Origin of the sequence: Bacillus cereus group sp. BfR-BA-01379, from assembly GCF_022663605.1 — a bacterium.
GTDB lineage: Bacteria > Bacillota > Bacilli > Bacillales > Bacillaceae_G > Bacillus_A > Bacillus_A mobilis.
Window position 1 is genome coordinate 1 of the sequence record NZ_JAKUFT010000003.1, and the last position, 57,671, is coordinate 57,671.

The following is a 57,671-nucleotide window of genomic DNA, read 5'->3' on the forward strand; positions in this document are numbered from 1 at the left end:
TTGGACCAAACGTATCACCATTCGGTCCAAATATTGGACCAAACGTTGGTGGAATGTTTAAAAAGTAAATGATATGTTAGAACTAGCGAAATGCTAGTTCTTTTTTTGTAATTGGAGTGTTGATATGAAAGTTATTGCTGTAACGGGATATAAGCCATTTGAACTTGGTATATTTAAAAATGATCATCCAGGGGTGGAATGTATAAAAAAAGCATTGCACCGAAAATTAACTACTTTTGTAGAAGAAGGTTTGGAATGGGTGATAATAAGTGGACAGTTAGGGGTCGAATTATGGGCTGCTGAAGTTGTTTTTGACATTCAAGTAGAATATCCGGATTTAAAATTAGCGGTATTTACTCCGTTTTTAGAACAAGAAGAAAGCTGGAAAGAAGACAACCGTGAATATTATGAATTTATTCTCTCTCAAGCAGACCATATTGATAGTATTACGAAACGGAAGTACGAAAGCCCAGAGCAATTTAAATTAAAAAATCAATTTTTTATTGAAAAAAGTGATGCACTTTTAGCTGTATATGATGAAGAAAAACCAGGGAGTCCTAAATATATTGTAGAAGCAGCAAAGAAAAAAGGAGAAATAGAAAATTATCACAGTTATTTTATTCTTTTTTCCGATTTACAAGATATAATAGAAGAGGAACAGTGGAATAATGCTGAGTAATATGTAATATAGTACTCGTATATATGATTGACAAAAGGCATTGTTTCTGAAAAAATTTAGGTAATGAAAGTTTTGGCAAAAATTTGAGGTGAAGAAAATGATTTCGGATAAAATTAAATTAACAGCGAAAGATATTTTAGAAAAAGAATTTAAAACAGGCATGAGAGGTTATCAACAAGAAGAAGTAGACAAGTTCCTTGATATGATCATTAAAGACTATGAAGCTTTCCACAAGGAGTTTGACCAATTAAAGCAACAAAACGCTCGTTTAAAGCGTGAATTAGAGGAACAAAAACTAGTAGCAACGCAAGTGCCACAACAACCAGTTGTACAAACACCAGTTGCACAACCTGTATATAACAACACGAATACGGACATTTTAAAACGTCTATCTAATTTAGAAAAAGCTGTATTTGGAAGTAAGTTATACGAATAATTTCTAGTGGTAAAAAGGTTAAAGCATTTTACATAGAAAAAAACATTGCAAAATCTTTTTGTTTCCACTATACTAATGGATGTCATAACGTTTGGGTAATCGCTGCAACGCCAACGTTGTAGAGGAAAGTCCATGCTCGCACGGCCTGAGATGGCTGTAGTGTTCGTGCCTAGCCAATTCATAAGCTAGGGTATTCTGGCTGTGAGGCTGGTTTAACGGCAGGGAAAAAACCTAAGTCCTTTCGGATATGGTTTGACTACCTTTAAAGTGCCACAGTGACGAAGTCCTTGAAGAAATGATAGGAGTGGAACGAGGTAAACCCCACGAGCGAGAAACCCAAATAATGGTAGGGGAATCTTTTCCAAGGAAATGAACGATGGGAAAGGACAGGTTGTATAACCTGTAGATAGATGATTGCCACCGGAGTACGAGGCGTGGGCCGTTTGCAGTACAAAGGAACAGAACATGGCTTACAGAACGTTATGAACCAACTATGAAATAACTCAGCTCTCCTTTGTTAGAGGAGGGCTTTTTATTTGTATGAAGTTATAAATTATGAGTTAAAATGGTTAATGAGAAAATTTTTCGTAAAATGTAATGATTAATAGGACAAATTGCTATTAATCATTGTTTGACTATACATAAGAGGTGAATGCAAATGGGAAAAGTTACTTTAATCGCAACAGCGGCAATGGGTATTGAAGCATTAGTTGCCCGAGAAGTTCGTGATCTTGGTTATGAATGCCAAGTGGAAAACAGCAAAGTAACATTTGAAGCAGATGAAAAGGCGATTTGTCGCACGAACTTATGGTTACGTACTGCGGACCGTGTGAAAATTAAAGTTGGCGAATTCAAAGCGACAACATTTGATGAGCTGTTTGAAAAAACGAAAGCATTAAACTGGGGAGATTATATTCCAGAGAACGGAGAGTTCCCAGTAATCGGTAAATCATTAAAATCTGAGTTGTTCAGTGTTTCGGATTGCCAACGTATCGTTAAAAAAGCTGTCGTTGAAAAATTAAAAACAACATATAAACGTACAACTTGGTTTGAAGAAGATGGTCCGTTATTCCGTATTGAGATCGCAATGCTCAAAGATATTGCGACGTTAACAATTGATGCAAGTGGTGTTGGACTTCATAAACGTGGATACCGTATGGATCAAGGGGAAGCGCCATTAAAAGAAACATTGGCTGCGTCTTTAATTAAGTTAACAAACTGGAAGCCAGATCGTCCTTTCGTGGATCCTTTCTGTGGATCAGGTACAATTCCGATTGAAGCAGCATTAATTGGCCAAAATATTGCACCAGGATTTAACCGTGGCTTCGCATCAGATGAGTGGGGCTGGATTGGTAAACAAAACTGGCGTGAAGCTCGTCAAGAAGCTGAAGATTTAGCGAATTACAATCAACCACTACAAATCATTGGATCAGATATCGATCATCGTATGATTCGAGTTGCTCAAGATAACGCTGAAGAAGTAGGTTTAGGTGATTTGATCACATTTAAACAAATGCAAGTAAAAGATTTCACGACAAAAGAGGATTATGGATATGTTGTAACGAATCCTCCATACGGAGAACGTTTAAGTGAAAAAGCACTCGTTGAACAATTGTACAAAGAAATGGGACAAGTATTCCGCCCATTAGACACATGGTCAGCGTATGTATTAACAAGTTACGAAGCATTTGAAAAGTGTTACGGAAAAGATGCATCGAAGAAACGTAAACTGTTTAATGGATTTATCCGTACAGATTACTACCAATACTTCGGAAAACGTCCACCGCGTAACTCGTAGTATAAAACTCCTCCAGCACGCATATACTGGCTATTATGTAGTGCGTAAAGGAGGAAGTGGTATGGATAGTTTCCAATTATCAATGATTCAAAAAGCTATTCACCGTACGTATGACGAGCTCGGAAAAGAAGTGGATAGTCAAGGTGTGATTGTAGATGAAATACAAAAAGCACAAGATGAATATTTGTCAGCTCTTTCGCATGAAACAGCGATTGATAAACGGTATTTAAAGTCATTAATATAGAAGAAAATTTTCCTTTTTCGAAAGGAAAATTTTTTTTCGTGTATTTCTATGTATGGCAACAGGGGAAAGTGGCTGCACACATATGAGTAGCAGTTGCTATATCTTTTTATAGAAAAACTTTTTGGTTGGAGGCTAAGGATGTTTACTGAGAAGAGATTACCATTTGAAGTAGGGAAACAAGATAATTTTTATGATAAGTTGAATGAGTGGATTGGAGATGTGTTTTACGACATCCTTCCGGAAAAAGGTTTTGAAGAGCGTGATGAACAAATTTTTATGGCGTTTCAATTAGAACGTGCTTTCCAAGAAAAGAAAGTAATGTTCGCAGAAGCGGGTGTAGGAACAGGGAAAACAATTGTATATCTTCTATATGCAATTTGCTATGCACGTTATACTGGAAAACCAGCTATTATCGCTTGTGCTGATGAAACGTTAATTGAGCAGCTTGTGAAAGAAGAAGGGGACATTGCTAAGTTATCTGAAGCATTAGGACTATCTGTTGATGTTAGACTTGCGAAATCAATGGATAATTATTTATGTTTACGTAAACTTGAAGATGTTATGAGTGGACGAGCTCCAGAAGTAATTGAAGATGTATACTACGAATTACCGCAGTTTGTATTCGACCATGGTACGATGCAAAACTTTACTCACTACGGTGACAGAAAAGAATTTCCGCTTTTAAATGATGAGGAATGGTCAAAAGTAAATTGGGATTACTTCCAAGATTGCTTCACTTGTGATTCTCGTCATCGTTGTGGTCAAACTCTTTCTCGTGAACATTATCGTAAAGCAGCAGATTTAATTATTTGTTCTCAAGATTTCTATATGGATCATATTTGGACGTATGATGCTCGTAAACGTGAAGGACAAATTCCGTTATTACCAGAAAGTAGCTGCGTGGTATTCGATGAAGGACATCTTGTAGAATATGCAGCTCAAAAAGCTTTAACGTATCGTTTAAAGCAAACGATGATGGAGCAACTTTTAACGAGATTGTTGCAAAACGATATTCGTGAAGAGTTTGCGCATTTAGTAGAAGAAACAATTTGGCAAACAGAGCGATTCTTTGATGTGTTACAAGAAAATAAAAAAGAAATTGCCGGTTCTGATCGTTTAGAAATTACTGTGACAGAAAAAGTAACTGCTGAAGCGAAGCGACTTTATGCGAAAATTGGTGAAGTCGGTGATGCATTAGTATTTGAAAGTGAAATGCATACAGTAAACACGTATGACTTAAATATCGTTGATGAACATTTAGATGTATTAGAACATTCACTTCGTCTGTTCATGCACGAGAAAAATGTAATTACATGGGGTGAAGAAGGTGATGGAGCCTTCACGTTAGTGATTATGCCACGTGCGGTAGAAGAAGTATTACAAGAGAAAGTATTCTCGAAGAAAATCCCGTATATTTTCTCGTCTGCTACATTATCTAATAACGATTCATTCGCATTTACAGCAAATAGCCTAGGGGTAAAAGATTACTTATCATTCTCAGTTGCCTCACCGTTTGATTATGAGGAGCAAATGGCAGTAAACTTACTATCGCATACGAAAGAAAATGAATGGGAAAGAAAGTGTCAATATACACTTGAAAATATACAGAAAACAAATGGACGTACACTTGTATTATTCCGTACAACACAAGAACTTGCAGCGTTTAAAGAATATGTAAGTAAAGAACAAATGTCCGTTCCGTTCCTATATGAAGGGGATCAAGAAATTAGTCAGCTCGTTTCTCGTTTCCAAAATGAAGAAGAGACTGTACTTTGTGCCGTTCATTTATGGGAAGGTTTAGATATTCCTGGTTCATCGTTATCACATGTTATCATTTGGTCATTACCATTCCCTCCAAACGATCCTGTGTTTGAAGCGAAGCGTAAACATGTAAATGATCCGTTCTGGGATGTAGATGTACCATATATGATTTTACGTCTTCGTCAAGGGATTGGACGTTTAATTCGTACGAGCGACGATAAAGGTGCTATATCAATCTTCTTATCTAATACAGAAGATGAGAAAGTGGTAGAAGCGGTGAAAAACGTACTACCAGTAGAAGGTAAAGAATTATAAGGAGAAAGCTTGGCGCTTGCCAAGCTTTTTTTCTATTATAAAAGGAATTTAGATTTCCATGTCGAATTAAGTTCGAGGTAGGAAAGGGAGGTTTTATACGATGACAGTAGCTACATATGAAGTAGAAAAACAATTTTTAACATATGTGAAGAAGATACAAAATTACGGAGAAGCATTAAGCTTAATGTTTTGGGACTTAAGAACAGGTGCGCCTAAAAAAGGTGTAGACCAGCGTTCAGAAGTAATTGGTATGCTTTCATCAGAAGTATTTGTAATGTCGACTTCAGATGAGATGGGGAACTATTTAACAGAACTTGAAGCTTTAATACGTGAAGATAAAATTCCTGAAACGACGCAGAAAATGGTTGAAGAGTGTCGTAAAGAATATGATAGAAATAAAAAAATTCCACAAGCGGAATATGAAGCGTATGTGAAATTAGAAGCGAAAGCGGAAAGTGTGTGGGAAGAAGCTCGCGAAAAATCTGATTTCGAAATGTTCCGTCCGTATTTAGAACAAATAGTTGAATTTAAAAAGAAATTCATTACATATTGGGGTTATGAAACATATAAATATAATACATTATTAGATATGTATGAGCCGGGTATTACAGTAGAAGTGTTAGATCACGTATTTGGTCAGCTTCGTGAGCGTATCGTTCCGCTCGTAAAAGAAATATCGGAGTCACAAAAGAGATTAAAGACAAGTGCTTTATCAGAACATTTTTCAAAAGAAAAACAAAAAAACTTTACATTAGAGCTATTAAAGCAATTAAATTATGACTTTGAAGCAGGTCGTCTTGACGAAACGGTACATCCATTTGAGATTACATTAAATAGAGGGGATGTTCGTATTACGACACGCTATGACGAAAAAGATTTCCGTATGGCTGTGTTTGGAACAATTCATGAATGTGGTCATGCTGTATATGAACAAAATATTGCTGAGAAATTTGAAGGTACACCGCTATGTAGTGGAACATCTATGGGGATTCATGAGTCACAATCATTATTCTTTGAGAACTTTATCGGTCGTAATAAATCATTCTGGAAGAAAAATTATGATTTATTAAAAGAGTATAGCGATGGCCAATTCAATGATATATCAGTAGACGAGTTTTATGATGCGATTAACGAATCGAAGCCATCATTCATTCGTATAGAAGCAGATGAGCTTACGTATCCGCTTCACGTTATGGTTCGTTATGAACTTGAGAAAGAATTATTTGATGGTACATTACAAGTGAAGGATTTGCCAGCGGCTTGGAATGATAAGATGGAAGCATATTTAGGAATTCGTCCGGAAAACAATGCACAAGGTGTATTGCAAGATGTTCACTGGGCTGGTGGTTCATTTGGATACTTCCCATCTTATGCGCTTGGTTATATGTATGCAGCGCAATTTAAGCAAAGAATGTTAAAAGACATTCCGAACTTTGATGCATTATTAGAAGAAGGAAACGTAACGCCAATTCGTGAATGGTTAACAGAAAATATTCACCAATACGGTAAAACGAAAAAGCCACTTGAAATTTTAAAAGATGTGACAGGTGAAGGGTTAAATGCAAACTACTTAGCGGATTATTTAGAAGCGAAGTATAAAGAAATTTATGAGTTATAAAAAAGAGCTGCTTACTTGCAGCTCTTTTTTTAAAGGGGATAGAAGAATGACTTATACATATACAGTAATGACGCAAGAAGAAGCAGAAGAAATTGCATATAACTGGCATTATGAAGGGAAATATTCCTTTTACGATATAGAGGCAGATGAAGGAGATTTAGCTGAGTTTTTAGCGGGAGACAGTAGAGGAAATCATACATTTTCTGTGAAGGAAAATGGCGCTCTCATTGGTTTTTTAACTGTTTGTAAAATAAATGATGGAGCGGTTGATATAGGTCTTGGAATGAAACCCGATATAACTGGAAATGGATTAGGATTACAGTTCATAAACGCTGGACTAGCTTTTAGTAAAGAACAATATGGTTGCAATTATATAACATTATCAGTAGCGACATTTAATAAGAGAGCAATAAAAGTGTATAAAAGAGCAGGATTTGAAGCAGTTGGAACGTTTGTCCAGAAGACGAATGGTAGTTGTTTTGAGTTTTTGAGAATGAGTTATATATGTAAAAAATAACAAAACAGAAGAATCTTCTTCTGTTTTGTTTGTAACTTCATTAACTTTCAGTTGCTAGCATGTGTACAGCTATTTCATGCATGTCTTTCAAACCTGACACTTGAGCGTATTCAGCAACAGTGATACCACTCGTTGTTAGAAGTTCGATAATATGTTCATCCATTCTTGACCAAGTTTTACCGCCAGCGTTGTCATAAGAGTGAATTAAATTTGTTAGTCCATCTTTCCCAAAGAGCAGATAATGAGATGTGAAATCGATTGAAACATCAGCAATCCCTACTTCTGTCCAATCGATTAAGCCCGTTACATTATTTTTATTATCAATCAGGATATGACCTGGATGTATATCCCCATGCTTTACTCCTACATGAGATGGCCAAAAAGAGTCTTCAGCTAGCCATGCTTGCCAACGATCCCATAAGTTTTGATTGATATCGTATTGTTTCTTCACTCGATTCATCCTTTGTTTCATAGAAGTTCTTACCTCGTTAGCAGTAAGCAATTCAACACCTATATTGTTAAATTTTTGCTGAGGTAATGAGTGTAAATTCGCTAGAACTTTTCCTAATGAAATATTGTATTCAGTTGGTGCATTCTTTTCATTAAAGTTCCATACATATTCTTGTCGTTCTATATCGATAGTAGCGGCAGGAACGCCACTTAGTTGTTTATAAGCGATTAGTTCCTCAGAGAATATAGACCAATCAGGAACTTGGAATTCTACATGTTTTTTCATGAGTTCTAATGCTTTTTTTTCTCGTTGGGCATGTCTCATAGATTCTGGTTTACGAGGAATTCTTAGTATCCATTTATCCCCGTTTTGTTCTTTAACGTGTGCTACTTGAAAGTCAACGCCAGATTCATTAATTACTATTGAATCTTCTAATATATTTAGGCCTTCCTTATTTGCTAATTGTTTAACTTTAAGTGTATTCATTTTCATTTCCTCCAAATGTTTATTCTAATTTTAATGTTTTCTGTTACTAATTGTTTCTAACTACATCAATATGATTAAAGTAGCGAGATATAAGAAAATGTAATCATAAAAAAACCACAGACGGACTTCTGTCTGTGGTTAAGAGTAAACGAGGATATAATGAATAAACGCCTCTCTTTGTATGAAAAAATATACGAAAAAAAGACAGACGTATATCTGCCTTTCTTCATGTGGAAAGTGTACTCTTCCGTTGAAGATTATTAAAAATGTGCAGACTAATCCCGTTTACTCTGCTTTATGAAAACAGAGCCTTTGAACATATTAAGTTACTTATTGTTCAAAGTTTGCTGACGTAGTCTTCCTGCGTGCATCATCTTTAACAATCCTCCTTTTAATAGTATAGTTACAATATACTTTGTTTATAAATAAACATCAATAAAAAATACTAGATGTAATACCTAAAAAACGAATGAAATAAAAATTTACATTCAGAAAATAGGGGAAATGATGTTTGGATTTATAATTCGGAAGTTTTGGAAGAGGATTTGTATTAGTAGCAAATAGTAGTTTAGCAAGGAGAGATAGCATGGTTACAATTAAAACGAAAAATGAAATAGATTTGATGCACGAATCTGGGAAATTACTTGCTTCATGTCATAGGGAAATTGCGAAAATGATGAAACCAGGTATTACGACAAAAGAAATTGATACGTTTGTTGAAGCGTATTTAGAAAAGCATGGTGCAATATCTCAGCAGAAAGGTTACAACGGGTATTCATATGCGATATGTGCATCTGTAAACGATGAAATGTGTCATGGGTTTCCGGATGATATTCCTTTAACTGAGGGTGATATTGTAACAATTGACATGGTAGTAAACTTAAATGGTGGTCTTTCAGATTCTGCTTGGACGTATAGAGTTGGAAAAGTTTCTGATGAAGCAGAAAGGTTATTAGTAGTAGCAGAGAATGCTTTGTATAAAGGGATTGACCAGGCGGTAATCGGTAATCATGTAGGGGACATTGGCTATGCAATTGAAAGTTATGTAGCAAATGAAGGTTTTTCTGTTGCAAGAGACTTTACAGGGCACGGGATCGGTAAAGAGATTCATGAAGAACCAGCAATTTTTCATTTTGGTAAACAAGGGCAAGGACCTGAGCTACAAGAAGGAATGGTCATTACAATTGAGCCCATTGTAAATGTAGGTATGCGCTATTCTAAAGTAGATTTAAATGGATGGACTGCAAGAACGATGGACGGTAAATTATCAGCTCAATATGAGCATACAATTGCGATTACGAAAGATGGTCCGATCATTTTAACGAAGCTTTAATAAGAAATGTAAGAGTTTGCAAAACTCGAACGAAAATAGTGTTTTTATAAAATTTGTACGTGTTTTTTTAATAAATGCTTTCCAAAAATTAAAAAGTGCGTTATAATCCTTCTATAAAATAAATAGTTAGCTACACTCATATAATCGCGGGGATATGGCCTGCAAGTTTCTACCGAAGTACCGTAAATACTTTGACTATGAGTGAGGACGAATATATTTGCTTGTTTAGCATTCTTTTTTGCGAAACTCCAAAAGCGCGTCTCTCACTTGTAACGAGTGGTGGCGGCTTTTGGAGTTTTTTATTGCATAAGAGGGGGAACAAACATGAAAGTATTACAAGAAAAGATTTTGAACGAAGGAAAGGTTTTATCTGGTGACGTATTAAAGGTAGATGCATTTTTAAATCATCAAATTGACCCAGTACTTATGCAAGAGATCGGAAAAGAATTTGCTAAACGTTTTAAAGAAGAGAACATTACAAAAATCGTGACGATTGAATCTTCAGGCATTGCACCAGCAGTTATGGCTGCATTAGAGCTTGGTGTAAAAGTAATCTTTGCAAGAAAACGTAAATCGTTAACGTTACAAGATAATATGTACGTTGCAAACGTATACTCATTTACGAAACAAGAAACGAATGAAATTTCATTATCTCGAAATCATATCGATGAAACTGATCGCGTTTTAATTATCGATGACTTTTTAGCAAACGGTCAGGCTGCTTTAGGTTTAATGAGTTTAGTAGAGCAAGCAGGAGCAAGTATTGCAGGTATTGGTATTGTTATTGAAAAAGCATTTCAAGATGGAGGAAAGAAGCTTCGTGAACAAGGAGTTCGTGTTGAGTCACTAGCAGAAATTGCATCACTTGATAACGGCACAGTTACATTTGTACAGCATGAAACTGCGGAGGTGAAATAAGCGATGAAGCAACATCCATTTAAAATCGCATCGCTTGGTATGCAGCATATGCTTGCTATGTATGCTGGTGCAATTATCGTCCCGCTTATTGTGGGCGGTGGACTTGGTTTAAATCAAAAAGAGTTAACATATTTAGTCTCAATTGATTTATTAATGTGCGGCGTTGCGACAATTTTACAAGCATTATCAAATCGCTTTTTCGGTATTGGACTCCCAGTTGTACTTGGTTGTACATTTACAGCGGTTGGGCCGATGATTGCAATCGGAAAACAATACGGCGTGTCTTCTATTTATGGAGCAATTATTGCTGCGGGGTTATTCGTAGTTATTTTTGCGAAATTATTTGGAAAGCTTGTAAAACTGTTTCCACCAGTTGTAACAGGATCTGTCGTTACCGTAATTGGAGTTACACTTGTTCCAGCAGCAATTAATGATATGGCTGGAGGAGTAGGAAGCAAGGATTTCGGTAGTCTAGAAAATTTAGCATTAGCATTTGGTGTGTTACTATTTATTATCATTATGTATCGTTTCTTTGACGGATTTATCCGTTCAATCTCTATTTTACTAGGTCTTTTATTTGGTACAATCGTTGCAGCATTTATGGGGAAAGTAAGCTTGCAAGCGGTTGGAGAGGCTGATTGGTTCCATGGTATTGAGCCATTTTACTTCGGTACACCAACATTTGAATTGACGCCAATTATTACGATGATTTTAGTTGCTTGCGTAGGGATTGTAGAAGCAACAGGTGTTTATTTTGCATTATCTGATATTTGTAATAAAAAAATCGGTGAAAAAGAATTAACAAAAGGGTATCGTGCAGAAGGATTAGCGATGGTGTTAGGTGGTATTTTTAACGCGTTCCCATATACAACATATTCTCAAAACGTAGGACTTGTTCAATTAACTGGAGTAAGAAATCGCGTTATTATTTATACTTGTGGTGGTATGTTAATCGTTCTTGGGTTCATTCCAAAAATCGCAGCTATTACAACAATCATTCCGAAATCAGTACTTGGCGGTGCAATGTTAGCAATGTTCGGTATGGTAATGGCATATGGTATTAAAATGTTAAGTAGTGTTGATTTTGGAAGACAAGAAAATTTATTAATCGTTGCATGTTCTGTTGGGATTGGGCTTGGAGTTACAGTCGTTCCTACTTTATTCTCACAACTTCCTGAAAATATTCGTATTTTAACAGATAACGGAATTGTACTTGGAAGTGCGTCAGCAGTACTTTTAAATATTGTATTTAATATGGTGCCGCAGCGTAAAGCGAAAGTAAAAGAAGAGCCAGTTTCTATACAAAGTGCAGTAAGAGAAGCGTAAAAAAAGCAAGGTCTCGTTATGAGACCTTGCTTTTCTTTTTAAGTGGCATCATTTTCCCGTACGTACCAAGACGCCAAATGTACTCAAGTGGCCCGTATTGATAACGTGACAGCCACCAGCGGCTAATAAAGATTTGTAACGTGTAGAAACCGATGCAGAATAGTGGTCCTACCCATAATGGAGCAAGATAATCATTTTTGAACAATAGTCCGAATACAAGTAACGTAACAATTGTATGCGAGATGTAATTTGTTAACGCCATTCTACCAACGTATTGGAACGGACGTAATAATGTTTGCCATTTTTCTTTTTGTAATAAACGCATAAGCGTGAAAATGTAGAAGATGAATAATGTCTTTCCGCTAAACATTGTAAAGGCCTGCATATAAATTGGTTCATAAGATGGTTTTGATAAGAAATAACGGACCATGAAGAACCACATTGGCAATGTTAAAATGAACATAATAATTTGCCATTTTTTAAGCTTTGGATCTAACTCTTTCGTACGGCGGAAAATATCCTTTTTACCGGCATATAAACCAAGTAAAAATAGCCCAACTGTTTCTGGGAGCATGAATACGTTTAGTCCAATTCCATCAGCATAAAATGCATGGAAACGATTTTGTATTTGTGACACCCAGTCTTCAAGTGGCATGATTGGTAAGGATAACCCAAGTTCCTCCTTTGGCATGAAGGCAATACCAATACTAGCAATTAGCATAAGAAACTGAAAAATACTTAATAAAACGATTGCCCATATTAAAATGGTACGCGGTTCTCTCTTATAAAATAAAAATAAGAAAAATCCAGCGATTGCATACGTATGTAAAATGTCTCCGTCCCATAAAAGAACGTAATGTAAGAAACCAAATAATAATAAAATAAGTAAGCGACGAACAAATAAAGTTTTTGGACGATCGGTTTTCGCTTCAGCACGAGTCATAAAAATATAAAAGCCTAGGCCAAATAAAAACGAAAAGATAGTATAAAACTTTGTTTGAATAAACATATCGTAGAACAGACGGATATAGCTATCTAGCCCCTCATAAACTCCTGAAAGATCACGTGAGTCAATCCCAGCGATAACAGGCCAGTTAACAAGAAAAATACCTAGTACAGCTATTCCTCTAATAATATCGATGGAGTGTATCCTCTCGCCTTGTGAAATATTTTGTGTCATTATTTTCCTCCTTGTTAATTAATTCCCTTTTATTATACAAAATGTAAGATGGAGGGTATAGGGTAGATTTCCATTTTTTTTAACTATTAAGTTGCGTAGTATGAGATATAATAAGAGTGCACAACAAGTTTTAACCTTCTTCAAAACAGGCAGTAAAGCTCCTTCTTATAAGGGGCTTTCTTTATGAAAAGTGTTGATAATGATTCTCTTTAATGATAAAATGTATTCAAAAGTGATAATCATTATCAAAAAAGGTTGGTGCATGAGTATGGTATATGCATTAGTAGCAGGTACAGTCGCTGTATATGCAGTTATTGCAAAGTATGTTTTAAATGGAGTAGGAACAGCAAAATGAGTAATATGACATAAAATCCCTTTCATTTGTAAAAAGAATGAAAGGGATTTTTTATTTTTAATGAGAATATGCTGAAAATTTAGTATGATAGTAAAGTGAAACTGTAATCAATGGGTAGGGGTAACTCTCACTGATTACGAGCTCGCAAATAGCGGGTATAGTATATACATCTTGGATAAAGGGGAACAAGGGGATGACAAACATAGTACAGACAAACGGTATGAAAAAACTTGTTTGTTTTTATGAAGAGTGGCAAAAACACGGCGATGCAGAGAATAGTTTAAAGTTGTTTGAGGTGATTCAAAAATATAAACAAGAGCAGCTTATGATAGCGTTCTGCGGTCACTTCTCTGCAGGGAAATCAACGATGATGAATCATCTATATAAAGCGCAGTTATTACCGACAAGTCCAATTCCGACAAGTGCTAACGTTGTCAAAATTGAAAAAGGGATGGATCGTGTTGTTGTAACAGTTAAATCTGGAGAACAGTACGAGTATGACGGTGCATATTCAGCTGAAGAGTTAAAACAAATTTGTAAAGACGGTGATGAGGTAATTGGTGTTCATATTTATCGGAATGATGCGCCAATTCCTGAAGGTGTTATGTTAGTTGATACACCAGGGATTGATTCAACAGATGATGCCCACCAACTAGCGACAGAATCAACGCTGCATCTAGCAGACGTAATTTTTTATATGATGGATTATAATCACGTCCAATCGGAAGTGAATTTACAATTTGTTAAAGAATTGAAACAACGTAATAAAACGGTTTATCTCGTTGTAAATCAAATAGATAAACATAAAGAAAATGAATTATCGTTTGAGGATTATAAAGATAGTGTAAAACAATCGTTCTCTAACTGGGATATTGAAGTAGATGGAGTGTATTATACTTCATTACGAATGATGAACCATACACATAATGAAATTGGAAGCTTAGAAACATTAATTACTTCTATTATGAAAGAAAAAGAGCAGTATGTAAGAGATGGAATGGAGCGAGAAACAGAATATTTAATGGGGGAACATTTCTCGTATATTCTTTCTGAAAATGAAAAAGCTCTTTTGAAATATGAGGAAGAATTAGCATCACCGCTTTCCATTTCAGAGATAGTTGAAAAGAAAGAAGAGCTAACGGAAACTAAACATCGCGAGGCTAGTAAAGAATCTCATGTGAGAAACGAATTTATAAAAGGATTACAAGCTATATTAGATAACGCGTATTTAATGCCATTTGAAATGAGAGAATTGGCAAATGCGTATTTAGAAACGAAATTAACTAAGTTTAAGGTCGGTTTGCTATTTGCGAAAGGAAAGACGGAGCAAGAAAAACAGAGACGTTTAGATGATTTTTATTCTGCCTTGCAAAAGACTGTTGAAACGCAACTTGATTTCCATGTGAAAGAATTTATTGTTGCCTTCTTAAAAGAAGAAGGATTGTTTACAGAGGAAATTGGGAAAGACATATATGCATTAGAAATTGCTTTTGGACCAGAAATGTTAGCTGAAGTCATTAAACAAGGTGCAGGTTTCACAGGTGATTACTTACTTCTTTATACAGCGGATGTAGCGAATGAACTGAAGAAACGTTATTTTACAAAAGCACGGCAAATTTTTGATAAAAGTGCAGTTGTTTTAAAGCAAAAGGTGAAGGAAGAAGTTACTCGTATTGAAGAAGAGATAGAAAAATATACGATGTTGCAAACAGCAAAAGAAACGAAGTTGCAATACAGTAACAATTTGGAGGCATATGAAAGTTATTTGCAAAATGTTTGGCACGAGCGTATTGCTACACCAGAAGGATTGCAAATAGAGGAGATATTGCAAAGTAAAACACAAATTGTTAGTGAGAAATTCACACTACAAGAACAGGAAAGCGTAAACAGTAACGTAATGGCTCGTGAGGAAGAGATAAAAGGAACGGCAGCTTTAAATATTCAGCGTATATTAGAGCAAGTGAAGAAAGCTGAAACGATATTAGAGCCATTGCCAGCGCTGAAACACGTACAGCAAGAGGTAATAGAAAAAAGGCGTCGTGTGGAAACGAAACAATTTACAGTAGCGTTATTCGGAGCTTTTAGTGCTGGGAAATCATCATTTGCCAATGCATTGCTTGGTGAGAAGGTACTTCCTGTGTCACCAAATCCGACGACGGCAACGATTAATCAAATTTTGCCAGTTACAGAGGAAAAACCACACGGAACAGTAATCGTGCAATTTAAATCAAAGCAAGCTCTATTAGAAGATATGAAAGCTGTTTATAAGCTGTTTCATTATGAGATTACTACGTTAGATGAAGCGTTAGCACAAATTGATAAAGTTATGAAATATCCTTCACCAACTGGGAAGCAAAAAACAACATTTAGCTTTTTACGAGCGGTACAAAAAGGGTATGGTACGGTTTCTGCTCATTTAGGAGAGCAAGTACAAGTTACATTAGAAGAGTTTTCTGATTATGTAGCGAATGAAGAAAAATCATGTTTTGTCGAGTACATGGAGCTGTATTATGATTGTGCTTTAACAAGGCAAGGAGTAGCGCTTGTAGACACACCTGGAGCGGATTCCATTAATGCCCGCCATACGGATGTTGCGTTCCAGTATATTAAAAACGCAGATGCTATTTTATTTGTAACGTATTATAATCATGTGTTCTCTCGTGCTGACCGTGAATTCTTAATTCAGCTTGGTCGTGTAAAGGATACGTTTGCTCTTGATAAAATGTTCTTCTTAATTAATGCGGCCGATTTAGCAGAGTCTGAAGAAGAACTTGAAATGGTAAAAGGGTATATAGCAGATCAGCTATTGCAATACGGTATTAGAAATCCACGTTTATTCGCAATTTCAAGTTTATGTGCGCTTGAAGAGAAACAAGGAAAGAATATTGAAAAAGAGAAGTACGGTATTTTACAAAACTCTGGGATTGCTAAGTTCGAGGAATCATTTACATCCTTTATGATGAGAGATTTAATGCTCGTATCTGTTCATGCTTTATATGGTGCATTGCAAGGAGCAGATCAGCTTTTAGTAAATATGATAAATGGTGCAAAACAAGGGAATGAAGAGAAAGAGAAGCAAACGAAAAAATATGAAGCAGAGCGTGATCAACTACTTCATATTATTTCATCATATAGTGTGCTTGCTGAAGAGCAGGCGATGCAAAATGAAGTGAAAGAATTGCTGTATTACGTGCACCAGCGTCTATTCCTACGCTATAACGATGTGTTTACTGAATTTATTAATCCAGCATCGCTGCGAACGGATGGAAATGTGAAAGTGCAGTTGCAACAGTGCGTTATGGAATTAGTAGCATTTATTCAGCATGATTTATTACAAGAAATGCGTGCGACATCATTACGTCTTGAAAAATGGATAGATGAAGCGATGAAACGTGCAAAGAATGAAATTGTGGTGAACTGTAAAGTAGAAAATGAATCAATTTCTATGAATGGAACAGTGGATTATGAATATAAAGATATTACACATAAAGAACCGTTCCCTTCAGTTGAAATAAAAGATTTCAAAAAAGCATTGGCACATTTTAAAAATGAAAAAAGCTTTTTTGAAAAAAATGATAAAGCTTCCATGCAAGAAGAGGCTAAAGTTGTATTAGAGCCTTTCGTATCAAACTATGTAGCTGATGAAAAAGATTTATTTGTTCATCATTATGAGCAAGAATGGGATATGAAATGGAACTTATTCCAAAAAGTGATGCAGCAAGATGTGATGAACTATTATGAAAGTATATTATTTGCATTGGCTGAAACGATTGATGTATCACTATATGAACAAAGTAAAGAACAATTGCGAAAGCAGTTAGTGGAGATTGAAAAAGAAATTTATGTGATCTAGTCGTTATGAGAAAAAGATTCGTTCAATTTTCTTTTGCAGTACTGTATCTAAAGATTTGACAAACCCAGCAAATTCATCGGTAGAAATCATATGAGTAAGAACGAGTCGTCTGCCGTCTGGTGTTTCACCGCATAAGACGAATGAAGAAAATTCATATGTTTTGTTTTCTACTACTAATTTTGGATAGGAATACGTGTCGCTTTTCTTCTTCTTTCCATCAATAGAGATGACGTTGCATTTTTTCTCATTGTTGTCCATGGTGAATCCCTCCTTTCTATTACTTATGGTAGACAAGGAGGGATTAGAACAATAGAGAAAGGGGAATTTTTTATGAATGTAGTAATAGAGTATATTTCGAAAGAAGCTATACCGAAACCTTTATTATTGCTTGCTGATCCAAGTGAGCAGCAAATTGATTCATATGTACAAAGAGGCTTAACATATGTAGCTAAGCAAGAGGAGAGAGTTATCGGTGTATATGTTCTTTTGGAAACAAGGCCGAAGACGATGGAAATTATGAATATTGCGGTTGTAGAGCATTTGCAAGGAAATGGGATTGGAAAGAAGCTAGTGAGTCATGCCATAGAAACTGCTAAAGGATATGGTATGTCAAAGCTTGAAATTGGTACAGGCAATTCTAGTGTTTCACAACTTGCTTTATATCAAAAATGTGGATTTCGTATTTTTTCTATTGATTTTGATTACTTTTCGAAGCATTATGAAGAAGAGATTATTGAAAATGGGATTGTATGCCGTGACATGATTCGGCTTGCAATGGAATTGAATCAGAACGTATAACTTATTTAGGGGGAAGAGAAGATGGAAGTACATAAAGCAATTACAGCACATTCTCGTAAACAAAATGAAAGTGTAAAAGCATGTTTACAATTAGATGCGCAGCGTGAAGCAGCTATTGAAGCAGCCGTATCTCTTGCGTCAAATGGGAAAGAATTTTCGGTTGATGTCATTAATGTTGTAACAAAGCAAATTAATGCTCTTGCAAAAAATGGTGTTACCTTGCAGCGTAAATATGTTACAGAAGAAATGGTTATGGAGTATGTAAGTCGTTTGCAAGAGAAAGAAGGTCGTTAAAGATGATAGTTACAGTCGAATGGTTACGAGAGCATATAGAAGATGAGAATGTCCGTATAATCGATTGTCGTTTTGATTTAGCGAATCCTAATTGGGGTAGAGAAAAGTATGAGGAAGAACATATTCCTCATGCGTTATATTTTGATTTAAATTTAGATTTATCTAGTCCTGTAACAGAACATGGTGGTCGCCATCCATTGCCGAATATTGAGGAATTTGCAGACAAGCTTTCGCAAGCTGGTATTGACGAACATACGACAGTAATTGCATATGACAGTCAAGCGGGTGCAAATGCTTCTCGTCTCTGGTGGTTATTAAACTATGTAGGACATGAGAAAGTATATATATTAGATGGCGGATTTCCAGCTTGGAAAGAGAATGGACTACCGATAACAACGGAAATTCCTGTTGCTATACGAAAAACATTCAAAGCAAATGTACAAGCTCATATGGTTGTAACGATGGAAACGGTCAGAGAAAATATTCATGCAGGTGCAGATGTTACGTTAATTGATTCTAGAGAGCCAAAACGATATGCAGGTGTAGAGGAATTAGTTGATCCAAAAGCAGGGCATATTCCGACAGCAGTAAATTATTTTTGGAAGGATGGAATTGTCCAATCAGGACAATTTAAGAATGAAGCTGGGCAACAAGAACGATTCCAAAATCTTTCGAAAGATAAGGAAACAATTGTATATTGTGGTTCTGGCGTTACAGCATGTCCAAATATTCTTGCATTGAAATTAGCTGGATTCCAGAATGTTAAATTGTATGCAGGTAGCTGGAGTGATTGGATTTCTTACCCAGAAAATCAAATTGCAAAAGAAGAAGATTAATCACTTGCATGCAAAAATAATTTGTATTAAAATAAGGTCACAAGCAAGAAATTGCTCGAAAAACTTTGTATTTTACACATTGGAAACAATGTGATAATATAACGACAAGTAAATAATACATCCTGCGGTGTGCGTAACTTATTTATGTCTAAAACCGATGTTAGTTATACGGAAGCTCAATATTTAGCGACCATCATCAAGCCTTCCTTGTGGAGGAAGATGTACGGTAACTGTGAGGGCATCCACCTGCGAGTAGCGGGTTTTTGGACATTTACGAGGAGCGGCACGTGCGGGGGGTCTTATTTCAACTAACATTATATAAAATTCCTACGGTGTACGTAGCTTATGTATGTCTTAAACCAATAAGTTTAATATGGAAGTTCAATATTTAAATGTAGCTAACATGCCATCTTTTTAAGAAGGACGTTACAAACATTTGTGAGAGCATCCACCTGTGAGAGCAGGTTTATGGACATCTAGAGAGAACGGCATATGTGGGGCTAAATAAAAACCTTACGTTTTATACGTAAGGTTTTTTTGTTGCATAAATATATCCATGTTATCTCGCTTTAACGGGCAGTAAGACCCCCACCTCAAAAATCAGCGAAAGCAAAGAAGTTAGGTGGGGGTCGGGCTGCCCATAAAAGTCCGATTGGTGAGGGGTAATAATCAGTGGGGGATGAAGAGAACCCCCACTGATTAAAGTTTCACTTTATCTCGATTCACCTGTGAAGTTTCCATAATAAATATAGCACTTTCTGTCTTCATCAATCTCTCTTGAATCTAAAGTGAACTCCATATGCGTGCCGTCGCGCTTAATATATATAATATCTGAATGAAGAGATGGCAAAATTTCTTCATAGTTCCATACATCTTTACTTTCAATCAAGTTTGAACTCGTATCCTTTAGCTCTCTAATTTCAAAACCGATGTGGAAGTAAGTAGGATCTGAAGGATCGTTAGAAAAGGTTTCTTGTTGAATATATATAACTGCTGTGCCGTCTGGATCTACTGAAGTTGCAGTAACAACATATGTATTTTTATCCTTTATAAAGTATTCACAAGTCATGCGTGCGATGATTTCAGGATTAGAAATATTTGCGTAGTTCCATAAAGCAGGATACCCTTTCGTTTCATCATTAAGTCGATATTCTAAGCGCATTTTATCCCTCTTTTTCCTTTTTCTTCTACTTTATCATGCCATCCTATATAATAGGAATAGAATTTAAAAAGGGGAGTGCGAAGGTGACAAAAACGAAATGGCTAGTAGGTGGTGTCGTAACGTCTTTAATGACTGGCACCTTATTTGGCTGCGCACAAGATCTTCCCCCAAAACCGAATGATAATAGTTGTTCAGATTGGGATTGGGATGATGAACTTGGGGTATGGCAGTGTGATGATAGTAGTTCAGGTTATCGTGGACATTATTTCTATGGTGGGCGATACTATCAAAATAAATCCACTTTTAAAAATTCATCGGCGTTTAAATCGTATCAATCGTCTGCGGAATTTAAAGGGGGAATTGGAAGCGGTTCAAAGGGAGGATTTGGGGGCTAACATATGTCGCAATACATAAGGGATCGAAAAGAGTTTTATTCGATATATCCGGATTTCTGGTCGGATTTATATGAATGTGAGTATAGTTTGTTTCATGTTTTCTCGATAACAAATGAGACTATGAAACAATTACAAGTAGCAACTGAACGAATGGGGAAAGTTTTTTTAAGACTGCTAGACTTTTACGTCATTTAAGTGACGAACAGCTTCTTGAACTTGGATTTCCTCCTGCGAGCTTATCCTTCATTAGAATGAAAGGATTATATCCTGAATCTGTTATTTCACGATTTGATTTCGTTTTAACAGGTGATAACCGAATTAAAATGCTTGAGTTTAATAGTGATACACCAACTTTTATTATGGAATGCTTTCAAATGAATGGAAAAGTTTGTGAAAAACAAGGCTATGATGATCCGAACTTAGGGCAAGAACGATTACTATCTTCTGGTGTTACAAAAGCTGTTATGGAAGCGATAAAGGGAATAGACAACCCAAATGTTGTTTTTACAGCACATCATGAACATATTGAGGATTGGAATACGACTATGTATTTGAGTCAGTTATGCCATGTTGAAAATAAAGTAGTGCCAATGTCAGAACTTAGAATTACAAAAGATGCTTTAGTGGATAGCGATGGAGTACCGATTGATGTTTTGTATCGCCAAACATATCCAATAGAAGATTTAATTGAGGACCAAGATCCTGAAACAGGAGATTTGGTAGGTGTGGAACTGTTGCAACTTGTAAAAGAAGGGAAGCTTTTTATTGTTAATCCTATATCGGCGTTTTTACTTCAGCCAAAATCAATTCAGTGTCTCATTTGGGGGCTAGCAGAAGAAGGTGCTTATTATACAAATGAGGAACAACAGTGGATTAAAGAGTATATGTTACCTACATATTTAGAACTAGATTTATTTTTAGGAAAAAGTTCTTTCGTTCAAAAACCTTCATTTGGTAGAGAAGGGGACACAATTACCGTTCGCGATAAGGACGAAAATATTATGAGTCAAAATGTACACCAAACGTATAAAGCGTCACTGCCGATATTTCAAAAGTATACAGAACTTCCAGTCGTATCCTTGGAAACAGAGAAAGGGATGGAAAAACTGTCGTATGTGTTTGGTTCGTTTTTAATTGCTGGAAAAGCGAGTAGTATAGGCATTCGCGCTGGGGAAAAAATTACGGGGAATGAATCGTACTATTTACCGGTAGGAATAAAAAGGAGGAAAGTATATGATTAATTTTTTATTATATTTAGCAGTAACACTTGGACTTTTATGCATTGGTCTTTTCCTGATGGAAGTGACAACGAAAGTAAAAGAATTTAAGTTAATGGCTCAAGGAAATAAGGCGGTAAGCTATGTACTTGGAGGGCGATTACTTGGGTTAGCTATTGTTTTATATTCGACAGCAGCTAATTCTATTTCACTTCTTGATATGGTTTCGTGGGGAGCAGTTGGTATTTTGGCTCAAATTATCGTTTATTATTTAGCTGAGTGGCTTACACCACGCTTTAATATAAACAAAAGTCTCGAAGAAGATAATCAAGCAGTCGGTCTTTTTCTTATGTTTCTATCGCTTTCCATTGGGATTGTAATTGCTGGTTGTATAACTTATTAAAAACTTTACGTCACAACGTGAAGTTTTTTATTTTATACACGTTAGTTCGCCATACCTTTTGAAAAAATTGTAGGCTACTGTTGACATCTATTTTAAATAAGAGTAACATTTTCTATGTAATAAAAATAAGTCTCTGTTAGGTGAGGCTCCTGTATAGAGAAATGCTACTGCCCAAAAATGTCGAGAGACGCCAATGGGTCAACAGGAATGATCGAATTAAGGTTTTTCTTAACGTAGCTGGTAATGTACCTATGCTATACAGTGCTAAAACTCGGCGAGGGAGAGGTCCGTAGATTTCTAATTGTATTAGGAATCGTTTATTTGTGTATGTCATGACCTTTACTCTTTTCGGAGTAAGGGTCTTTTTGTTACAAAGCTATGAGTAACTTCATAGTATAAACTATAAAATTAAACGAGGAGGTGAGGAGCATGTCAAATTCTGACTCGGTTCCGTTACCCATATACTTCAAATCAAAAATATATGATGTAGGCAGGAAACGACTTGTTCCTCCCTCTATATTTATCATAATGTAGCGTTTATATGCATGTTTAAGCGCTAGACACTGTTACGGTAAAGTGGATAAATTGAGAAACAAAGCGTTTCTTCCTATGTTGTACAGGAGGAGACGATAATATGTTATATGCAAACAAAACTGTGGGTAACACGTCATATAAATTAAGTAAAAAATCAATGAAAGAACAAACAATGCTTCAAAAAAATAAAGATTTATTAATTGAAATCGCAACGAGAGATGTAAAATCTGTATTTGCATATTTTAAAACAACAAGAGATGGATTATCTATGAAAGAGGCACAAAAACGTATTCAAGTATATGGCCGAAATGAATTAACTTCAAAAAGAGCGCGTATTGCGGAAGTAATGATGAAGCTAAGTGGAATGATTCCAGGTTTCTCAAAACAACATGTGCGTGATGGATCACAATGTGAGAAAATTACTGTGTCTCGAGTAGAGTGTTCTAGTGTAACAGGGTTAAACGGTGAATTAAAAATGATGAATTTGCCAGTACAAGAGCTTGTTCCTGGTGATATGATTTTTCTTTCAGAAGGTGATATAGTACCAGCGGATGTACGTATCATTTACGCGAATGATTTATTAGTAAATGAATCTGTGCTAACAGGAAAAGATACAAATATTGAGAAATTTGAAAGCTGCTATCACCTTGAGCGCAAAAGGTTTATTCCTTTAAAACGAATGAAAGATTATAATCCACTTGAACTTGAAAATGTATGTTTCAAAGGGACGTATATTGTTGGCGGAAATGCAAAGGCTGTAGTTGTTTCGACTGGGAAAAATACGTATTCAGGAATTCTTCATACTTGTTGTAGTAGAATGTCTTAATGTGTAAATGATGCTAAATATACAAAAACAATGTATAATAGACAAAGTTGAAAAAACGTAGAATGGTAATCTATTTATATAACCTTACGTGATGACGTGGGGTTATTATTTTTTGTAGTAGGAGAGGGATTATGAAAAAAGTATTATTAGTTGATGGTATGGCACTATTATTTCGTGCTTTTTACGCAACAAGCGTCTACGGACAATTTATGAAACGACAAGATGGTACCCCTACAAACGGGATTCATGGTTATATGAAACATTTATTAACAGCTATGCAAGCAATTGAACCGACACATATCGTAACATGCTGGGATATGGGTAGTACGACATTTAGAACAGAATCGTTCTCAAATTATAAAGCGAATCGTGCAGCGCCGCCTGAAGAATTAATTCCGCAATTTGATTTAGTACAAGAAATGACTGCGAAATTGTCTATTCCAGTTATCGGTATGAAAGGGTATGAAGCGGATGATTGTATCGGTACGCTTGCAAAACAATACTGCAATGAAGCAGAAGTATATATTTTAACAGGCGATACGGATTTACTTCAGCTTGTTGATAAGAACGTTACAGTTATGCTCTTGCGCAAAGGAATTGGAAATTACGAATATTACACACCAGAGAAGATCATGGAAGAAAAAGGTGTGGAACCTTGGCAAATCGTGCATGCGAAAGCATTCATGGGAGATACGAGCGATAATTACCCAGGTGTAAAAGGTATCGGGGAAAAAACAGCGTATAAACTGATTCAAGAGCACGGAACAGTAGCAACTGTACTAGAAAATGTAGCATCATTAACGAAAGCGCAGCGTACAAAGATTGAAAGTGATTTAGAGAACTTAAATATTTCATTACAATTAGCACAAATTCACTGTGAAGTGCCAATTTCATGTTCACTAGAAGAAGGATTACACACAATGGATGAAGAAAAACTTAGATTCGTTTGTGAAGAAATGAATTGGGGAAGACCTGAAATATTAATCAATATGCTATAAATAGTTTTGAAAGAAGGATGTTGTATAAGTCAAACTTTGACTTATACAACATCCTTCTTTTTGTTTTTACGAACAGTATCGTAGTAAATAAAATTATATCGAACTAAATTTTAAGTATATAAATGTTTCGACAAAAATATTGATAGAAGTTGATGACGATAGAAACTTTTATAATGAAATGAAGCAATTTCAAAATGGTTTTAGGGTGATTAAATTTTTGTGTGTTCACAAAGTTGTCAGAAAATAAACGTAATTTTCATATGAAGTTCAAATAGAATTCACAACAATCAATTATTATAAGAACAACCAGATAATTCTTTATCTTTTATATAAACCATCCCCCAAGGAGGAAATGAAAATGCGAAAAAAAGTGCGAAAATCTTTTAAACAATTATTAATTGAAAATAAACAAACACTATTAAATAATAAAGAAAATATGAAAGAAATTGAAGAGAGAATTGAGAAACGACATGTAGCATATAGTGGTGCCAATAATTAAATAAAATAAAAAAGATAGCCTTTAAAGGCTATCTTTTTTATTTTATATTGAAAAAACTTTATTCTTCTCTTTAATTTTGCAACTATGCAAGATATTTTTATAGTGTTTTTCTGTCAATATTATTCATTTTTCGAGGTTGTAATTGGTATATATCAATTTTGAAAATTCGCTATTCATAATATTACAAAAAATGTTACAATACATTCAAAATTACGCTATAAAATCATTTTAATATGAAAAATTGGAATGAAAAGAAAGGAGAGGAATATGAATAATGGTGTCGCTTTGAAATGATTATTATCATTTCAGTAGGAGTTGATGTAAAACGATGGATAGGTATGAAGAACTGGATTCTATACGAGGAATTTCTTCATTGATAGTAATGATTGGCCATCATTTAATGATTTTTTCAGTATTTCAAAATTACAGTTATGAAGATAATAAACCATTTGTTATTTATCTATTAAAAGAAACACCTGCTCGTCTAATTTTTAGTAGTGGTAACGAATCTGTTATTATCTTTTTTGTTTTGAGTGGATTTGTTTTGTATAGATCCATTCAAAAAAACTACGATAGCTATGGATCATTCCTTTTGAAGCGTATATCTAGAATCTATATTCCATATATCGTAGCAATAAGTATAGCTATTTTATGCCAGACTACAATGAGTAAATATGGTATTTCTAATTTAAGTGAATGGTTTAATCGCTCATGGACGATTGAAAGTTCTTTAAGCTTAATCGCACAACATATTTTATTGATTGGGAAATATAATACAGATGCGTATAACGGCGTAATTTGGTCACTTGTTCATGAAATGCGAATATCGATAATTTTTCCGTTAGTTTTGATGGTTTGTTTACGAAAAACGTTGAGGTATTCATTATTGTCATTGTTTAGTTTTAGTATATGTTCTGTCGTGATTTTATTTTTATTTCACTCAAGTTTAACATTAACTAGTTATGCATTAACTCTGCATTACACAGTGCTGTTTTTACTAGGAGCACTAGTTGCGAAATATAAAAATAATTTAATAGTTTTTTATAGTAATCGTACTAAAAATGAGAAAATTGCATGGTTTTTATTTGCGGTTTTACTTTATATGTATGAAGGGCTTGTTGGAGAAATTAATTTACTTAATAATTTTATATTTCGAGACTACGTAGTAGCGATAAGTGCATGTTTATTTGTCATATTAAGCTTGTCAGTATCAACTTTGTCATCCTTGCTACGTAATAAATATTTGTTATATTTAGGGAAGATTTCTTACAGTCTTTATTTATACCACATCATATCTTTATTTTCCCTAGTGTATATGCTTCATAAAATATTTCCGTTACCCATTGTTTTAATGTTATCGCTCATTCTTTCGTTTATACTAGCAATAATTTCTTATTTGTTTGTAGAAAAATTTGCATTCAGGATCGGAAAGTATATAACAAAGCAATCGAATTTAGAAAAGAAAAGACTATCTGTAGAAAGTGAGTTGCAGGATGTCATTCAAACAAAGGCGGTGAAATAATTGAAGCAAGAAATTAGTATGAAGGATTTTCAGCAGCTATTGAAAAGAAGAGTAGTAACAATTATTTTGACGATGTGTTGTGTAACAGTTTCTTTAATTCTTATTTCTATGTATGTATTAAAGCCTTCGTATCAATATTCAACGCAAATTCTCGTTGGGAATTTAGATGGGTTTAATAAGGAAAATGCAGTGAATAAAACACAGGAAAATAAGCAACTTGTAACGTCGTATGTTGATATATTAAAAAGTCCACTCATTATTTCAACAGTTAAAAAAAATTTACAATTAGAGCAATCAATTTATGAATTAGCACAAAAAATTTCAGTGGTGAATATGGACAACTCTCAAATCGTTACTGTTACAGTAAAAGATTCAGATCCTACAATCGTCAAAGAAATTGTAAAGTCATTGGCAGAACAATCTCAAAAAAGCTTTCAACAGTATACGAATGTACAGGGGATAAAAATATTAACTGACCCTGAGTTACAGGAAAAAGCTGAAAAGTTGTTTCCGAAATTGCAACTTATTATCCCTATCTCTTTAATTGTTAGTTTTTTTGTTGGAATAGGTTTAGCTGTATTTCGAGATTATTTTGATGAGCGTATATACGTGGAACAAGATTTAGAGAAAATAACAACAGTATCTGTTATTGGTCACATAAATATGGAACCGAAAAGAAAAAAGAAATCTACAGAAATTGATACGAAATCATCTGTATATCGAGGTGAACATGTCGATGTTTAAGACAAAGAAACAACTTTCATTTGATCCGCATGATGCACTAATGAAAGAGCAGTTTTATACGGTGTATCACGAGTTGAAAAAATCGGGAAAACAAGTGTTCACGGTTAGTTCAACGAAGGATAGGGGCGTTGTTGCCTCACTTATAGTCAATATAGGGTTAGTGTTTGCAGAAATGAAAAAAAAGGTGTTACTTATCGATGTGAATTTTTCCGATCCTAAGCTACATCTATTATTAGAAAGCAACCATACGAAAACAGTGAATGATATAATAAGCGATCCCTCCTGTAGTTATGCAACTTTTTCTAGTAATTTATCTAAATACTTATATTGTATTCCTGCCAAAAAAACAGTACACACCGGTACACCTTTAGTTGCTACGGATGAATTTGATCATGTAATTGCGAAGTGGAAAGAAGATTTTGATTATATTTTCTTGTATTCCTCTGAAGTATTTGAGCTTCCTGCTACGCACATGATTGCAGGGAAATGCGATGGAGTGGTCTTAGCAGTCAAAAAGAGAAAAGATTCCCTACGTACGGTGCAAAAAGTGATAGCAAATATAAAGAGGAAAGAATGTGAATTAATAGGTATAGTTTTATATTCTTGAATGTGGGGGTAACGATCTATGATTCGTGAAACAAACCAAGCCAAGTTGTATACGATTCCGTCTCAAGAAAAGACCAGTATTCTGAATCGAAGTATAAAGCGCTTGTTTGATATTATATTTTCACTCATATTGTTACTAGTAACGCTACCAATTATGTTGTTCTTTTGTATTATGATTGCTTTAGAAACAGCAGGAGCTCCAATTTATTTTCAAGAACGTTTAGGGATTAATGGAAGGAAATTTAATGTATTTAAATTAAGGTCGATGGTAAAAGATGCTGAAATAAATGGACCACAATGGGCAAATGAAAATGATCCAAGGATTACTAAAGTTGGATCGTTTATAAGGAAAACGAGAATTGATGAGTTACCGCAACTTTTAAATATTTTAAAAGGTGATATGTCTTTTGTCGGACCAAGACCAGAGAGAGAGTATTTTTATAAACAATTTGATACGTATATTCCAGAATTCAAGGATCGTTTAATAGTGAAGCCAGGGTTAACAGGATGGGCACAAATAAATGGAGGATATAATCTTGATCCGAAAGAAAAGTTGAAATTGGATATGGAGTATATTGAAATGAAAACGATTAAGATGGACATTCGGATTTTATGTAAAACCGTTTTAATAGTATTGAACGGTAATGGTGCAAGATAAATATATGTAAGTAGGTTGCTTGCAAAGGAGAGCAGGTATGGGAAGATCTATTGTTAATAATATTATCCATCTATTTTATAGCACGATTTTAGCTAATCTTCTTCAGGCTGTGAGTTTAATTGCTTTAGCAAATTTTTTAAATGCACAAAATTATGGGATGTTTAGTGTTGCCATAGCAGTGACGTTTGTTATGTTATTTTTTACAGATTTAGGACTTACAAATACGTTTCTTCGAGAAGGCGCAAAAGATGGAGTAGACTTAGAGACGATTTTATCATCGTATATAAAAGTAAGGATGATTTTACTTATTTTTATTTCTATAATCGGCTATATTGCTATTCATTATATGTATGCGGATAGAAATTTGATTTATATGATGATAAACGTAATGTTTTTCATGTTAATAGGATTAACTTGGCAAAATATAGGGATTGCCTACTTTCAGCTAACGGAGCGTATGAAGTACATAGCGCTTATTAAAGTTGTATCAGCAGCAGTTGTCATTATCATTACATGTTTTTGTATTCTCGGAGAGTTACCAGTTTATATAACTGCTCGTTTATATGGATTTGGTTATATGATCGGTGGTGTATTCAGCATATATGTAATGAAAAGAATGACGAGTATGAATATGAAAGTCGTAATTCATAAAGCGTTATTTTGGCAATTGACACCTTTTATTATTAGTGGGTTTTTAATAATGAGTACGCCACAATTAGCACCTATCTTACTTAACTATACATTGCCATTAAGTATGGTAGGTGTTTTCGCAGTGGCATATCGGATGCCAGCAGCTTTATATCAAGTGCCAGGGGTGATTGCAGGTGCATTTTATCCAGTACTCTTTAGGCATTATAATCAGAATAATTTAGAAGAGCATACGAAATTAAACTTACTTCAAATAAAATCAATGGCGATTGTGGGAATATGTATGACGATAGGTTTATATCATTTAGCGCCATACTTTATTTCTATATTTTTTCAGGAAGAATGGAGAAATGCAGTAGAGCCACTCCAAATATTATCATTTCTCATTGTGCTGCAAAGTTTAAATATTGCTATAGCTGACGGCTTAACAACGAGTGGACGTCAAAATAAAAGAACGGTTGTGCAATGTATAGCATTAGTGATAGGTGGGATTATGCTTTATAGCTTTAGTAGTATTGGTGGAGTGATAGGAGCGGCTTATGCTATGGTTTTATTTGAAATTGTAGCTTTAGTTGGGTATATAGCAGTAAGTGTAGTGAAGGGGAAAATTGTATTTCAAATTGTAATACCTTATACAATTTATTTTGGCGTAACTTTTATTGGAGTGCAATATATATTGCATACATATCATTTCATTGCACTCGTTCTTAATACGTTAATCGTAGTAGTGGGTATATTCCTATATGATTATGAGCTGAAAAAACTTCTTCTTTCGTTTATAAAAAAAACACGCAAAAAGGATTATATTACGAAACAGGGGATATAGCCTATGGAAAATAATATGAAAATATCGATGAAATGGATTATGCTCTTAATATTATTTGTCATGTTAAGTAAATACAACATATATATTGGATTTTCGCTGAAGATATATATGATTTTTTTAGTCATATATTTTTGTTTAACAGTTAAAAACTTTCATATTCAAAAGCTATATTTTCATGAAATTGTATTTTTATTATTTTATTTCATCTATTGTTTCAGTGGAATTCTTTCTATATATTTACATGCTAGTATTCGTATGATTTTTGGTGTGCTACTTGTTTTAGGGTGTTATTTTATAATGAGAAATTTAGTAGGAAATGTTGAAATAGCAACACTTGAATCATCTATTGTCTATGTGGGAATTATATTCAATATTGTAAGCCTAATACTGTATATAGTCGGTTTACAGCACTTTGGATTGTACGGTGGAGAAGAAAGAGAAACCTTTGCTGGACTATTAGTTGATAGAGGGTATCCAAGATTGATTGGTTTGCTAGATGATCCTAACATTTTTATTTTTTACAATACAATATTTTTTATGTATTATATGACAAACCTACATAATATGACGAACATTTTAGGATTGATTTTATGTGTTACGACAAGTTTATTAACTTTTTCAAGGGGAGGAATATTAGCACTTGTGCTCGTCGTTTTTGTATATGTATGTACATCTAGTTTTGCAAAAAAAATAAAAATAATAATGAGTTTACTATTATTTGGTGTAGTAATTTTTAGTTTATCAAATAGTGTAATGGGTGGCCAATTGGATGACATATTGAATAAACGAATTTCTGATTTTTCGCACGATAATGGAAGTGGAAGATTTACATTATGGGAAGCTGCTTTTAAATATTATTTATCCAATCCATATATCGGAATCGGTGCGTTTAATTTTTCGAATTATTATGAGTTTCAATTTAACGAAAAATTATATGTGCACAATACCTTTTTAGAAATTTTGTCTGAATCGGGTACAATTGGTTTTCTTTTATACAGCGCTTTTTTATTCGTATTAATGGTCAAGTTAACGCAGTATACTCTGTTTCGTGAAAAACCGTATCTTTTATTGACTATGATTGCATTTTTATTTCAGATGATGTCATTGTCACTCATTATTAACGAAGCGTTTTTTTTATTTTTAGCTATGGTTGTGAAGTACATTTCAATATATGAAGGAAGGGGAAAGGTAGATGGTAAAATGTCTATCAGCACATAATAAGGCGCCTCATGTTTCTGTAATAACACCTTCTTATAATAGTATACGATTTATAGGTGAGACGATTGTATCTGTACAGAATCAGTCATATGAAAATTGGGAAATGATTATCGTTGATGACGCTTCAACTGACCAATCTCTTGCAAAAATTAAAGAAATAATAGAAGGGGACTCGCGTATTAGACCAATATCATTAAAAGAAAATGTTGGTGCTGCTAAAGCTCGGAATTTAGCGATTGAAGAGGCGAGAGGAAGATATATTGCTTTTTTAGATAGCGATGATATATGGTTGCCACATAAATTGAAAACGCAATTGTTATTTATGGAAAAAATGAATGCGGCCTTTTCATATGCATCGTATAGTTTAATTGATGAAAACGGTAACGGACTAAATCGAGAAGTGAATGTACCAAAATCTGTTGACTATCATCGTTTGGCAGGAAATACAATTATCGGTTGTTTAACAGTAATGATTGATCGTGAAAAAATTCCGCATATTGAAATGCCTAATGTGCAGCCGGAAGATACAGCGCTATGGCTAAACTTATTACATGAAGGGCATGAGGCGAAAGGAATACAGCAAGTGTTAGCGAAGTATAGAATTGTAGAAAATTCTGTTTCGAGAAATAAAATGAGAGCGGCTTTTCGGTATTGGAAATTATTAAAGGAACAAAAACGACTGAATACAGCGCAAATCTTTTACTATTTTAGTAAGTATGCTTTTCATGCCTATAGAAAAAATAAAATTAATGTAGTTGGGAAGACGCAATTATGAATATATTGTTGATGACAGACAAATTGATAATTGGAGGAGCTGAAAGTTATTTCTGTAAATTGGAAAGCAATTTGCGTGATGAGAACTTTACAGTTTATACAGCTGCTGGTGATGGAGAACTATATGAATCTCTTACTAGAAAAGAAAATTTCATGTTGCTTAGTCGATGGAATCATTTGAGAAATATTTATTACTTAAGAAGAGAAATATGTGAACGAAAGATAGAACTTATTCATGCCAATAGTTTACGAATGGTCTTATATTCCTTTTTGCTTCAAAAGTTTATGAAAAAAAAGATAAAAGTCGTGTATACGAAACATAATGTAACGATATTAGAAAAGAAAATGCCAATTCTTTTTCGTTATTTCATGAATAAATATGTGAACAATATTATTACAGTAAGTGAGTTTGAAAAAAATAATTTAATTTCAATGCATGTAGCTGCAGAAAAAATAAAGACAATTTATAACGGTGTAGATATTGAAAAGTTCTTATTCCAGCAGAAAAAGACCGAATCTACTTATCATGTAGGGATATTAGCTAGATTATCCAAAGAAAAAAACCATCAACTATTTGTAAAAATTGCAAATGTGTTGAAAAAGAGAGATGATTTTAAGTTTTATATTGCTGGTGATGGACCAGAGAGAGAGTCTATTATGAAAGAAATAGAAAAGTATGGATTGCAGCAAAATGTAAAGATGTTAGGGAATATTTCGGAACCACATGGATTTATAGGAAATATGGATGCCTTACTTTTATTATCTTTTCGTGAAGTGTTTCCGATGGTGGTAATTGAAGCGATGGCCACAGGGACACCAATTATTTCAATAGATGTCGGCGGAATAAATGAAGCGGTAATAGATGGAGAATCAGGTGTTTTGATATCTGAATATTGCGAATCACGATTTGTAAGTGCGCTTGAGGAATTAAAAGAGAATGAAGAAAAGGTGAATGGTATTAGACTGAAAGCACGAGAGAAAGCAGAGAGATATTTCTCGTTAACTAAAATGATAGAAGAAACGAAAGATTTATATGAATTAAACAAATGACTTTAGAAGTCGTTTGTTTTTTTTATTATAGAAACTTTTAAGAGAAAACTCACATATTATATGAAAAAGGTAATATAAGGAGTGAATTTATTTTGTCAGAGTATATTTCATCACAAGAAGATTGTGCACCAGAAAATAGCGTTCATATTGATTGTTTTGGAGCAGTTCCGAACTCAGGGAATGATAGCTCATTAGCAATTCAGCAAGCTATAAATTATTGTGTAGCGAACCGAATTTCGACGGTTAGAATTACAGGGGTAAATACGTACAAAATTGTAAAGCCGATTGTTATTAAATCAAATGTAAGGTTAGAGCTAGATCCTACTGTTACGTTACAAATTGATGGAGATTTTAATGCGTTTGAACTGCAACAGAATGCGGCTATAACAGGTGGTACAGTTCAAGTTATAAATCCAGTGTTTCAATCTGCAGTTATTTATGTTTCCGGTTCGCAACAAATAGAAGTTCCTAATCACTCTCTTATATCAAATATAAATATAATAAATGCAACGTCGTCATATAAAGGAAAGGCTATACACTTTTATTGTCAAAAAGCATGGGATTATATTAGTTTCTTTCAAGTTAACTTTATTCAAATTAAAAACTTTCAAACTGCAATACATTTAAAGACAGAATTTATAGATGATATAAATACACCTTGCTGGATTAACGCAAATGTATTTCAATCTATATTTATTGATGGATGTCAATATGGGATAGAAGTAGATGGAAATAGTGATTTGCCAAATGAAAGTTCAGGGAATACATTTCATGATATTCAAGTACAATGTAGACAGCAAACGAAAAAAGTCATTCGTTGTACGGGTGCCTATAATACATTTGATTGTATGATTTGGGATACGTACCGGATGAGTAGTGAACAGATTGTCATTGAATTTTCTTCTAATTCGCATCGTAACTACCTTTTTTCGAATGTACTTTCCACAACTATTGTAGATAAAGGACAATACAATGTTTGTAAGTCTACCTATGAAGAATCTCTTCGGATTCAGTTGCCGATTACGTTAAATAAACCACATTTAATAGGGAATCAAGATGATATATTAGTAAATGCTCAGCAGAAGTATACTGTTAAGCAAGCAAGTGGGAAATTACCTTACGGGGGGAATCTTGCAAATTGTTTTAATTTAATAGATGAACAAAGTGTAAACTATATCGATGTTCCAGATAGTAATCCAGTTGTGATTGAATTAGATTTTACGAAAAATCCAATCCAAATGTTGAATTGTTTTGGCATGTATTTTGGATGGGGAGAGAGCCCGAAGAAAATTAAAATTGAATATGCATTAAGTGCAACTGGAAATTGGGTTGTTGCATTAGACGTTCCATTAAATGTAGGTGATACAATTATATCGAATATGAAGGCGAGCCAGTTATACAAAATAAGAATTACACTCAGTGGTTACGTTCAAGACCATAAGCGTTTTCGGATTAATCGTATGTTCGCGAGGTCTTCTATGGAGAATGGGAATGCTTGGTTAGCGACAACTGGTGGAAGAATGTTTGGAGATATTGAAATAGAAGCAAGTAAAGGTATCGTCATGAAGACTGCTAGTGGAGCGAAATGGAAAGTAACGATTAATGAGGCTGGCCAACTTATTACGACTAAATTAACTTGAGATGATGCTCGGTTATAAATGCTTGGACGAGTTATTAAGTGATACGATAAAGAGAATGAAAAAGAGATTGTAATTTGGTTTCAACCAAACTACAATCTCTTTTTGTTTCATTTAATCCCACCAAATCCAAGTCCAAAAGTAATTTCGTACATTTCGAGGAGTAATGCGTATGAAGCGTTCCCCGTCAAAGAAGCAATTAAAATTTGGAAGTGTTTCATTAGGGTTTTCTGAAATAAAGGTGACAATATTTTCGTTGCTTGTAACGGTTACTGTAATTGGTGGATCGGTAGGCGAGACTTGAAGTTGTAATGAAATATTGGCCGTATTTTTAAATTCATTAGTAACAGGTGGACTTATTACTTGTACTGTGAATAACACGATAATTGTTTCGTTCGGTTCCAAATTAGTAGCGACTAGGAAACCGATATTCGGATTCGCTAGTGGAGAGCGTTCGCCGTTAATAAAGACAGTTCCATTCATAAATTGTAAACCTGTTGGAATGGTATCTTGTAAAGAAACATTTGAAAGTGAAATATCAGAAGTATTCGTAATACGCACCGTATAATCAAAATATTGGTGTAAATAAGCTGAGCTAACGGAAGCACCTTTCACTACTGTCGCAGTTATAAATTGAACGGGTATACGAACGATATTTGAATTAACAATGAAAGTAATAATTGGATCTTGTGGTGTCAACTGGAATGCGGCTGTAACTGTTGCGGAATTGATAATTGTACTGTTTGAAGGGATAGAAGTGACAAGAACTTTAAATGCTATTGTTGCTACTGAACCAGCTGGTAAAGCACCAATATTAATACCAGTGTCTGGACGGACATTTAGAACCGGAGTGCCGTTAATGGTTACGCTGTTTTCTATAAATGTTGTACCAGTTGGAATGATATCTAGGACTGAAGTACTGATTGTAGGAATTGGTGAATGATTTATCACTTCTAATGTGAAAGTGATCGTATCCCCTGTTGCTACGATAGATTTATCTGCTGTTTTTTCAATGCGAACCATCGGATCAACTACTGTTGTTGTAACGGTATTTGTTTGCTTTGTAATTGTAATAGGCGGTTCATTCGGATCAATGGTAACAGCATAGGAAACAGAAGCATCGTTATTGATTGCAGGTTGAAGAGTCGAAGGAGATATTGTTACTTGGAAAGTAATAATAGTAGATTCATTAGGAGCAAGGTTTCCTAACGAAATACCGTTTTCAGGATTTGCATTAGGCTGAGTGATTCCGTTAATCGTAACGCTTCCCGTAACGAAGGTTGTATCTACTGGTGCGGTGTCTATAGCAATAATATCTTCAATAGTCACATTACCATTATTCGTAATCGTAATTGTATAGGTTACATTTTGACTAGGTAATGCATTCGTAGCATTAACAGACTTTATGGCAACGACATTATCATTTTGAACAGTTGTTGTGACGGTATTTGTTGTAGTTGTATTTGTAACAGGTACGTTATTTGGGTTGACTATATAGTTAAAGGTAGTAATTGCGTTGTTGTTGAGTTCATTTGGTGTTGGAATAGAAGTTACAGAAACTTGGAATGAAGCACTAGCATCTCCACCAACAGTTATAGTGCCAATTGGTATACCACTTACTGGATTAACTCCCGGAAGGGCCTCTCCGTTTACAATGACGCTATTTTCTATAAATGTAGTACCTTGAGGAATCATATCTTGAATGGTTACATTATTTGCTGCAACATTACCAGTTTGATTGAGTGTAATCGTATACGTTAATGTGTCACCGACCGTTGCAAATGCAAGGTCAACAGCTTTATTACTATTCAAATTTGCGTGATTAATTGTTGTTACGGCAGCTGATGAAATAATAGTTTCAGTAATAGGTGGTCGATTCGGTAACGTGTATTGGTATTCAATTGTACTTGTGTTAGAGATTGGATTGGTTTGCGGAATCGAATTCACCCGTATTTGGAATAGAATTGTTGCTGTTGTATTAGGTGGAATGTTATCAAGTTGTATCCCGCTAAGTGGATTGTCATTTGGACGAGCCGTGCCATTCACAATAACACTGTTCTCTATAAAGCTCGTATTTGCTGGGATGATATCTGTAACGATAATGTTTTCAACTTGTATATTCCCATTGTTTGTGATGGAAATTGTGTAAGGGATAATCGTTTGTAGGTCAGCATATTGGATAGGCGTTGTTTTTGTCGCAATTACACTAGCAGAAATAACTTCAGTGAAGGTAATATTACTAGTTGATATTTGTTCCTCACCATTAATTGTATAACGAGAAGTTGATTGGTTTTGGATACGATTGCTAGCTGGAAGAGATACCACGGTAACGGAAAACGTGACTGGGATAGAAGTGTTAGGAGCAATCGTTCCTACAAGTATACCAGTACTTGGATTCGCGTTAAGTTGTGGAATATTATTTACTAAAACGCTACCGTCTATAAAAGTTGTTCCAACAGGAATATTGTCTGTAAATGCAACAGAAGTAGCATCCGTATTTCCTGTATTCGTTAAAGTTGTTGTATAAGTTAAAATGTCACCAATTGCTACAGAAGTCAAATCAACAGTTTTAAGTGAAACGATATCAGCGTCATTAATTTGAACGAAAGTAGTATTGGAAGTAGTAGATTTTTGAATTGGTGCAAAGTCAGGGTTGAAAATAAAGTCGTAGACGATGTTTGCAGTATTAGGTGTTGGGTTTACGGCAGGTAAATTCGTAACGGAAACTTGGAATGTTATTGTTGTCGATTGACCTGATGCGATATTAGGAATGGAAAAGCCGATATTCGGATCTGCTGCAGGAAGTACAGTGTTGTTAACTGTTACACTTCCCGGAATAAATACTGTTCCATCTTCTATAGTATCTGTAAAAAAGATGGAGTTAGTTGTAGTGGATCCGTTATTTTGAATGAGTACTGTATATTCAATGGTTTCATCAATATTAGCTAATACTGTATTAGTGGATTTTGTAGCGATAAGAATCACATCAATAAATTGTATATTTGTACTATTGGAAGATGTCGTTTCTGAAATTGGTGGTAAGCTTGGGTCTGGTTGATACTCATAGTGGATGACGGCGATATTATTAATGTTATTTTGAGAAGGTATAGAGACTACATTTACTTGGAATGTAACGATAATTGTATTGTTTGGAAGGATAATATCAAGGGTGATTCCGGTAATTGGATTTTCATTAGGTCTTGGTATGCCATCTACAAGAATGCTATTTGGAACGAATGTGGTGCCAGCAGCAAGTGCGTCAATTAGGAGAGTATTTGTAATAGGTACTGTACCAGCGTTTGTAACTGCGATTGTATATGTGATGATTTGACCTATGCGTGTAATAGATCTGTTAGCGGATTTAATTGCACTAACATTTGCCGTCCGCACTTCAGTATTTACTGCATTTGATAACGATCTGCGCTGAATAATAGGAGAACTAGGATCAATTTGGTATTCATACGAAGTGTCTGAAATGTTAATGACTGTGTTGCCCTCTGGTATACTTATAAGTTGTACTTGGAATGAAATAGTGGCTGTTTCGTCTGGTTGTATCGTGCCAAGAGTTACTCCATTTTCAGGGTTCGCACCAGGCTGAATTATATTATTTATTGATAAGCTATCTTCAATAAATATAGTCCCTTCTGGAATGTTGTCAATGAACACCGTATTGTTAGCTGGAACAGTTCCTATATTTTGTAGTGTATTTGTGTAGGTAATAATTTGCCCGATTGATACGAAAGTAACATCCGCCTGTTTAACAGAAATAATATTTGCATTTTGAAGTGATGTTGTAACGATATTAGAATTTGCAGTGCGATTCACTGGTGGAGCTGTAGGAATACTTACATATTGGTAATTTACAGATGATTGATTTACAATTTCAGTTTCAGTTGGTGGATTATTTGTTTGTACTTGAAATAGTATTGTTTTGGAACTGTTTGGTGGAATCGTTCCAATTGGTATTCCGTTTTCTGGATTTACACCAGGCTGAAGTACACCGTTAATTGTGACACTGTCTGGAACGAATGTAGTCCCAGCTGGAATAGAATCTGTAAAAGTAATATTTATTGCGTCAACATTTCCGGTATTTTTCACTTCAGAAATATAAAGTATAGTTCCGCCAATATCTACAGTTATTGGATTGGACGTTTTTGTAACTGTTAATTGTGCTTGCACGAAATTTGTAATGACAATATTACTTGTAGATGTTTCAGTAATTGGCGGTTGTCCTGGGTCTGGTTGAATTGTATATGTTGTATTAGACTGATTTGTAATCGATTGTTGTGAGAATGGATCGTTAATAAGAATTTGGAACGAAATAAGGTGAGTAGCGTTTGCTGCTAGGTTAGGCAAAGTAACACCTGCATTCGGATTTGCACCAAGTATAGCTGTTCCATTAAGTGTAAAACTATTTTCTACGAATGTAGTCCCTTCTGGAATTGTATCTAAAAATATGAGATTAGTAGCTGGAATATTTCCGGTATTTTCTAGTGTTATCGTATAGGTCAAAATATCCCCTGTTGTTGCTTGTTGTGCATTGACGGCTTTTAAAGAAAGAACATTCGCATCCGAAATTTGTGTGAAAGCTGGATTAGACGTAATGGTTCGAGAGATGATAGGGGCAGTTGGATCGGCGATAAAAGTATAGTCAATACGGGCTATATTAGAAATTGGATTCACACTTGGAATGGATTGAACGATAACTTGGAATGTGACGATGACGATTTCCAAAGGCGCAATAGAGTTTAATGAGATTCCTACGTTTGGATCAGTACCTGGAGCTGAAACACTATTAATCGTTACGCTATTTGGAATAAATGCAGTTCCTTCTGGGACTAGATCTGTTAAAGTAACTGTATTTGCAGTTGTATTCCCGTTATTTTGAACAACTACAGTGTAAGTGATTGTACCGTTAGTAGACTGTACGAGGGAATCTGTATTTTTAATTACAGATAGCGATGCATCAACGACAGCTGTATTTACCGTATTTGATGAAGATGTTGCTGTAACTGGAGGTTGACTTGGGTCAACAATATACGTGTAACTTGTAAGTGCTTGATTTATAATTGCTCCTTGCGGTGGAATAGAACTTGCAAGAAATTGGAACGTAATCGTAGCAGAATTACCTGGTGCGATAATGCCAACTGGAATACCGAGAGTTGGACTTGCATCTGGAAGTGAAATTCCGTTAAGCGTAACACTATTTGGAACAAATAATGCTCCTTCAGGAACTCCATTAATGAGTAATACAGAATTTGCAGGGAAGTTTCCAGTATTCGTTAATGTTGCTGTATACGTAATGATATCTCCGATAGATACAATTGATCGATTTGCTTCTAAAACAGTTGTAACAGTAGCGTTATTAATTTGTGTGGAAGCACTATTAGAAGTTATTGTACCTGTAACAGGAGGAGAGGCCGGATTAACTATAAATTCGTATTGAATAGATGCAACGTTTGTAATTGGGTTCGAAGGTGGAGTAGATGTAACGATGACTTGGAACGTAACGGTTGAGGAACTACCAGTATTCACGGTTCCTATATTCACTCCGTTATTTGGATTTGCACCTGGGATGGTACTTCCATTTACAGTGAAACTATTTTCAACAAAAGTCGTTCCTGCTGGAATCGAATCTGAGAAATTTACATTCGTAGCGTTTGTATTCCCGTTATTTTGAATTAAAACTGTATAAGTGATCGTGTCTCCGATGTTTGCAAAGGCAGTATTAGCAGTTTTTACAGCTGAAAGTATTGCTGAATTAATAGAAGTAACGAAGACGTTCGTTTCCACATTGCCAGGCTGAGCCTGTAATGCATTTCCTACATTATATTGGAAGTTTACAAATCCTAAGTTTTGGAGTTCAGGTGTGAATGTTGTTGGGTTGCTTACAATTTGCACTTGAAATACGATTGTTACAGTTTGATTTGGAATAATCGTATTTATGCCAATACCGTCAATGATAGAAGCAGATGCTAATGGAGTGCCATCAACAATAACTGATCCTGCAACAAATTGTGTCCACGATGGTATCGGGTCTGAGAAAATAACGTTATTAGCAGGAATATTTCCTGTATTCGTAATCGTAGTTGTATACGTAATCGTATCACCAATCGTTGCAAAAGCTTTATCTCCGATTTTAGTAGTAGTTAAAATAGCACTTTCAATTGTTGTTGTAACACTATTTGAAGTAATGTTTTTTGAAACGGGAGGATTAGCTGGATTAACGATATGTTGGAAACTAACGCTAGCTTGATTGGTAATTGGATTTATAGGCGGAATTTCATCGGCATTAATATGAAATGCTACGATGACAGACTGGTTTGGTACGATATCTCCAATTGGAACGCCTGTAATTAGGTCTGCATTTGGGATGGTAGTTCCGTTAAGTGTAAAACTATTCGGTTCAAAGGAGGTTCCGTCTGGAATCATATCAGTAAAAATAACATTCGTCGCACTAACATTTCCGCTATTTGTAATCGTAACGGAGTAGATAATATCTTGCCCAATATCTACTGTTGCTACATTTGAATTTTTTTGTGCAGTAAGGATAGCGCTATTAATTTGTGTCGTCGTTGTATTAGATTGATTAGAAGTTGAAATGAACGGCTGATCTGGATCAACAATATAACGGTAAGTGGTAAGAGCCGAATTAGAAATAGGATTGTTGTTTGGTAGGGTTGAAACGATGGCTTGGAATGTGACAATTGATGTGCTTCCACCATTAATTGAACCGATATTTACACCAGTAGATAAATCAGCGTTTGGAATGGTTTGACCATTAACAGTGAAACTATTTGGAACGAAACTTAAGTTGCTATTAAGAATATCGATAACGGTAACATCAGTTGCAGCCACATTCCCGGTATTAGGAAGGTTAAGTGTAAATGTTATTGTATTACCAACATCCGCAAAAGCAAGATTAGCTGTTTTTGTACTAATAATAGTTGCGTTGTTTATTTGAAGAAGCGTAGTGTTAGAATTAGCTGTACTTGAAACGGGAGGGGTAACAGGATCAACAGTAAACTCATACGTCGTTGATGCTGTATTTGGTGCCGGATTAATAGGTGGGATACTGTTAACCGCAACTTGAAATACGATACTATATATTTCATTAGGCGGAAGTGTTGCAAGTAATACACCGGTATTTGGATTCGCGTCAGGTTGTAAAATACCATCAACAGTTAATGTGTTAGGAATAAATGTGAGTCCGCTCGGTAATACATCTGTGAATACAATGTTGGCTGCATCTGTATTTCCTATATTCGAAATAGAAGTAGTGTAAAAAGCAGTTTGCCCGACATCTATAAAAGATACACTTTCGTTTTTCGTCATGGATAATATAGCTTCTTTCATTTGCGTTGAAACAGGATTGCTAATTGAAGTTTCTGCATCAGGTGGTGAGACTAATTGATACGATGTTGATGAGAAATTTACAACTGGATTTTCGGTTGGTAATGACGTTACAGTAACTTGGAACGAAACTGTTACTGTATTCCCAGCTGTTATAGGCCCAATATTTACACCGTTCGATGGGTCCGCACCGCTTTGGGGAATGCCATTAATAGAAAAAGAGTTTGTAATAAATGTAGTTCCACTCGGCACAGTATCTGTGAATATAACATTTTGTGCGGATGAATTTCCGTTGTTTGTTAAAGTAACAGTATAAGTGAGTGTGTCCCCGATATGACTAAATGATTTATCGACTTGTTTTGATGAAAGAATGGTAGCGGTATTAATGGTAGTAAACACTGTATTTGAAGTAGCAGTTCTTGAAACAATTGGTGCATTTGGATCAGCGATAAATGTGTAAGAAGCAGTAGCGGAATTGGAAATAGGATTTTGGGCTGGTGTAGAAGTAGCGATAACTTGAAATGCTATTGCTATTGAGCTGTTAGGAGCAATTGACCCAATCGTAATACCTGTATTAGGGTTAAGGCCGAGTTGTGTGATGCCATTTATTGTGACACTATCCGAAACGAACGTTGTGCCGTCTGGAATAAGATCAGTGAACGTAATATTCGTAGCGTTTGTATTCCCATTATTCGCTAAAAGTGTCGTATAGGTAATCGTATCACCTAGTGTTACAAGTGTTTGATCGACCGATTTTCCCATTGTTATCATAGCATCTAGTACAGGGTTTGTAACGATATTCGTTGAAGTAGAAGTAGTAGCAGGAGCTGTGCTTGGATCAACAGTATAAGAGTATAAAATCGTATCGTTACCCATAATCGAACTTGAAGGGGGCACTGAAATAACATTTACTTGGAAAGTAACAGTTACTGTTTCACCAGGAGCGATATTTGGTATAGTTACCCCAAGTGCTGGCTGTGCACCAAATTGCTGAACACCGTTGATTGTGACCGAATTTGGTATAAATGTAGTGTTTGCTGGAATAGCGCTTGTGAATGTTATATTCGTTGCTGGTGTATTACCGGTATTCGTAATCGTAGTTGTATACGTAATCGTATCTCCGACAGAAATAATCGATTTATCGGCACTTTTTGTAGTTGTTAATATAGCGCTCTTAATTTTTGTTGAAACCGTATTAGATATATTTGTTTGTGATACGGCAGGTTGGCTAGGATCGACCACATGTGCAAACTGTACAGAACTAAAATTTGAAATTGGGTTTATACTTGGAATGTTTGTAACAAGTACGTTTATCGTAATGGCAACCGTACTACCAGGGTTTATATTTCCAATCTGAATCCCGTTCCCAGGATTTCCAATTTGCTGCGCACCAGAATCATTTACAAGAGTGCCAGATATAAATGTCGTTCCATCAGGCAAAATATCCGTGAAAATTATATTTTGTGAAGTGACATTTCCAGGGTTACTTAATGTGATTGTATAAGAAATGGTATCGCCAATCGTTGCAAAAGTTTTATCTACAGATTTAACGAGTGCGATTTCCCCAGCATTTATTTGTGTCGAAACCGAATTAGATGTCGTACTTCGTGAAACAAGTGGTAAATTAGGACCTGTCATAAATTGATATTCAATGGAAGCGCCATTTACAACTGGTGAGTTTGGTCCTCCAGGTCCGATTGTAAAAATAGGATTTGGGATGCTAACTACTTGCACACGGAAAGTGACGTTTATAAAATCTCCTGCAATAATATCCCCAATGGGTATCCCGTTCGCTGGATTTACTCCAGGTAATAAAACCCCGCCTACTCGAACACTATCTTCTATAAATACGGTATTATTTGGAATTGCATCTGTAAAAATGATATTTGTAGCAGTTGCGTTTCCAATATTTTCTAATAAAACTGTATACGTTAAAAATGAATTTCCAGGAGCAATGTCAGAAAATAGACGATCCACGCTTTTCGTTGCTTGGATGATTGCTTCGTTAATTTGTACTAAAGTCGGATTACTTGTAGCTGTTTCTGTCACTGGCGGCTGGGTAGGATCCACAATGACGGAATATGTCGTGCTGGATTGATTTAAAGTTGGATTTGTAGCTGGTATTGAGCCGACGATCGCTTGAAAACTAATTGTTGTCGTTCCTCCAACTGGAATTGCGTCTAAAGAAATTCCGCTATCTGGTCTAAAGCCGAGTTGTGGGATCGTATTAATTTGTACGCTATCAGGCACGAATGAAAGTTCAGGTGGTAATATATCGATAAAAACAGGTGTGTTAGCGGTAGTATTTCCGCTATTAGTGAGCGTAGTTGTATACGTAATTGTATCTCCAACAGCAGCAAATGTACTGCTCGCAGTTTTTGTTGCGATAACGGAGGCAGTATTTACTTGTGTAAAAGTCTTATTGGATTTAACGGTGCGTGAAACAGGCGGTTCATTTATATCAACAATAAAGCTATATTGAAGAGATGATTTGTTCGGAATTGGATTAGGATTTGGAAGAGTTGTAATATTTACTTGGAAACTAAGTGTAACCGATGCATTTGAATTCAAGTTACCAATAGTAATACCGTTTTGTGGATTGGCATTCGGGACAGTTACACCATTTATTTTAAAGCTATTTGGGACAAAGGCAGTGCCATTTGGAATGGAATCTGTAAAAACAATGTTGTTAGCAGTTGTATTTCCTGTGTTTGTAACAGATGAAGTGAATGTAATTGTATCCCCAATTGTAGCGAAAGTTGTACTAGCATTTTTATTTATTACTAAAGTAGCATCAATAATCGGTGTAACTGTCGTATTTGTAATAGTACTACCGACGGCTGGTGTTTCAGTTGGATTCACTGCATATTCGTAGTTTACAAGAGCATTATTCGTTAAAGTTCCACTAGGTGGAATAGCGAGGATGTTCACTTGGAATGTAATGAAAGTAGTGCCTCCTGGTGAGATATCGTCTAAATGAATCCCTAATGAAGGATCTACTCCAGGTTGAGATACGTTATTTATCGTAACGGAATTTGGGACGAAGGATGCACCTGGTCCAAGTCCATCTGTTAAAACTGTAGCACTAGCAGGGATATTTCCTGTGTTCGTAACTGCAATCGTATAAGTAACGATATCTCCAATTGCAGCGTTCGGTGTGTTCACTGATTTCGTAGCGATAATCGTAGCATTGTTAATTTGAGTTGTTATTACGTTACTTAGCGCATTAGAGGATGCTGGAGGTAAGTTAGGATTTACGATATATTGGTACGCTGTGTTACTTTGATTTGGGATTGGATTTGGATTCGGGATGGAATTTACTTGTACTTGGAACGAAATTATCGTATTTGCATTCGGATTTATTGGATCAATTGCTATGCCATTAGCTGGATTTGCATTAGAGAGTGGAGTACCATTTACTGTTACACTATTTGGAATAAAAGACGTCCCGCTTGGGATTGCATCGGTAAATACTATATTTGATGCAAGTGTGTTTCCGTTATTCGTTAAAGTAGTCGTATACGTAATAATATCATTTACGTTCGCAAACTGTTTATCAGCAGATTTTGTAGCGGTAATAGAGGCATTATTAATAGTTGTCTGTACAGTGTTAGATGCCACCATCTGCATGACAGTTGGTTTGGATGGGTCGTACGTGTATTGGAAAGTAGTGCCTGATTGATTTGTAATCGGATTTAAAGCAGGAATAGTTGGTACAAAAACTTGGAATGCAACAGTACGTGATGAATTTGCTCCTATCGTACCAATAAGAATGCCGTTAGCAGGATTTGCATTTGCTATAGGGACACCATTAATCGTTACAGTGTTAGGAAGGAAGATAGTACCAGCTGGAATGATATCTGTAAACGTTACACTAGAGGCGGGGATATTGCCATTATTACTTAAAACTGTTGCATAAGTTATGACATCGCCAACATCAGCGAAATTTGTGCTCGTTAGTTTCGTAGCAACAATATTAGCGTTATTAATTTGTGTAGCTACGATATTGCTAGTTGCATTTCTAACAACAGCAGGTAAATTTGGATCTGCGATAAAACTATATAGAAGTGCAGCACTGTTTTGAACTGGATTTGGTGAAGGTAAACTATTTGCACTAATTTGGAAAACAATTGTTGTAATGCCGCCTGCTGGAATCGTACTAATTTGAAGACCGACACTTGGATCCGCACCTAGCTGTAAAGCGCCGCCTATAAAAGTACTATTTGGTACGAGAGCTGTGCCAGGGGGGAGTATATCGGTAACGACTACATTATTTGCTGGAGTATTTCCAGGGTTAGCTAGGGCAATTGTGTATGTGATCGGTTGCCCAACATCTGCAATGGTTAAATCTACCTGTTTGACAATAACTACATTTGCTAAATTGATTTGTGTACTTACAGTGTTACTTAAAGATGTTTCTATAGTTGGTGGGTCGCCTGGATTTAAAATAAAGCTATACTGTGTACTAGATGAATTTATTGTTGGGTTTTGTGTGGGTAAAGAGGTGACAGTTACTTGATAAGAGACGGTAAGTGAGCCGTTAGCAGGAATGGAAGGTAACGGAACACCGACATTTGGATCGGCGTTATTTTGGAGTACACCATTAATAAGGAAAGTGTTTGGGTTAAAGGTAGTACCGTCAGGATTCGTATCAACGAAAGTAGGACTATCAGCGGAAACACTTCCTGCATTCGTCAAAGTAACGGTATAAGTTAATATATCTCCTACGGTAGCAAACGCTCGATCCACTGCTTTGTCTGAAATGACATTTGCGTCATTCACTTGAGTAAATGTAGTGGTTGAAGTTGTGTTCTTACTTACAGGTGATGCATTTGGATCCACGATAAAGTTATAGGCAATAGAAGCGCTATTTGAAATAGGATTTGGATTTGGTATGCTAGTTATTAATACTTGGAAGGAAGCTGTGATTGTAGTACCGCCATTAATACTACCAATAGTAATGCTAGTTGGTGTAATGCCTGGCTGAGTAATGCCGTTAACTATGACACTGTTCGGTACAAAGGCAGTACCATTCGCAATTGAATCGGATAGTACTACATTGTTCGCCGTAACATTTCCATCGTTTGTAAGAGCAAAGGTATAAGTTAATACATCTCCAACTTCCGCAAATGTTTTATCTACAGACTTAGTGGCGTGAAGATTTGCTAGTCTAATTGTTGATGTAACAGAATTAGAATTTGCTGTTTTTGAAGTGGGTGGCAGACTTGGATTTACAGTATAAAGATAAGAGGCGAAAGCATTATTAATGATAGGGTTTTGTGCAGTAAGATTGATAACTGTTACTTGGAAAGAGAGGGTAAATGTAGCTCCGCCAGGAATTGTACCAATCGGTAAAGCGACGAGAGAATCTACATTTTGCAAAACTCCGTTTAGTGTTACAGTACCAGGAGTCAATATCGTTCCATTTGGAAGTGGGTCTGTTAGTTGTACGTTAGTTGCAGCTGTATTTCCACTGTTTGTAATAAGAATTGTATAACTGATTGTTTCGCCAATTGTAGCAAATTGTTTATTTGTTGATTTTGTTAATGTTAAATTCGCATTGTTAATTTGAGTGGAAACGAGATTAGAAGAAATGTTTTTTGTAGTGGGTGATTGGCTAGGATTGACGGTATATTGATAAGAAGCACTTGAACCATTAGATACGACATTTGACGCGGGTATTGTGTTTACTACTACTTGAAATGAAACAGTTTTTGTTGAGCCAGTTGGAATAGATCCTATATTCACACCAGTAGCGGGATTTGCTCCAACTTGTGTCGTGCCATCTATTGTTAAACTGTTAAGGACAAAAGTTGTTCCGGTAGGAATGACATCTGTAAAAATAACGTTGTTCGCATTCGTATTACCTGTACTTGTAAAGGAAACAGTGTATGTTAATGTATCACCAATATCTGCAAAAATTTTATCTACTGCTTTTGCCATAGTTACAGTAGCGTTATTCACTTGAGTAGATACGATATTGGTCGTATCACTCCCGCTTACTGCCGGCTGATTTGGCACAGGAATGTATTGATAAGTTGTTGTACCACTATTTAATATTGGATTGGTTTGCGGGATAGAAGGAACGAATACTTGAAATGAAACAGTAGTCGTAGAATTAGCAGCAATAGTACCGACAGATATACCATTAGCGGGATTTACACCAGCTTGAGTAACGCCGTTAACGGTTACACTCCCTGGAATGAAAGTAGTCCCGCTAGGAATCGGATCTGTATATAAAACGTTCGTTGCGGCGATATTTCCTATATTAGCTAAGGCGATACTGTAAGTTAACGTTTCGCCAATATCGGTAAAGATTTTGTTAACTGATTTTGTGCCATTAATATCTGCGAGGTTAATTTGTGTTCCAGCAGAGTTGCTTGTTGCAAGACCATTAAAAGTCGTTCCACCGGCAATTGGTGTATATTGAAATGTAATATTAGCGGTGTTAGAGATAGGGTTTTGGCTTGGAAGAGAAACGACAGTTGCTTGGAAAGTTACTGTACGAGAAGTGCTGTTATTGATTGTTCCAAGAGATATACCAGCAGCCGGATTTGCATTTGTTTGTGGTACATTATCTACCGTTACAGTGCCAGGTATAAAGGAAGTACCGTTAGGGAGACTATCTATAAAAATAACGTTATTGGCGGGAAGAAGCCCGGTATTAGGGATAGTAACGGTATAAGTGAGGACGTCTCCAATTGCAGCGACACTTTTATTCACGCTTTTCGTTGCTTGTATGTTAGGTGAATTTATATTAATTTGTAATCCGACTGTATTTAACATATATGCATCTCCGTTAGTTGTTAAACGGATTGCGGCGGATACTTGGGAATTTGTTAAATAAGGAGAAATATCAATAGAAGTAATGTCCCAGCCTTGCCTTCCTGCGGAGATATTTGTACTTGTAGAAGCACTTTGATTTCGTGTTCCAAATGTCCCGGTTGTATCTAAATTTCCGGCAGCATTATTAACTTGAGAACCGAAGAAATTATTTACAGCATTATTTGGCCCAGATAAAGCATTTAATGAACTGAAATTTGGTCCGAATAATGCTTGATCTCCGGTTAAATCAGCATCTCCTTCGGTAGAACTTAAAAATAATCTCCCGCTTACAGGTCCCCCTGAAGGTGTTAAAAATCCTGAAACAGATACATCGGCACTACCGGTTTCTGCAGAAACACGGTTACCAGCTACATAAATGGTTAAGTTCCTTGCAGGTAATGTCCCGTTTTGATAAGCGACGATAAGCGTCCATCCAGCTGAATTAATTGTTCCATTAGAAGCATCTATAGGATCTACAAGTCCTGGGACAGCCCCCGTAGTATAAGAGCCAGACCCTCCAGCTTGAATGAGCGAGGTCACATCTGCGGATCGTGTATAGAATCCAAATGTGACAGAGCCAGAAACGAATGTTTGATTAGAAGCTGTAACAGTTGAAGGGGTAATCGAGTATGTTGACACAGGTGTTGTAAAAGAAACTGGGTTTCCTAATACACTCGTAATGTTTTGATCACGAGATAAATAGTTTCCACCCCAAACAAGTTCTGCATAAAGAATAGTACTACCAGCAGGGATATTTAAAATAGCGGTAGAACTATTTTGTGTATAGCTTAATGTTGTACCAGCAGGAAAAGTAGGTACTTGTAAAGCAGTATTCGTAGTTGCGAATGCACCAATTGCCCCGATTGTACCAGCACGGTTTTGATTACTAATTTTACTTAAACCTAAAGTATTACCTGTAATTGCGAGTGCGCCGTTAGTGGTGGTAGAAAATCGATTCGTAATGGGCATGTTGTCACCTCATTTACAATATAGTCTTGGTCAAAATAGGATATGTGTGTGAAAGAGAAAGTGAAACATGTACAAGTTGATTTGGTAATAATGATTTAAATGTCTAGATAAGGGGATGAAGTATGCTTGAATTGGAAATTAAGGTGGAGCGTCTTAGGAGAGAACAAATAGACGATATTGTAGCATTATCTTCTTATATTGGGTGGGATTATAACAGAGAAGAAATTGAGACTATTTTTGATTCAGGTATCGTATATGGTGTGTGGAATGAGAGGGAGAAACTAATTGCTAGCGCGGCAATAATATTATATGGGGAGAAATTAACGTCTATCGGAATGGTCATTGTACATCCAGATTATAAGGGGAGAGGGATTGGAAAGGCGATAACGAATGCATGCATGAAGAGCGTATCGGTTCAAACTCCCATTATGCTTATTGCTACGGATGAGGGAAAGCCTCTCTATGAAAAATTAGGATTTAGAGTAGTAAGCTATGTTTCTAAATACATATGTAACTCGTACAATGTGAATGATTATTGTGTAGGAAATGAAGATTATATGATGAATTATGAAGAGTGTGATTTAGAAGAAATAATAAAATTGGATGAGTGTGCGTTTGGAACAAATAGAGAAGAGTTTTTAACGAAAAGAATGATGCAAAGTGAACAGTGCATCGTTGTAAAGGACAAGGAACAAAATGTATTAGGTTACGGTTCGAGTGTACAAACATCAGAAAATAAAATAATAGGACCAATCGTTGCGAAAAATGATGCGATGGCAATGAGGATTGTACATCATTTAGCAAGAGAGCATAATGGTAAATTAAGAATGGATGTACCAGAAGGAAAGAATGGTTTCATGAAAGAATTAGAGATTACTGGTTTTCAAAAGGTTCATACACCACCAGTTATGATGAAAAATAGCGATAAATTATTAAAAAGGAGTAATGAACTGTATAGCATTGCAGCACAAGTTTTTGGGTGAAAAAAGAATCCTTTCGTGAAAAGGATTCTTTTTTATAGCCAACTTAATCACGATATTGATCATGAATAGGTTCAAAAAGGTCTTCCTCGACATCTCTAACAACTGAAAAATGATCAACATTATAATGTCCATGTAGAGTTTTATTATGATGACCGATGATTTGCTCTGCAGATAATACGTCGGAATCAGTTGTGGAATGACCGTTTTTAATTAATGTAACGTCAAATCCTTGTACAGTAGCTGTTCTAACAGCGGTGTCGATGCAATGTTCTGTTTTACATCCACCGATAACGATATGGTTAATTTTTTCTTCTTTCAAAAGTTCGAGTAAAGAAGTGCCATAGAATGCGTTTGTTGCTGCTTTATTAATAAGGATTGCAGACTGAGGTACTTTAATTTCATTATGTACTTCAAATCCTTCTCCGCTGCCAGAAGCAACATCGATATCTCTTACGAAAACAATAAGGGCATTTGAATCTATCGCTTTCTGTATGGCTGTATTTAGTGTAGATAATAACTCGGTTTTACGAAAAACTTCATTTTCTTGTTCATTTCCATCCATTAATTCTTGCTGCGCATCGATAATTAATAGTGCTTGTTTCATCGTGTCTCCCCTTTAATATGAAATAAGTTCCCCTATACATATTCATTCATATTGCAAGGAAATCCTCTATTGTCTATGCAGTAGATGATAGATTTACAAAGTTGTCAAAGAAATTTCATTCTCATAGCGTGTAAAAACATGTATGATAGGAGATGGAGAATTTTTGAGTAGGTGGGAATAACATGCAAACAGTAGAAGATTACCTTTCATTCTTACATACGAAAGGATTTAAATTATCAGAGGAAGCACAAGGATTTATTATGTTCGGACAAGGGTATACGGGTGCATCTGATGGAATTGTGAACGCAGCAATAGAAGCGACAATTAAACATCAATTACAGTTTGATGGGAGTTATTTTGTTGCGTTATTAGAACGATTGAAAGAAGAAGAAATTACCGATAAAAAAAGCGCTAAGGCTTTTATGCGGAAGTTACAAGCGTAACTTCATGCAGCCTGCGCTTCTTTTTTTGTTTTGGAAGGTAATTCAACAAAAACCATGCCTAGGAAAATACATAGGCATCCGATAATAGCAGAAACAGAAAGTTGCTCGTTTGCCACGAGAACGCCTGTTAAGGCAGCAAAAACGGGCTCCATTGCGAAAATGATTGCTACTCTCGTTGGAGACGTATGTTTTTGTGCTGAGGTTTGAATGAAAAAAGCAATGGATGTCGCGAATAGGGAAGTTAAAAATAGAGCAAATAAAAAGGAAGAATTCGTCCATAGTGCTATTGAAAATAATTTTTCCCAATCTTCAAACAAAAAGGCGCAAATAGAAGAAAACATGCCGACAGCTAATACTTGCGACGTGCTTAATAATAAAGGTGATATTTTCTTAGAGAAGAAGCCGTTAACAAGAATATGAGCAGCGAAAGCAACTGCACAACCGAGAACGAGTATATCTCCAATGTTTAATTGAAAAGAATCACCAGCCGTTAATAAGTATAAACCAGCTGTTGCTACAGCAATGCCCATTACGATAAAAATAGTAGCTTTTTGTTTTAAAAAGATAAAAGACAAAATGGGTACCATAACGATACTAAGTCCTGTTAAGAAACCTGCTTTTGAAGAAGTTGTATAAAGTAAGCCAAATGTTTGTAACACATAGCCAACACATAAAAAGAATCCAACGATTAATCCAGCGAGGCTACTCTGTTTTATATCTTGTTTTGTAGTTTTTTTTGCGAAAATCATTTGAACGAATAATAAAATAATTCCAGCGAATAAAAAGCGAATACCATTAAAGGTAAATGGACCAACGAAAGACATAGCATTTTGAACGACGACAAATGTAGCTCCCCAAATAAAAGAGACAAATAATAAAGCAAGAGGAGCAATCCAATCTTTTTTCACACTCATACCCCCGTTAATTTTGTAAGATAGCTTTTCTAGCTAATTCATCAGCTACTTTATTTTGACTACTTGGAATCCACTTAATAAAAAAGAGATCGAAACTTTTTATGTACTGCAGTGCTTCCTCTAATAGTGGTGCAAACATTTTATTTTTTGCGTATTCTTTTTCGACAGCTCGCTCGACAAGTTGCGAATCTGTACGAAAAGAGACAATGTTATAATTATGCTCCGTGCAATATTTTAATGCCGCAAGTAAAGCGTGGTATTCTGCTTCATGATTGGACATTGTCCCAAGAGGCAATGATAATTGTACAGCTGGTTGCACCCCTTTAATAAATACGCCTGCACCAGAAGGACCAGGATTTCCTTTTGATGCACCATCAATATATACTTCAATCAAAATGAGAAACCTCCAAATGATAAGATGATCCCCTACTTATATGTTTCCTTTTAAGTAGGGGATAGAGTAACTTAGCCGATTGTAATACTATAACGACATGTAAATGTTTCATTCGCTTGTAAAGATTGAATTCCTTTTTTTTCCTTGAAATCTTTTGCTGGAGTTACTTCATCGGCAATTCCGTACCAAGGTTCAATACATAAGAAAGGTGCATTCTCGCCTGGTGTCCATACGCCGACAAATGGGAATCCGTCAAATTCTACTTTTACAAATTTATTATGTTTATGAGAACGGATAGAGATTTCATCCGTATTCATATTTTCAAAAATAAGTGCATCATTTTTGAATAAATCGTATGTAAGTGGTAATTCATTCGTATTTTCAGCTATTAATTGCTTTGTACTTGAAAGGTAAGGCCCTTCTAATACGCTTGTTTCTAAACGTTCAGAACCATTAAATGATAAATGATAATCTGTAAATGATTCGCCCTCTAATAAGGGGAAGTTGAAACCAGGATGTGCTCCGATTGAGAAGAACATCTCTTTTGAAGTAGGGTTATTTACTTCATATGTTACATGAACGATTTGTCCGTCTAGCTCATAAGAAACGAGTAATTCGAATTCGTATGGGTATTTTTTTAATGTTTCTTCATTACTAGTTACAATATAAGTGATTTTCGTTTCACTTTGTTCTTTTACAGAGAATGCAAGATCACGAGCAAAGCCGTGTTGTGTTAAAGAATATGGTTCACCATCTACGTAATATGTATTATCTACTAATCGGCCGACAATTGGGAATAAAATTGGTGCGCGGCGTCCCCAATAAGTAGAATCGCCTTGCCATAAATATTCAGTGTTATCTTCTTTTAAGCGAACGCTTTGTAATTCTGCACCTTTGTCAGAAATGGAAACGATCACTTTTTCATTTTGAATTGTTGCTGTCATGAAGTGAAACCTCCTAAAACTTTCATATGTTTTATTATACGTTGTCTAAAAGAAAAAAGGTAGTTAATGATAGGAAACTATTGACGAAAGAGTGTGTATTGCGTAGAATATAATCTTGTTGCTTAAAAAACGAATGACGTGGTTCGAAACCATCCCACGTAAAAAAACTAAGGAGATTTTGTCATGAATATTAGAACATTAGTCGGTAATGGTATTTTAGCGGCATTATATATTGCTGTTTCTATGCTTATTCAGCCATTTGGCTTTACAAATGTACAGTTTCGTATTTCAGAGATGTTTAATCATCTTGTTGTATTTAATAAAAAAGCAATTTACGGAATTGTATTAGGTGTATTTTTAACAAATCTCTTTTTCTCACCAATGATCGCTTACGATTTAGTATTTGGAGTAGGGCAATCTATTCTTGCATTAGTTGCAACGATTATTTCTATGCGATTTATTAAAGGTGTTTGGGCTCGTATGATCTTTAATACAGTTATTTTTACAATTACAATGTTTATGATTGCAATTGAGCTTCATCTTGCATTTGATTTACCATTTATGTTGACTTGGTTAACATGTGCCATTGGTGAATTTGTTGTCATGGCAATTGGTATGCCTGTAATGTACTGGATTAATAAACGAGTACAATTTGAAAGATTTATGTAATAGATGAAAGAGCTATTCCTAAAGGGATAGCTCTTTTTGTATGTAAGCAAATTGAATATAATGCTGTCACTCTTGATACAATATAATAAAATAAAGTGAGGCTTTCATTAGCTGGCTACATATAAGAAGTCTTATATAAGGGGAATCTAGTATGAAATATAAAATTCATTGGTTGTATAAAACGAAGCGCGGTTTGCAGACGGAATTAACGACAGACTATATGAACATAGAAGATGTACTGCAATTTGCAGAGGATTTCGAGAAAACAGGAAGAGTGAAAGAACTATCATTTTATGATGAAATGGATGCAGAATGGTCATTAAAGGAAATGAAAAAGCTGAGTAAACAAGTGGAGGAAGAGACCCAAGAAATAGTCTTTTATTTTGATGGAGGGTATGATGTTCAGACGAAAGAAGCTGGAGTAGGTATATGTGTATACTATAAAAAAGGAAATACAAAATACCGAATTCGTCGTAATGCATATATAGAAGGTATATATGATAATAATGAAGCGGAATATGCATCACTACTATACGGCATGAATATACTCGAGGAATTAGGGATTAAGTATGAAGCAGTTACGCTTCGCGGTGATTCGCAAGTTGTACTACAGCAATTGGCTGGAGAATGGCCTTGTTATGATGAGCATTTAAATCATTACTTAGATCAAATTGAACAAAAAGCGAAGCAAATGAAGTTAAAACTTGTCTGTGAACCGATATCTAGAAAACAAAATAAAGAAGCGCATCAATTAGCTACGCAAGCATTAGAAGGAACCGTCATTGATAGTCATAAAGAAATAACCGAATAGAGAGGTGCAAAGGTGGATAAAAAGCAACTCATTACAGAGGTAAATGACTTATTAGAAACGTATTGTGAAGGGTGTTTTCTGCGAGAACATAATCGAAAGACAAATAGTAAGTATTATGCTCATTCCTTTTGTATTAGGCAATGTACAGTTGGAGAAACATTGAAAAAGTATGGAGAACAGTTATCATGAAAAAACATCCAGAGAAAATTCTCTGGATGTTTTTTAGTGTCTTGCTTCATTTAATTGATGCTCGCATTTACTTAATTTTTTTTCCTCATTCATTAGAAATGGCTCATCTAAATCTGTCGCAACAGATTTCATAATTTCAAGCTGAGAGCGAGTGGCTTCTACAGCAGTAGTAGCATGCTCTAATGTATCTGGATCCATTGAAATTGTCGCTGATCCTACCATTTTTTGTGCTGTTTCTACACGGAATTTTACTTCTTCAAAATCATTTACTTCTGATCCCATTGATAATTCCTCCTTTGTATATTGCGCATTTCACATAGTTTTTGCTCTGTAAAACGGAAATATACAAAGGAATAACAAAGGAGGTTACCAAATAAGGTAACCTCCTGTTATATGTTGGATTAAAGTTTTACTACGTTAGCAGCTTGAGGTCCACGGTTTCCTTCAGTGATATCGAAAGATACTTCTTGACCTTCTTCTAAAGCTTTGTAGCCGTCACCTTGAATAGCAGAGAAATGTACGAATACATCGTCAGCGCCTTCCATTTCGATAAATCCAAAACCTTTTTCGTTGTTAAACCATTTTACTTTTCCTTGCATGTTACAATTCCTCCTAAAAACATTTGCTTTTTTCATTTAGTGAAATTCATTTGAAAGATAATATAAACTAAAAATGCTATAATCTTGAATATTCTGCTAAATGATTAATTTAAATATACACGAATTGGTAGAATTTAGTCAAGTAAGCGATTTTATTTTTTTGTATTTTTAAATAATTTTTCAGCCAGATTTTTAAATAGGTATAGGACAGGCCGAGTATGTAATATTCTTAATTGAATGCTATACATAATGAGGTGAAAGAAAGAATGAATGAGTCTTATTTATTAGATAATGAAGGAATGAGAACGAGAACTGACATACCAAATTGGGTTACAAAAGAATTTCAAAATTTTTCGAGTGTCGTGCTAGAACCAACTTTTCCGTGCTATTTCGGCTTAACAGCTTTGAAAAAGAATGAACTTCGTTATTCATTTCTTTCTCATAATGATTGGAGTCATTTGCCACATACAATGCTAGCTTTTTTAGAGTTGATGAAAGAGCGGCCAATTGTAAGAAGAGGATTTTTTCTTTTTGTAGAACCGGAATGTGAGGAACAATCACTGGAATATTATCGTGATTACTTTTGGAAAGTACTACAATATTTACATGAAAACGATGATCAAACATGGCCGAAGCAAATTCCTGAAGACCCCGACCATTACTTATGGGAATTTTCATTTGGTGGGGAACCGATATTCGCATTTGGAAATGCGCCAGCTTATAAACAACGAAAAACTAGGCATTTAGGAAATTCTCTCGTTATTGGGTTTCAGCCACGCACCATCTTTGATGGATTAGAAGGGGATCGTCCTAAAGGGGCATATTCAAGACAAACGGTCCGAGATCGAGTTGAAAAGTGGGATCAGCTGCCGAAGCATCCTAATATTAGTCATTATGGTGATCCAGATCATCGTGAATGGAAACAATACTTCATAGGAGACGATGTGGAGCCGATAAAAGGAAAATGTCCTTTTCTTCATAAGTTAGAAAAGTAAGAGTCATCATTCGGATGGCTCTTTTGCATATTTTGGATAAAAAAGGGTATTTTAGTAGTAAATA

The 57,671-nt window shown here is 35.4% G+C and carries 45 protein-coding genes, 3 other RNA genes, 1 pseudogene and 3 riboswitches; of the genes and pseudogenes, 38 read left to right on the forward strand and 11 right to left on the reverse strand.

Going from position 1 to position 57,671, the window contains the following annotated elements; translation table 11 throughout:
- Positions 1-124: 124 nt before the first annotated feature.
- The 8 genes from MR113_RS01680 (at position 125) to MR113_RS01715 (ending at position 7,368) form a co-directional block, all read left to right on the forward strand.
- Positions 125-679, forward strand: a complete 555-nt coding sequence (locus MR113_RS01680; RefSeq protein ID WP_098259180.1) for an SLOG family protein — start codon at positions 125-127, stop codon at positions 677-679.
- Positions 680-776: 97 nt separating this feature from the next.
- Positions 777-1,115 carry a cell division regulator GpsB gene (gene gpsB / locus MR113_RS01685; RefSeq protein WP_000622425.1) on the forward strand — a complete coding sequence of 113 codons (339 nt, stop codon included), beginning with the start codon at positions 777-779 and terminating at the stop codon, positions 1,113-1,115.
- Between the two features lie 87 nt (positions 1,116-1,202).
- Positions 1,203-1,593, forward strand: an RNA gene (gene rnpB, locus MR113_RS01690) — RNase P RNA component class B.
- Positions 1,594-1,773: 180 nt separating this feature from the next.
- Positions 1,774-2,913, forward strand: a complete 1,140-nt coding sequence (locus tag MR113_RS01695; RefSeq protein ID WP_000521222.1) for a THUMP domain-containing class I SAM-dependent RNA methyltransferase — start codon at positions 1,774-1,776, stop codon at positions 2,911-2,913.
- Between the two features lie 61 nt (positions 2,914-2,974).
- Positions 2,975-3,157, forward strand: coding sequence for a DUF3921 domain-containing protein (locus MR113_RS01700; protein ID WP_242250755.1), 183 nt, complete (start codon positions 2,975-2,977; stop codon positions 3,155-3,157).
- 138 nt (positions 3,158-3,295) lie between these two features.
- Complete coding sequence (locus tag MR113_RS01705) at positions 3,296-5,233, forward strand: ATP-dependent DNA helicase (RefSeq protein ID WP_088065974.1); 1,938 nt, start codon at positions 3,296-3,298, stop codon at positions 5,231-5,233.
- 100 nt (positions 5,234-5,333) lie between these two features.
- Positions 5,334-6,851, forward strand: coding sequence for a carboxypeptidase M32 (gene ypwA, locus MR113_RS01710; RefSeq protein WP_242250756.1), 1,518 nt, complete (start codon positions 5,334-5,336; stop codon positions 6,849-6,851).
- 46 nt (positions 6,852-6,897) lie between these two features.
- Complete coding sequence (locus MR113_RS01715; RefSeq protein WP_242250757.1) at positions 6,898-7,368, forward strand: GNAT family N-acetyltransferase; 471 nt, start codon at positions 6,898-6,900, stop codon at positions 7,366-7,368.
- Between the two features lie 40 nt (positions 7,369-7,408).
- Here the strand turns inward: MR113_RS01715 and mphL are convergent, their stop codons facing one another.
- The gene (gene mphL, locus MR113_RS01720; RefSeq protein WP_242250758.1) at positions 7,409-8,305 is read right to left on the reverse strand and encodes a macrolide 2'-phosphotransferase MphL; all 897 of its coding nucleotides are present in this window, start codon (positions 8,303-8,305) and stop codon (positions 7,409-7,411) included.
- A gap of 586 nt (positions 8,306-8,891) precedes the next feature.
- On the opposite strand from mphL, the gene MR113_RS01725 reads away from it, so the two are divergent.
- The 3 genes from MR113_RS01725 (at position 8,892) to pbuX (ending at position 11,882) form a co-directional block, all read left to right on the forward strand.
- Positions 8,892-9,638, forward strand: coding sequence for a type I methionyl aminopeptidase (locus MR113_RS01725; protein ID WP_242250759.1), 747 nt, complete (start codon positions 8,892-8,894; stop codon positions 9,636-9,638).
- A gap of 116 nt (positions 9,639-9,754) precedes the next feature.
- A riboswitch (purine riboswitch) is annotated at positions 9,755-9,856 on the forward strand.
- Between the two features lie 106 nt (positions 9,857-9,962).
- Entirely contained in the window at positions 9,963-10,556 is a 594-nt protein-coding gene (locus MR113_RS01730) for a xanthine phosphoribosyltransferase (protein WP_000866491.1), read from the forward strand.
- 3 nt (positions 10,557-10,559) lie between these two features.
- A complete protein-coding gene (gene pbuX, locus MR113_RS01735) occupies positions 10,560-11,882 on the forward strand; it encodes a xanthine permease PbuX (RefSeq protein WP_242250760.1) in 1,323 nt (440 codons plus the stop codon).
- Positions 11,883-11,898: 16 nt separating this feature from the next.
- Here the strand turns inward: pbuX and MR113_RS01740 are convergent, their stop codons facing one another.
- Positions 11,899-13,062, reverse strand: a complete 1,164-nt coding sequence (locus MR113_RS01740) for a DUF418 domain-containing protein (protein WP_242250761.1) — start codon at positions 13,060-13,062, stop codon at positions 11,899-11,901.
- 548 nt (positions 13,063-13,610) lie between these two features.
- On the opposite strand from MR113_RS01740, the gene MR113_RS01745 reads away from it, so the two are divergent.
- Positions 13,611-17,270, forward strand: coding sequence for a dynamin family protein (locus MR113_RS01745; protein ID WP_242250762.1), 3,660 nt, complete (start codon positions 13,611-13,613; stop codon positions 17,268-17,270).
- 3 nt (positions 17,271-17,273) lie between these two features.
- Here the strand turns inward: MR113_RS01745 and MR113_RS01750 are convergent, their stop codons facing one another.
- Positions 17,274-17,528, reverse strand: coding sequence for a DUF3931 domain-containing protein (locus tag MR113_RS01750; protein ID WP_000369740.1), 255 nt, complete (start codon positions 17,526-17,528; stop codon positions 17,274-17,276).
- A 72-nt stretch (positions 17,529-17,600) separates the two neighbouring features.
- Here MR113_RS01750 and MR113_RS01755 point away from each other — a divergent pair, with 72 nt between their 5' ends.
- From MR113_RS01755 to ssrS (MR113_RS01775), 5 genes are all read left to right on the forward strand, one after another.
- Positions 17,601-18,068: a GNAT family N-acetyltransferase gene (locus tag MR113_RS01755; RefSeq protein ID WP_242250763.1), complete on the forward strand. Its 468-nt coding sequence runs from the start codon at positions 17,601-17,603 to the stop codon at positions 18,066-18,068.
- A gap of 21 nt (positions 18,069-18,089) precedes the next feature.
- Positions 18,090-18,362 carry a YpbS family protein gene (locus tag MR113_RS01760; protein ID WP_016088583.1) on the forward strand — a complete coding sequence of 91 codons (273 nt, stop codon included), beginning with the start codon at positions 18,090-18,092 and terminating at the stop codon, positions 18,360-18,362.
- Between the two features lie 2 nt (positions 18,363-18,364).
- Positions 18,365-19,198 (forward strand): sulfurtransferase, encoded by an 834-nt coding sequence (locus MR113_RS01765; RefSeq protein ID WP_242250764.1) that lies wholly within the window; start codon positions 18,365-18,367, stop codon positions 19,196-19,198.
- 116 nt (positions 19,199-19,314) lie between these two features.
- A non-coding RNA gene (ssrS, locus tag MR113_RS01770) (6S RNA) lies at positions 19,315-19,498 on the forward strand.
- A 21-nt stretch (positions 19,499-19,519) separates the two neighbouring features.
- A non-coding RNA gene (gene ssrS / locus MR113_RS01775) (6S RNA) lies at positions 19,520-19,703 on the forward strand.
- Between the two features lie 207 nt (positions 19,704-19,910).
- On the opposite strand, the gene MR113_RS01780 is transcribed toward ssrS (MR113_RS01775), so the two are convergent.
- Entirely contained in the window at positions 19,911-20,360 is a 450-nt protein-coding gene (locus tag MR113_RS01780; RefSeq protein ID WP_242250765.1) for a hypothetical protein, read from the reverse strand.
- 83 nt (positions 20,361-20,443) lie between these two features.
- Here MR113_RS01780 and MR113_RS01785 point away from each other — a divergent pair, with 83 nt between their 5' ends.
- The 15 genes and pseudogenes from MR113_RS01785 to MR113_RS01855 all read left to right on the forward strand — a co-directional run bounded on the left by MR113_RS01785 (position 20,444) and on the right by MR113_RS01855 (position 34,918).
- Complete coding sequence (locus MR113_RS01785; protein ID WP_000169030.1) at positions 20,444-20,755, forward strand: hypothetical protein; 312 nt, start codon at positions 20,444-20,446, stop codon at positions 20,753-20,755.
- Between the two features lie 3 nt (positions 20,756-20,758).
- Positions 20,759-21,996 (forward strand): annotated as a pseudogene (locus MR113_RS01790) (glutathionylspermidine synthase family protein).
- Complete coding sequence (locus MR113_RS01795) at positions 21,989-22,375, forward strand: DUF350 domain-containing protein (protein WP_000606861.1); 387 nt, start codon at positions 21,989-21,991, stop codon at positions 22,373-22,375. The pseudogene MR113_RS01790 and the gene MR113_RS01795 overlap by 8 nt, the downstream one beginning before the upstream one ends.
- Positions 22,376-22,500: 125 nt before the next feature.
- Positions 22,501-22,666: riboswitch (M-box (ykoK) riboswitch) on the forward strand.
- Between the two features lie 343 nt (positions 22,667-23,009).
- A complete protein-coding gene (locus MR113_RS01800) occupies positions 23,010-23,735 on the forward strand; it encodes a P-type ATPase actuator domain-containing protein (RefSeq protein ID WP_063263214.1) in 726 nt (241 codons plus the stop codon).
- 131 nt (positions 23,736-23,866) lie between these two features.
- Entirely contained in the window at positions 23,867-24,733 is an 867-nt protein-coding gene (locus MR113_RS01805; protein ID WP_048527107.1) for a 5'-3' exonuclease, read from the forward strand.
- Between the two features lie 358 nt (positions 24,734-25,091).
- Complete coding sequence (locus MR113_RS01810; protein WP_001228053.1) at positions 25,092-25,232, forward strand: FbpB family small basic protein; 141 nt, start codon at positions 25,092-25,094, stop codon at positions 25,230-25,232.
- 328 nt (positions 25,233-25,560) lie between these two features.
- Entirely contained in the window at positions 25,561-26,754 is a 1,194-nt protein-coding gene (locus MR113_RS01815) for an acyltransferase family protein (RefSeq protein WP_242250766.1), read from the forward strand.
- Positions 26,755-27,498: a YveK family protein gene (locus MR113_RS01820; protein ID WP_242250767.1), complete on the forward strand. Its 744-nt coding sequence runs from the start codon at positions 26,755-26,757 to the stop codon at positions 27,496-27,498.
- The gene (locus tag MR113_RS01825; protein WP_242250768.1) at positions 27,485-28,105 is read left to right on the forward strand and encodes a CpsD/CapB family tyrosine-protein kinase; all 621 of its coding nucleotides are present in this window, start codon (positions 27,485-27,487) and stop codon (positions 28,103-28,105) included. The genes MR113_RS01820 and MR113_RS01825 overlap by 14 nt, the downstream gene beginning before the upstream one ends.
- 18 nt (positions 28,106-28,123) lie before the next feature.
- On the forward strand, positions 28,124-28,762 hold the full coding sequence (locus tag MR113_RS01830) for a sugar transferase (RefSeq protein ID WP_242250769.1): 639 nt from the start codon (positions 28,124-28,126) through the stop codon (positions 28,760-28,762).
- Positions 28,763-28,799: 37 nt separating this feature from the next.
- Positions 28,800-30,236: an oligosaccharide flippase family protein gene (locus MR113_RS01835; RefSeq protein WP_242250770.1), complete on the forward strand. Its 1,437-nt coding sequence runs from the start codon at positions 28,800-28,802 to the stop codon at positions 30,234-30,236.
- Positions 30,237-30,239: 3 nt separating this feature from the next.
- Positions 30,240-31,454, forward strand: coding sequence for an O-antigen ligase family protein (locus MR113_RS01840; protein ID WP_242250771.1), 1,215 nt, complete (start codon positions 30,240-30,242; stop codon positions 31,452-31,454).
- The gene (locus tag MR113_RS01845; protein ID WP_242250772.1) at positions 31,429-32,229 is read left to right on the forward strand and encodes a glycosyltransferase family 2 protein; all 801 of its coding nucleotides are present in this window, start codon (positions 31,429-31,431) and stop codon (positions 32,227-32,229) included. The genes MR113_RS01840 and MR113_RS01845 overlap by 26 nt, the downstream gene beginning before the upstream one ends.
- On the forward strand, positions 32,226-33,278 hold the full coding sequence (locus tag MR113_RS01850; RefSeq protein ID WP_242250773.1) for a glycosyltransferase family 4 protein: 1,053 nt from the start codon (positions 32,226-32,228) through the stop codon (positions 33,276-33,278). The genes MR113_RS01845 and MR113_RS01850 overlap by 4 nt, the downstream gene beginning before the upstream one ends.
- Before the next feature lie 92 nt (positions 33,279-33,370).
- The gene (locus tag MR113_RS01855; protein ID WP_242250774.1) at positions 33,371-34,918 is read left to right on the forward strand and encodes a glycoside hydrolase family protein; all 1,548 of its coding nucleotides are present in this window, start codon (positions 33,371-33,373) and stop codon (positions 34,916-34,918) included.
- A gap of 111 nt (positions 34,919-35,029) precedes the next feature.
- Here the strand turns inward: MR113_RS01855 and MR113_RS01860 are convergent, their stop codons facing one another.
- A complete protein-coding gene (locus MR113_RS01860) occupies positions 35,030-50,062 on the reverse strand; it encodes a DUF11 domain-containing protein (RefSeq protein WP_242250775.1) in 15,033 nt (5,010 codons plus the stop codon).
- 122 nt (positions 50,063-50,184) lie between these two features.
- Here MR113_RS01860 and MR113_RS01865 point away from each other — a divergent pair, with 122 nt between their 5' ends.
- Positions 50,185-51,045: a GNAT family N-acetyltransferase gene (locus MR113_RS01865; protein ID WP_242250776.1), complete on the forward strand. Its 861-nt coding sequence runs from the start codon at positions 50,185-50,187 to the stop codon at positions 51,043-51,045.
- A 43-nt stretch (positions 51,046-51,088) separates the two neighbouring features.
- On the opposite strand, the gene MR113_RS01870 is transcribed toward MR113_RS01865, so the two are convergent.
- On the reverse strand, positions 51,089-51,649 hold the full coding sequence (locus tag MR113_RS01870; RefSeq protein ID WP_242250777.1) for a cysteine hydrolase family protein: 561 nt from the start codon (positions 51,647-51,649) through the stop codon (positions 51,089-51,091).
- Between the two features lie 182 nt (positions 51,650-51,831).
- Here MR113_RS01870 and MR113_RS01875 point away from each other — a divergent pair, with 182 nt between their 5' ends.
- Complete coding sequence (locus tag MR113_RS01875; RefSeq protein WP_001195212.1) at positions 51,832-52,092, forward strand: DUF6123 family protein; 261 nt, start codon at positions 51,832-51,834, stop codon at positions 52,090-52,092.
- Positions 52,093-52,094: 2 nt separating this feature from the next.
- Here the strand turns inward: MR113_RS01875 and MR113_RS01880 are convergent, their stop codons facing one another.
- From MR113_RS01880 to MR113_RS01890, 3 genes are all read right to left on the reverse strand, one after another.
- Positions 52,095-53,000 (reverse strand): DMT family transporter, encoded by a 906-nt coding sequence (locus MR113_RS01880; protein WP_242250778.1) that lies wholly within the window; start codon positions 52,998-53,000, stop codon positions 52,095-52,097.
- 13 nt (positions 53,001-53,013) lie between these two features.
- Positions 53,014-53,400, reverse strand: coding sequence for a reverse transcriptase-like protein (locus MR113_RS01885; protein ID WP_000573873.1), 387 nt, complete (start codon positions 53,398-53,400; stop codon positions 53,014-53,016).
- Between the two features lie 71 nt (positions 53,401-53,471).
- Positions 53,472-54,344: an aldose 1-epimerase family protein gene (locus tag MR113_RS01890; protein WP_242250779.1), complete on the reverse strand. Its 873-nt coding sequence runs from the start codon at positions 54,342-54,344 to the stop codon at positions 53,472-53,474.
- Between the two features lie 132 nt (positions 54,345-54,476).
- Positions 54,477-54,521: riboswitch (PreQ1 riboswitch) on the forward strand.
- A gap of 6 nt (positions 54,522-54,527) precedes the next feature.
- Here MR113_RS01890 and MR113_RS01895 point away from each other — a divergent pair.
- The 3 genes from MR113_RS01895 to MR113_RS01905 all read left to right on the forward strand — a co-directional run bounded on the left by MR113_RS01895 (position 54,528) and on the right by MR113_RS01905 (position 56,013).
- Complete coding sequence (locus tag MR113_RS01895) at positions 54,528-55,013, forward strand: QueT transporter family protein (protein ID WP_001026467.1); 486 nt, start codon at positions 54,528-54,530, stop codon at positions 55,011-55,013.
- 151 nt (positions 55,014-55,164) lie between these two features.
- A complete protein-coding gene (locus MR113_RS01900) occupies positions 55,165-55,824 on the forward strand; it encodes a ribonuclease H family protein (RefSeq protein WP_242250780.1) in 660 nt (219 codons plus the stop codon).
- A 12-nt stretch (positions 55,825-55,836) separates the two neighbouring features.
- The gene (locus MR113_RS01905; RefSeq protein WP_000358801.1) at positions 55,837-56,013 is read left to right on the forward strand and encodes a zinc-finger domain-containing protein; all 177 of its coding nucleotides are present in this window, start codon (positions 55,837-55,839) and stop codon (positions 56,011-56,013) included.
- 33 nt (positions 56,014-56,046) lie between these two features.
- Here MR113_RS01905 and MR113_RS01910 read toward each other — a convergent pair whose 3' ends face one another.
- Both MR113_RS01910 and cspB read right to left on the reverse strand, forming a co-directional pair.
- Positions 56,047-56,295, reverse strand: a complete 249-nt coding sequence (locus MR113_RS01910) for a DUF2564 family protein (RefSeq protein ID WP_242250781.1) — start codon at positions 56,293-56,295, stop codon at positions 56,047-56,049.
- 119 nt (positions 56,296-56,414) lie between these two features.
- The gene (cspB, locus tag MR113_RS01915) at positions 56,415-56,612 is read right to left on the reverse strand and encodes a cold shock-like protein CspB (protein WP_001161731.1); all 198 of its coding nucleotides are present in this window, start codon (positions 56,610-56,612) and stop codon (positions 56,415-56,417) included.
- Between the two features lie 266 nt (positions 56,613-56,878).
- On the opposite strand from cspB, the gene MR113_RS01920 reads away from it, so the two are divergent.
- Positions 56,879-57,607 (forward strand): YqcI/YcgG family protein, encoded by a 729-nt coding sequence (locus MR113_RS01920; protein WP_242250782.1) that lies wholly within the window; start codon positions 56,879-56,881, stop codon positions 57,605-57,607.
- Positions 57,608-57,671 lie beyond the last annotated feature (64 nt).

Excerpts from the sequence above, each read along its gene's own strand:
- MR113_RS01680 (WP_098259180.1), top strand. The coding sequence starts at position 125 with ATGAAAGTTATTGCTGTAACGGGATATAAGCCATTTGAACTTGGTATA.
- gpsB (WP_000622425.1), top strand. The coding sequence starts at position 777 with ATGATTTCGGATAAAATTAAATTAACAGCGAAAGATATTTTAGAAAAA.
- MR113_RS01695 (WP_000521222.1), top strand. The coding sequence starts at position 1,774 with ATGGGAAAAGTTACTTTAATCGCAACAGCGGCAATGGGTATTGAAGCA.
- MR113_RS01700 (WP_242250755.1), top strand. The coding sequence starts at position 2,975 with ATGGATAGTTTCCAATTATCAATGATTCAAAAAGCTATTCACCGTACG.
- MR113_RS01705 (WP_088065974.1), top strand. The coding sequence starts at position 3,296 with ATGTTTACTGAGAAGAGATTACCATTTGAAGTAGGGAAACAAGATAAT.
- ypwA (WP_242250756.1), top strand. The coding sequence starts at position 5,334 with ATGACAGTAGCTACATATGAAGTAGAAAAACAATTTTTAACATATGTG.
- MR113_RS01715 (WP_242250757.1), top strand. The coding sequence starts at position 6,898 with ATGACTTATACATATACAGTAATGACGCAAGAAGAAGCAGAAGAAATT.
- mphL (WP_242250758.1), bottom strand. The coding sequence starts at position 8,305 with ATGAATACACTTAAAGTTAAACAATTAGCAAATAAGGAAGGCCTAAAT.
- MR113_RS01725 (WP_242250759.1), top strand. The coding sequence starts at position 8,892 with ATGGTTACAATTAAAACGAAAAATGAAATAGATTTGATGCACGAATCT.
- MR113_RS01730 (WP_000866491.1), top strand. The coding sequence starts at position 9,963 with ATGAAAGTATTACAAGAAAAGATTTTGAACGAAGGAAAGGTTTTATCT.
- pbuX (WP_242250760.1), top strand. The coding sequence starts at position 10,560 with ATGAAGCAACATCCATTTAAAATCGCATCGCTTGGTATGCAGCATATG.
- MR113_RS01740 (WP_242250761.1), bottom strand. The coding sequence starts at position 13,062 with ATGACACAAAATATTTCACAAGGCGAGAGGATACACTCCATCGATATT.
- MR113_RS01745 (WP_242250762.1), top strand. The coding sequence starts at position 13,611 with ATGACAAACATAGTACAGACAAACGGTATGAAAAAACTTGTTTGTTTT.
- MR113_RS01750 (WP_000369740.1), bottom strand. The coding sequence starts at position 17,528 with ATGGACAACAATGAGAAAAAATGCAACGTCATCTCTATTGATGGAAAG.
- MR113_RS01755 (WP_242250763.1), top strand. The coding sequence starts at position 17,601 with ATGAATGTAGTAATAGAGTATATTTCGAAAGAAGCTATACCGAAACCT.
- MR113_RS01760 (WP_016088583.1), top strand. The coding sequence starts at position 18,090 with ATGGAAGTACATAAAGCAATTACAGCACATTCTCGTAAACAAAATGAA.
- MR113_RS01765 (WP_242250764.1), top strand. The coding sequence starts at position 18,365 with ATGATAGTTACAGTCGAATGGTTACGAGAGCATATAGAAGATGAGAAT.
- MR113_RS01780 (WP_242250765.1), bottom strand. The coding sequence starts at position 20,360 with ATGCGCTTAGAATATCGACTTAATGATGAAACGAAAGGGTATCCTGCT.
- MR113_RS01795 (WP_000606861.1), top strand. The coding sequence starts at position 21,989 with ATGATTAATTTTTTATTATATTTAGCAGTAACACTTGGACTTTTATGC.
- MR113_RS01800 (WP_063263214.1), top strand. The coding sequence starts at position 23,010 with ATGTTATATGCAAACAAAACTGTGGGTAACACGTCATATAAATTAAGT.
- MR113_RS01805 (WP_048527107.1), top strand. The coding sequence starts at position 23,867 with ATGAAAAAAGTATTATTAGTTGATGGTATGGCACTATTATTTCGTGCT.
- MR113_RS01810 (WP_001228053.1), top strand. The coding sequence starts at position 25,092 with ATGCGAAAAAAAGTGCGAAAATCTTTTAAACAATTATTAATTGAAAAT.
- MR113_RS01815 (WP_242250766.1), top strand. The coding sequence starts at position 25,561 with ATGGATAGGTATGAAGAACTGGATTCTATACGAGGAATTTCTTCATTG.
- MR113_RS01825 (WP_242250768.1), top strand. The coding sequence starts at position 27,485 with ATGTCGATGTTTAAGACAAAGAAACAACTTTCATTTGATCCGCATGAT.
- MR113_RS01830 (WP_242250769.1), top strand. The coding sequence starts at position 28,124 with ATGATTCGTGAAACAAACCAAGCCAAGTTGTATACGATTCCGTCTCAA.
- MR113_RS01835 (WP_242250770.1), top strand. The coding sequence starts at position 28,800 with ATGGGAAGATCTATTGTTAATAATATTATCCATCTATTTTATAGCACG.
- MR113_RS01840 (WP_242250771.1), top strand. The coding sequence starts at position 30,240 with ATGGAAAATAATATGAAAATATCGATGAAATGGATTATGCTCTTAATA.
- MR113_RS01845 (WP_242250772.1), top strand. The coding sequence starts at position 31,429 with ATGGTAAAATGTCTATCAGCACATAATAAGGCGCCTCATGTTTCTGTA.
- MR113_RS01850 (WP_242250773.1), top strand. The coding sequence starts at position 32,226 with ATGAATATATTGTTGATGACAGACAAATTGATAATTGGAGGAGCTGAA.
- MR113_RS01860 (WP_242250775.1), bottom strand. The coding sequence starts at position 50,062 with ATGCCCATTACGAATCGATTTTCTACCACCACTAACGGCGCACTCGCA.
- MR113_RS01865 (WP_242250776.1), top strand. The coding sequence starts at position 50,185 with ATGCTTGAATTGGAAATTAAGGTGGAGCGTCTTAGGAGAGAACAAATA.
- MR113_RS01870 (WP_242250777.1), bottom strand. The coding sequence starts at position 51,649 with ATGAAACAAGCACTATTAATTATCGATGCGCAGCAAGAATTAATGGAT.
- MR113_RS01875 (WP_001195212.1), top strand. The coding sequence starts at position 51,832 with ATGCAAACAGTAGAAGATTACCTTTCATTCTTACATACGAAAGGATTT.
- MR113_RS01890 (WP_242250779.1), bottom strand. The coding sequence starts at position 54,344 with ATGACAGCAACAATTCAAAATGAAAAAGTGATCGTTTCCATTTCTGAC.
- MR113_RS01895 (WP_001026467.1), top strand. The coding sequence starts at position 54,528 with ATGAATATTAGAACATTAGTCGGTAATGGTATTTTAGCGGCATTATAT.
- MR113_RS01900 (WP_242250780.1), top strand. The coding sequence starts at position 55,165 with ATGAAATATAAAATTCATTGGTTGTATAAAACGAAGCGCGGTTTGCAG.
- MR113_RS01910 (WP_242250781.1), bottom strand. The coding sequence starts at position 56,295 with ATGGGATCAGAAGTAAATGATTTTGAAGAAGTAAAATTCCGTGTAGAA.
- cspB (WP_001161731.1), bottom strand. The coding sequence starts at position 56,612 with ATGCAAGGAAAAGTAAAATGGTTTAACAACGAAAAAGGTTTTGGATTT.
- MR113_RS01920 (WP_242250782.1), top strand. The coding sequence starts at position 56,879 with ATGAATGAGTCTTATTTATTAGATAATGAAGGAATGAGAACGAGAACT.